The 56,979-nt window shown below is 64.4% G+C and carries 52 protein-coding genes and 1 pseudogene (2 of these 53 only partly in view); 36 read left to right on the forward strand and 17 right to left on the reverse strand.

What is annotated here, in order from left to right; genetic code table 11:
* The 4 genes from QCM77_RS03785 to QCM77_RS03800 all read left to right on the forward strand — a co-directional run.
* Positions 1-1,022, forward strand: the 3' portion of a protein-coding gene (locus QCM77_RS03785; protein ID WP_279662832.1) for an ABCB family ABC transporter ATP-binding protein/permease. The gene continues 937 nt to the left of window position 1, outside the view; 1,022 of the gene's 1,959 nt are visible here — the last part of the coding sequence; its start codon lies beyond the left edge, outside the window; it ends in the stop codon at positions 1,020-1,022.
* A gap of 77 nt (positions 1,023-1,099) precedes the next feature.
* Positions 1,100-1,804: a phosphatidylserine decarboxylase gene (locus QCM77_RS03790; protein ID WP_279662946.1), complete on the forward strand. Its 705-nt coding sequence runs from the start codon at positions 1,100-1,102 to the stop codon at positions 1,802-1,804.
* 86 nt (positions 1,805-1,890) lie between these two features.
* Positions 1,891-2,772, forward strand: a complete 882-nt coding sequence (locus QCM77_RS03795; protein WP_279662831.1) for a CDP-alcohol phosphatidyltransferase family protein — start codon at positions 1,891-1,893, stop codon at positions 2,770-2,772.
* A 138-nt stretch (positions 2,773-2,910) separates the two neighbouring features.
* Complete coding sequence (locus QCM77_RS03800) at positions 2,911-3,630, forward strand: RraA family protein (protein WP_279683613.1); 720 nt, start codon at positions 2,911-2,913, stop codon at positions 3,628-3,630.
* A gap of 18 nt (positions 3,631-3,648) precedes the next feature.
* Here the strand turns inward: QCM77_RS03800 and QCM77_RS03805 are convergent, their stop codons facing one another.
* Positions 3,649-3,966, reverse strand: coding sequence for a hypothetical protein (locus QCM77_RS03805; protein ID WP_279662829.1), 318 nt, complete (start codon positions 3,964-3,966; stop codon positions 3,649-3,651).
* A 311-nt stretch (positions 3,967-4,277) separates the two neighbouring features.
* Between QCM77_RS03805 and QCM77_RS03810 the strand changes: the two genes are divergently transcribed.
* The 7 genes from QCM77_RS03810 (at position 4,278) to QCM77_RS03840 (ending at position 13,100) form a co-directional block, all read left to right on the forward strand.
* A complete protein-coding gene (locus tag QCM77_RS03810) occupies positions 4,278-5,051 on the forward strand; it encodes a motility protein A (protein WP_275167425.1) in 774 nt (257 codons plus the stop codon).
* Positions 5,052-5,074: 23 nt separating this feature from the next.
* Entirely contained in the window at positions 5,075-5,905 is an 831-nt protein-coding gene (locus tag QCM77_RS03815) for a flagellar motor protein MotB (protein WP_279662828.1), read from the forward strand.
* Between the two features lie 273 nt (positions 5,906-6,178).
* Entirely contained in the window at positions 6,179-8,077 is a 1,899-nt protein-coding gene (locus QCM77_RS03820) for a potassium transporter Kup (RefSeq protein ID WP_279662827.1), read from the forward strand.
* Positions 8,078-8,218: 141 nt separating this feature from the next.
* Positions 8,219-10,147: a potassium transporter Kup gene (locus QCM77_RS03825; protein WP_279662826.1), complete on the forward strand. Its 1,929-nt coding sequence runs from the start codon at positions 8,219-8,221 to the stop codon at positions 10,145-10,147.
* Positions 10,148-10,450: 303 nt separating this feature from the next.
* Positions 10,451-10,777, forward strand: coding sequence for a rhodanese-like domain-containing protein (locus tag QCM77_RS03830; protein ID WP_015686918.1), 327 nt, complete (start codon positions 10,451-10,453; stop codon positions 10,775-10,777).
* A gap of 8 nt (positions 10,778-10,785) precedes the next feature.
* Complete coding sequence (locus QCM77_RS03835; RefSeq protein WP_279662824.1) at positions 10,786-11,982, forward strand: aminotransferase; 1,197 nt, start codon at positions 10,786-10,788, stop codon at positions 11,980-11,982.
* A 5-nt stretch (positions 11,983-11,987) separates the two neighbouring features.
* A complete protein-coding gene (locus QCM77_RS03840) occupies positions 11,988-13,100 on the forward strand; it encodes a polyamine ABC transporter substrate-binding protein (RefSeq protein ID WP_279662823.1) in 1,113 nt (370 codons plus the stop codon).
* 311 nt (positions 13,101-13,411) lie between these two features.
* Here QCM77_RS03840 and QCM77_RS03845 read toward each other — a convergent pair whose 3' ends face one another.
* The gene (locus QCM77_RS03845) at positions 13,412-18,616 is read right to left on the reverse strand and encodes a beta strand repeat-containing protein (RefSeq protein ID WP_279683616.1); all 5,205 of its coding nucleotides are present in this window, start codon (positions 18,614-18,616) and stop codon (positions 13,412-13,414) included.
* 186 nt (positions 18,617-18,802) lie between these two features.
* On the opposite strand from QCM77_RS03845, the gene QCM77_RS03850 reads away from it, so the two are divergent.
* Positions 18,803-20,539, forward strand: coding sequence for a winged helix-turn-helix domain-containing protein (locus tag QCM77_RS03850; protein WP_279662821.1), 1,737 nt, complete (start codon positions 18,803-18,805; stop codon positions 20,537-20,539).
* A gap of 220 nt (positions 20,540-20,759) precedes the next feature.
* Here the strand turns inward: QCM77_RS03850 and QCM77_RS03855 are convergent, their stop codons facing one another.
* From QCM77_RS03855 to QCM77_RS03880, 6 genes are all read right to left on the reverse strand, one after another.
* Complete coding sequence (locus QCM77_RS03855; RefSeq protein WP_279662820.1) at positions 20,760-21,692, reverse strand: lipid A biosynthesis lauroyl acyltransferase; 933 nt, start codon at positions 21,690-21,692, stop codon at positions 20,760-20,762.
* 8 nt (positions 21,693-21,700) lie between these two features.
* Entirely contained in the window at positions 21,701-22,978 is a 1,278-nt protein-coding gene (locus tag QCM77_RS03860) for a beta-ketoacyl-ACP synthase (protein ID WP_279683618.1), read from the reverse strand.
* A gap of 99 nt (positions 22,979-23,077) precedes the next feature.
* Complete coding sequence (locus QCM77_RS03865) at positions 23,078-24,283, reverse strand: beta-ketoacyl-ACP synthase (RefSeq protein ID WP_279662818.1); 1,206 nt, start codon at positions 24,281-24,283, stop codon at positions 23,078-23,080.
* Positions 24,280-24,750: a 3-hydroxyacyl-ACP dehydratase FabZ family protein gene (locus QCM77_RS03870; RefSeq protein ID WP_195798736.1), complete on the reverse strand. Its 471-nt coding sequence runs from the start codon at positions 24,748-24,750 to the stop codon at positions 24,280-24,282. The genes QCM77_RS03865 and QCM77_RS03870 overlap by 4 nt, the downstream gene beginning before the upstream one ends.
* Positions 24,751-24,760: 10 nt before the next feature.
* The gene (locus QCM77_RS03875) at positions 24,761-25,048 is read right to left on the reverse strand and encodes an acyl carrier protein (RefSeq protein WP_007592476.1); all 288 of its coding nucleotides are present in this window, start codon (positions 25,046-25,048) and stop codon (positions 24,761-24,763) included.
* 198 nt (positions 25,049-25,246) lie between these two features.
* Entirely contained in the window at positions 25,247-25,588 is a 342-nt protein-coding gene (locus QCM77_RS03880; protein ID WP_279662817.1) for a hypothetical protein, read from the reverse strand.
* A gap of 272 nt (positions 25,589-25,860) precedes the next feature.
* Between QCM77_RS03880 and QCM77_RS03885 the strand changes: the two genes are divergently transcribed.
* Together QCM77_RS03885 and QCM77_RS03890 are read left to right on the forward strand one after the other, a co-directional pair.
* Positions 25,861-26,487, forward strand: a complete 627-nt coding sequence (locus QCM77_RS03885) for a ParB-like protein (protein WP_279683620.1) — start codon at positions 25,861-25,863, stop codon at positions 26,485-26,487.
* Between the two features lie 154 nt (positions 26,488-26,641).
* A complete protein-coding gene (locus QCM77_RS03890; protein WP_279662815.1) occupies positions 26,642-26,785 on the forward strand; it encodes a hypothetical protein in 144 nt (47 codons plus the stop codon).
* A 17-nt stretch (positions 26,786-26,802) separates the two neighbouring features.
* Here QCM77_RS03890 and QCM77_RS03895 read toward each other — a convergent pair whose 3' ends face one another.
* From QCM77_RS03895 to QCM77_RS03905, 3 genes are all read right to left on the reverse strand, one after another.
* Positions 26,803-27,741 (reverse strand): hypothetical protein, encoded by a 939-nt coding sequence (locus tag QCM77_RS03895; RefSeq protein WP_279683621.1) that lies wholly within the window; start codon positions 27,739-27,741, stop codon positions 26,803-26,805.
* A gap of 201 nt (positions 27,742-27,942) precedes the next feature.
* Positions 27,943-28,524, reverse strand: coding sequence for a peroxidase-related enzyme (locus QCM77_RS03900; protein WP_279683623.1), 582 nt, complete (start codon positions 28,522-28,524; stop codon positions 27,943-27,945).
* A gap of 204 nt (positions 28,525-28,728) precedes the next feature.
* Positions 28,729-30,468 carry an ATP-binding protein gene (locus tag QCM77_RS03905; protein WP_279683624.1) on the reverse strand — a complete coding sequence of 580 codons (1,740 nt, stop codon included), beginning with the start codon at positions 30,466-30,468 and terminating at the stop codon, positions 28,729-28,731.
* 438 nt (positions 30,469-30,906) lie between these two features.
* Between QCM77_RS03905 and QCM77_RS03910 the strand changes: the two genes are divergently transcribed.
* Positions 30,907-31,875, forward strand: a complete 969-nt coding sequence (locus QCM77_RS03910; RefSeq protein ID WP_279662811.1) for a catechol 2,3-dioxygenase — start codon at positions 30,907-30,909, stop codon at positions 31,873-31,875.
* A 55-nt stretch (positions 31,876-31,930) separates the two neighbouring features.
* On the opposite strand, the gene QCM77_RS03915 is transcribed toward QCM77_RS03910, so the two are convergent.
* Both QCM77_RS03915 and QCM77_RS03920 read right to left on the reverse strand, forming a co-directional pair.
* Positions 31,931-35,455 (reverse strand): molybdopterin cofactor-binding domain-containing protein, encoded by a 3,525-nt coding sequence (locus tag QCM77_RS03915; protein ID WP_279662810.1) that lies wholly within the window; start codon positions 35,453-35,455, stop codon positions 31,931-31,933.
* On the reverse strand, positions 35,455-35,937 hold the full coding sequence (locus tag QCM77_RS03920) for a (2Fe-2S)-binding protein (protein WP_279662809.1): 483 nt from the start codon (positions 35,935-35,937) through the stop codon (positions 35,455-35,457). Before QCM77_RS03920 ends, QCM77_RS03915 begins: the two co-directional genes overlap by 1 nt.
* 283 nt (positions 35,938-36,220) lie before the next feature.
* Between QCM77_RS03920 and QCM77_RS03925 the strand changes: the two genes are divergently transcribed.
* From QCM77_RS03925 to QCM77_RS03960, 8 genes are all read left to right on the forward strand, one after another.
* Positions 36,221-37,678, forward strand: coding sequence for a 6-hydroxynicotinate reductase (locus tag QCM77_RS03925; protein WP_279662808.1), 1,458 nt, complete (start codon positions 36,221-36,223; stop codon positions 37,676-37,678).
* Positions 37,675-38,574 (forward strand): UPF0280 family protein, encoded by a 900-nt coding sequence (locus QCM77_RS03930; RefSeq protein WP_279662807.1) that lies wholly within the window; start codon positions 37,675-37,677, stop codon positions 38,572-38,574. Before QCM77_RS03925 ends, QCM77_RS03930 begins: the two co-directional genes overlap by 4 nt.
* Before the next feature lie 27 nt (positions 38,575-38,601).
* The gene (locus QCM77_RS03935) at positions 38,602-39,186 is read left to right on the forward strand and encodes an amino acid synthesis family protein (RefSeq protein ID WP_279662806.1); all 585 of its coding nucleotides are present in this window, start codon (positions 38,602-38,604) and stop codon (positions 39,184-39,186) included.
* A 25-nt stretch (positions 39,187-39,211) separates the two neighbouring features.
* Positions 39,212-40,414 (forward strand): ABC transporter substrate-binding protein, encoded by a 1,203-nt coding sequence (locus QCM77_RS03940; protein WP_279662805.1) that lies wholly within the window; start codon positions 39,212-39,214, stop codon positions 40,412-40,414.
* A 152-nt stretch (positions 40,415-40,566) separates the two neighbouring features.
* A complete protein-coding gene (locus QCM77_RS03945) occupies positions 40,567-42,456 on the forward strand; it encodes an ABC transporter permease (RefSeq protein ID WP_279662804.1) in 1,890 nt (629 codons plus the stop codon).
* Positions 42,453-43,244, forward strand: a complete 792-nt coding sequence (locus QCM77_RS03950; protein WP_279662803.1) for an ABC transporter ATP-binding protein — start codon at positions 42,453-42,455, stop codon at positions 43,242-43,244. The genes QCM77_RS03945 and QCM77_RS03950 overlap by 4 nt, the downstream gene beginning before the upstream one ends.
* Positions 43,241-43,945, forward strand: a complete 705-nt coding sequence (locus QCM77_RS03955) for an ABC transporter ATP-binding protein (protein WP_279662802.1) — start codon at positions 43,241-43,243, stop codon at positions 43,943-43,945. The genes QCM77_RS03950 and QCM77_RS03955 overlap by 4 nt, the downstream gene beginning before the upstream one ends.
* A gap of 14 nt (positions 43,946-43,959) precedes the next feature.
* On the forward strand, positions 43,960-44,415 hold the full coding sequence (locus QCM77_RS03960) for a MarR family winged helix-turn-helix transcriptional regulator (RefSeq protein WP_279662801.1): 456 nt from the start codon (positions 43,960-43,962) through the stop codon (positions 44,413-44,415).
* A gap of 166 nt (positions 44,416-44,581) precedes the next feature.
* On the opposite strand, the gene QCM77_RS03965 is transcribed toward QCM77_RS03960, so the two are convergent.
* A complete protein-coding gene (locus QCM77_RS03965) occupies positions 44,582-45,778 on the reverse strand; it encodes an amidohydrolase family protein (RefSeq protein ID WP_279662800.1) in 1,197 nt (398 codons plus the stop codon).
* A 156-nt stretch (positions 45,779-45,934) separates the two neighbouring features.
* Between QCM77_RS03965 and QCM77_RS03970 the strand changes: the two genes are divergently transcribed.
* From QCM77_RS03970 to QCM77_RS04005, 8 genes are all read left to right on the forward strand, one after another.
* The gene (locus QCM77_RS03970; protein ID WP_279662799.1) at positions 45,935-46,708 is read left to right on the forward strand and encodes a ferredoxin--NADP reductase; all 774 of its coding nucleotides are present in this window, start codon (positions 45,935-45,937) and stop codon (positions 46,706-46,708) included.
* A gap of 106 nt (positions 46,709-46,814) precedes the next feature.
* Positions 46,815-47,141 carry a hypothetical protein gene (locus QCM77_RS03975; RefSeq protein WP_279662798.1) on the forward strand — a complete coding sequence of 109 codons (327 nt, stop codon included), beginning with the start codon at positions 46,815-46,817 and terminating at the stop codon, positions 47,139-47,141.
* A 104-nt stretch (positions 47,142-47,245) separates the two neighbouring features.
* Positions 47,246-48,517, forward strand: a complete 1,272-nt coding sequence (locus QCM77_RS03980) for a cytochrome P450 (RefSeq protein ID WP_279683626.1) — start codon at positions 47,246-47,248, stop codon at positions 48,515-48,517.
* 142 nt (positions 48,518-48,659) lie between these two features.
* Positions 48,660-48,845, forward strand: a complete 186-nt coding sequence (locus QCM77_RS03985; RefSeq protein WP_279662797.1) for a hypothetical protein — start codon at positions 48,660-48,662, stop codon at positions 48,843-48,845.
* Between the two features lie 15 nt (positions 48,846-48,860).
* Entirely contained in the window at positions 48,861-49,061 is a 201-nt protein-coding gene (locus QCM77_RS03990) for a hypothetical protein (protein WP_279662796.1), read from the forward strand.
* A 2-nt stretch (positions 49,062-49,063) separates the two neighbouring features.
* Positions 49,064-49,291 carry a hypothetical protein gene (locus QCM77_RS03995; protein ID WP_279662795.1) on the forward strand — a complete coding sequence of 76 codons (228 nt, stop codon included), beginning with the start codon at positions 49,064-49,066 and terminating at the stop codon, positions 49,289-49,291.
* 16 nt (positions 49,292-49,307) lie between these two features.
* A complete protein-coding gene (locus tag QCM77_RS04000) occupies positions 49,308-49,568 on the forward strand; it encodes a hypothetical protein (protein WP_279662794.1) in 261 nt (86 codons plus the stop codon).
* Between the two features lie 36 nt (positions 49,569-49,604).
* Positions 49,605-49,847: a hypothetical protein gene (locus QCM77_RS04005; RefSeq protein ID WP_279662793.1), complete on the forward strand. Its 243-nt coding sequence runs from the start codon at positions 49,605-49,607 to the stop codon at positions 49,845-49,847.
* 38 nt (positions 49,848-49,885) lie between these two features.
* On the opposite strand, the gene QCM77_RS04010 is transcribed toward QCM77_RS04005, so the two are convergent.
* Entirely contained in the window at positions 49,886-51,136 is a 1,251-nt protein-coding gene (locus QCM77_RS04010) for a DUF763 domain-containing protein (protein ID WP_279662792.1), read from the reverse strand.
* A 126-nt stretch (positions 51,137-51,262) separates the two neighbouring features.
* Between QCM77_RS04010 and QCM77_RS04015 the strand changes: the two are divergent.
* Positions 51,263-52,413 (forward strand): annotated as a pseudogene (locus QCM77_RS04015) (mechanosensitive ion channel family protein).
* A gap of 1 nt (position 52,414) precedes the next feature.
* Here the strand turns inward: QCM77_RS04015 and QCM77_RS04020 are convergent.
* Both QCM77_RS04020 and QCM77_RS04025 read right to left on the reverse strand, forming a co-directional pair.
* Positions 52,415-53,215: an ABC transporter substrate-binding protein gene (locus tag QCM77_RS04020; protein ID WP_279662791.1), complete on the reverse strand. Its 801-nt coding sequence runs from the start codon at positions 53,213-53,215 to the stop codon at positions 52,415-52,417.
* 10 nt (positions 53,216-53,225) lie between these two features.
* Complete coding sequence (locus tag QCM77_RS04025; protein WP_279662790.1) at positions 53,226-54,206, reverse strand: tripartite tricarboxylate transporter substrate binding protein; 981 nt, start codon at positions 54,204-54,206, stop codon at positions 53,226-53,228.
* A gap of 116 nt (positions 54,207-54,322) precedes the next feature.
* Here QCM77_RS04025 and QCM77_RS04030 point away from each other — a divergent pair, with 116 nt between their 5' ends.
* From QCM77_RS04030 to dctA, 4 genes are all read left to right on the forward strand, one after another.
* The gene (locus QCM77_RS04030; RefSeq protein WP_279662789.1) at positions 54,323-55,033 is read left to right on the forward strand and encodes a TetR/AcrR family transcriptional regulator; all 711 of its coding nucleotides are present in this window, start codon (positions 54,323-54,325) and stop codon (positions 55,031-55,033) included.
* Positions 55,034-55,121: 88 nt separating this feature from the next.
* Positions 55,122-56,081: an amidohydrolase family protein gene (locus QCM77_RS04035; RefSeq protein WP_279662788.1), complete on the forward strand. Its 960-nt coding sequence runs from the start codon at positions 55,122-55,124 to the stop codon at positions 56,079-56,081.
* Positions 56,081-56,965: an amidohydrolase family protein gene (locus tag QCM77_RS04040; RefSeq protein WP_279662787.1), complete on the forward strand. Its 885-nt coding sequence runs from the start codon at positions 56,081-56,083 to the stop codon at positions 56,963-56,965. Before QCM77_RS04035 ends, QCM77_RS04040 begins: the two co-directional genes overlap by 1 nt.
* Positions 56,962-56,979, forward strand: partial view of a C4-dicarboxylate transporter DctA gene (gene dctA / locus QCM77_RS04045; RefSeq protein WP_279662786.1) — the start only. 1,281 nt of this gene lie beyond the right edge of the window; the window shows 18 of its 1,299 coding nt (coding positions 1-18); the start codon lies at positions 56,962-56,964; the stop codon falls past the right edge of the window. Before QCM77_RS04040 ends, dctA begins: the two co-directional genes overlap by 4 nt.

The raw sequence follows: 56,979 nt of genomic DNA on the forward strand, positions 1-56,979 counted from the left end.
CCAACACGGTCGGCGATTTCGTGCTGGTCAACGCCATGATGATCCAGCTCTACCAGCCCTTGAATTTCATGGGCATGGTCTATCGCGAGATCAAGCAGGCGATCATCGACATCGAGAAGATGTTCAACGTGCTCGGACGCGAGGCCGAGATCAAAGACGCGCCCGACGCGAAGCCGCTGGTGGTCTCCGCAGGAAATGTGCGTTTCGAGGACGTGCGCTTTGCCTATGAGCCGTCGCGTCCGATCCTCAAAGGCATCAGCTTCGAGGTCCCGGCCGGCAAGACCGTCGCGATCGTCGGCCCGTCCGGCGCTGGCAAGTCGACCATGTCGCGGCTTCTGTTCCGCCTCTATGACATCTCCGGCGGAAAGATCCTGATCGACGGCCAGGACATCCGCGGGGTCACGCAGGCCTCGCTGCGTGCATCGATCGGCATGGTGCCGCAGGACACTGTGCTGTTCAACGACACCATCCGCTACAACATCCGCTACGGCCGCTGGGACGCCAGCGATGCCGAGGTGGAAGAGGCGGCGCGGCTGGCGCAGATCGACCATTTCATCCGCCTGTCGCCGAAGGGCTACGAGACCCAGGTCGGTGAACGCGGCCTGAAACTCTCCGGTGGCGAAAAACAGCGCGTCGCGATCGCGCGCACCGTGTTGAAGGCGCCGCCGATCCTGGTGCTGGACGAGGCAACCTCGGCGCTCGACACCCACACCGAGCACGAAATCCAGGGCGCGCTCGAACGCGTCGCCAAGAATCGCACCTCGCTGGTGATCGCCCATCGGCTCTCGACCATTGTCGGCGCCGACGAGATCATCGTGCTGGACCAGGGCCGCATCGCCGAGCGCGGCACCCACGCAAAACTGCTCGCGGAGGGGGGCCTTTACGCCAGCATGTGGAACAGGCAGCGCGAGGCCGAGGCGGCGCGCGAGAAACTGGCCAGGATGGCCGACCCGGGCGAGGCGCCCAACCGGGAGCCGCCGCCGGTCGCCGATGCCCTGACGACGCCTGCGGCGGCGGAGTGACCTTGTCTCCGGTCCCAACTCTGGCCTAAACAACTCCACCGCGCGGGACGACCTGCGCCATCAACCCTGAGCGGCAGATAGCGATGTCCATTCTCGATTCGATCCAGCGTCAGATCCCGCCGATCCACAAGGAGGGCTATCCCTTCATCGGCGGCTTTGCGCTGGCAAGCCTCATCCTGTTCTGGCTGTGGTCGCCTTTGGGGTGGATCGGCACCATCCTGACGGTGTGGTGCGCGCTGTTCTTCCGCGACCCCGTCCGCGTGACGCCGGTGCGCGAAGGGCTCGTGGTGTCGCCGGCCGACGGCCGCGTCTCGATGATCACCATGGCGCTGCCGCCGGCCGAGCTCGGGCTCGGCGACCGGCCGCTGCCGCGCATCTCGGTGTTCATGAGCGTGTTCAACTGCCATGTGAACCGCAGCCCGATCACGGGCCGGGTGGACCGCATCGCCTACCGGCCCGGCCTGTTCATCAATGCCGAGCTGGACAAGGCAAGCGAGGACAATGAGCGCAACTCGCTGGTGATCACGACGCCGACGGCGCGGATCGGCGTGGTCCAGATCGCAGGCCTGATCGCCAAGCGCATCGTCTGCTTCGTCAAAGAGGGGCAGGCGATCGGCGCCGGCGAGCGCTTTGGCCTGATCCGCTTCGGCTCGCGCCTCGACGTCTACCTGCCGCCGGGCACCAAGGCGCTGGTATCGGAAGGGCAGACCGCGATCGCCGGCGAGACGATTCTGGCCGACCTTGCCGGCGACGACCCGAGCCGCGCCTATCGCGCCAATTAACCAATAGTCGGTCCTTGAGGGCCTTCCGCCGCAATGGCGGAGGGGAGCGGGGCTTGCTATATCTCGCCTTGAGATAAGGACGAGCCATGACGCCCTACGACCTGAGAGATCCCGACGTTCGCCGCCGGCGGTTCCGCCCGATCCCGGTGCGGATGCTGGTGCCCAACGTCATCACGCTGCTGGCGATCTGCGCCGGCCTGACCTCGATCCGCCTGTCGATCGAGGGACGGATGTCGCTCGCGGTTTACGCCATCGTGTTCGCGGCGGCGCTCGACGGCATCGATGGCCGCATCGCCCGCATGATCAAGGGCCAGTCCAAATTCGGCGCCGAGCTCGACAGCCTCGCCGACTTCGTCAATTTCGGCGTCGCGCCCGGCCTGATGCTGTACTTCTGGCAGCTGCACGAACTCGGCAATGCCGGCTGGATCGCCGCCATGGTGTTCGCGATCTCCGGCGGCCTCCGGCTGGCGCGCTTCAACGCCACCATGGACGATCCCAACAAGCCGGCCTTCGCCGCCAATTTCTTCACCGGTGTGCCGGCGCCGGCCGGCGCGATCACGGTGCTGCTGCCGATCTATGTCGCGTTCCTCGATCTCGGCCGGCTGCCTGCGGCGGTGACGGCTGCGTATACGCTGCTGATCGCCTTCCTGATGGTGTCGCGCCTGCCGGTGTTCTCCGGCAAGACCAAGCGCATGCGCGTGCCGCCCGAACTGGTGCTGCCGGCATTCGTCACCGTGATCGTCTTCATCGCGATCCTGATCGCCTATCCCTGGCACGTCCTCTCGGTGGGCACGGTGCTGTATCTCCTCGCTTTGCCGCTCGGCTACAAATCCTACCGCGACCAGGCGCGCGCGATGGAAGCCACCGCGCCGGCGGGAGGCGAGGTCTCGTCGCCGCCGTCGGCACCGACGCTGGCAAACCTGTCGGAGCCGCCGCGCGAGGATGACCGGCCCGACCGGCTGCACTGAACGGCAAGACGCTGAGCAGCAAGACTCGGATATCTGCCATGAGGGCTTGCTGAGTTGGGTTGAGCCCCGATCTCGGCTATATCGCCCTGTGCCGGCGGCACCGCGCCAACAGCGGCCGCCAATCTGGGAGAGAACGCCGTGACTGATACCGCGACCGGGCCGCTGCCCGCTTCCGTCCTCGAAGCGCTGGGCCGCTACGACACGCCGACGATCTGCAATGCCATGGAGATCGTGGCGCCCGAGCGCCGGTTGATCGGCTACACCACCAAGCAACTGGTCTGCCCGTTCCCCGATCTGCCGCCGATCGTCGGCTACGCCCGCACGGTCGCGATCCGTTCGGTGCTGAAAAATTCGCTGCCGCCGGAAGAGCAGTCCAGGCGCCGCATCGAATATTACGAATATGTCGGCACCGGCCACGGTCCGCGCATCTCGGTGATCCAGGACATCGACGGTCCCGACGTCGGCTACGGCGCATTCTGGGGCGAGGTGCAGAGCAACGTGCACAAGGCGCTCGGCTGCCTCGGCGTCATCACCGACGGCTCGATCCGCGACATCCCGCAATGGGCCCCTGGATTCCAGGCGCTGGCCGGCTCGATCGGCCCGTCGCATGCCTGGGTGCATGCGGAGAGCTTTGGCGGCGAGGTCCGCGTCGCCGGCATGACCGTGAAGTCCGACGACTTGATCCACGCCGACCTGCATGGCGCGATCGTGATCCCGCGCGACATCGCCGCAAAACTGCCCGAGGCCGCCGAGCTCTGTGGCCGCCGCGAGACGCCGATCCTCGAGATCGCCCGCAGCCCCGACTTCTCGCTGGAGAAGCTGAAGGCCGCGCTGAAGCGCTCGGCGGAGATTCACTAGGGGCGGGACCGGAACGATCTACGGCTGCGACGCCGCTCGCGGGCTGCCCTGTTCCGTCAGGAACAGGGCAGCCTGATCCGGCTCGCCGAACACCGCGGCAGCGCAGCCGATCAAGGTGAAGCCGCCGGCAAAATCCCACAAGGTGATGTCTTCCGCATTGTCCGGGATGTGGATCAAGCGCGCTGCGATCACGGCCAAGGCCGCTTCGACAAAGAGCAACGCGCTGAACGCCGGCAGGACGAGCTCGGGTTCGAGCATGTAGAGCGCCAGCACTGCGGGAAGCGCGGTGAGAAGACTGAACAGCGTCAACATTGCGATCACTCCCGCCATGAGCATGCCGGCCCGCTCCAGAATACAAACTGATCCGTCGCCCCCCGATGTGGCGCAGGGCCGCAGCCAAAGGCTTCGCGCGCGCAGCCTTGAGTGATGGGGGGCGCGCGACGCCTTATGGTTAGCAAAACGTTGAAATTCCCGTCGACCGTTGGCAAAGCCGGCGCCTTTCAGCGCGCTGCGCCCACCAGGCGCGTCGGCTCAACTTAACCTTTACGCGTCTTTAATCGCGGCTCACTAGGGTTTCCGCTGCGGTTCGGGGTTGGGCCGCGCCATCGGCCAGGACGGCCGTTGTTGCGTTCGCGTTGGAGTCTCCCATGGATATCATGACGAGCATCGGGCTCGTGGCGGGCATTATCGTCATCGCGACGATGATGCTGCTGGGCGGCGATCTTCACATGTTCGTCTCCGAACATGCGATGATCATCATCTTCGGTGGATCGACCGCCGCAACCATGATCCGCTTTCCGCTCTCCACGCTGATCCACGGCCTGCCGCTCGGCGCCAAGTTTGCCTTCACGATGAGCCGTCTGTCGGCGCATGACCTCGTCGACGAGCTGGCCCGCATCGCCGAGATCGCCCGCAAGCAGGGCCCGGTGGGGTTGGAAAAGGTCGAGACCGACGAGCCGTTCCTGGCCAAGGGCATTCGCTACGTTGCCGACGGCTACGACCTCGATTTCATCCGCGACAATCTTGAGCGCGATCGCGACAACTTCCTCATGCATCTGGACGAGGGCAGCAAGATCTATCGCGCCATCGGCGACTGCGCCCCGGCCTTCGGCATGGTCGGCACGCTGATCGGCATGGTGCAGATGTTCGCCAATATGACCGATCCGTCCAAGCTCGGCCCGTTCATGGCGACCGCGCTGCTCGCGACGCTGTACGGCGCGCTGGTCGCCAACCTGTTCTGTACCCCGATCGCCGACAAGCTGCATGGCAAGCTCTTGGACGAAGAGACCAACCGCACCCTGATCATCGACGGCATCCTGATGATCCGCGACTCCAAGAGCCCGACGCTGGTCCGCGAAATGCTGCTGGCCTATCTGCCCGAGAAGCATCGTCACGCCGAAGGCGAGCCGGTGCCGGCCTGAGGCCGCCCGCCGGGATTTGAGAGATGGCCAAGAAGAAACGCGGCGATTCACACGGAGGCGGTCACGGCTGGTTCGTGACCTTCGCCGACCTGATGGGCCTGATGATGAGCTTCTTCGTCATGCTCGTCGCGTTCTCGACCCAGGATGCCAACAAGCTGAAGGTCGTCGCAGGCTCCATGCGCGACGCCTTCGGTGTCCAGACCGAAGCGCGCTATGCCGGCATCGTCGAGTCCGACGGCCTGCCGACCCGCCCGCGGCTGAAGAACGTCGATCACATTCAGCCTGAAGACTCCTCGAACACGCCGACGCCGGACCAGGAGGATCGTGACCGCACGTCGGGGGCGAAGATCAAGGTCGACCGCAATTTCGCGCTCGCGGCCGCCTCGCTGCGCCAGGCCTTGCAGGACATGCCGGAACTGACGGAGATGTCCAAGCACATCATGTTCGAGGAGACCAAGCAGGGCCTCAACCTCGAGATCGTGGACCAGGACGGCCGCTCGATGTTCGCCGACGGCTCCAAGGTGCCCTATGACCGCACCCGCCGCCTGATCGAGAAGCTCGCTGTCCCGCTCAAGGCGACGCCGCTGCGCGTCTCCATCGCCGGCCACACCGCGGCCGGATTCGTGCCGACCCGCAGCGACTACGGCGCCTTCGACCTGTCGGCCGACCGCGCCAATGCCGTGCGCCAGATCCTCGAACGCGAGGGCCTGCCGCCGTCGCACGTCTTCGCCGTCGCCGGCAAGGCGGACACCCAGCCGCTGTTTCCGGATGATCCCTCGCTCGCGGCCAACCGGCGGGTGACCATCACCCTGATGCGCGAAGATCCGCCGCTGCCGCCGAATCTGAAGCCTTAGAGCGTTTTCGAGCGAACTGGACGCCGGTTCGCGTGAAGCAAACGCGTCAAAACCAGAATCCAGAGCCCGTTCCGATGCAAGCGGAACGGAAAGGCTCGCGGCCCTTGCGCTACCATCTTACCTGAGGCATGTCGTCGCGCTGGCGACGACCGTTGCTGCGCCGTCACAGCATTCGGCTCCGCGCCTGCTAAGGTGACGTGCCGATTGACGGGCGCGCCGGAACCGTCAAAAGGCGCCGGATCAATTCTCGGGCAGAAGCGTTTCCAGTTTCACATGACGGCGAGCATCACATCGACCGAAGCTCAGGACGGGCCGGTCACCTCGGGTTTCTGGGGCCTGACGCTCGGAAGCATCGGCGTCGTCTTCGGCGATATCGGCACTTCGCCGCTCTATGCATTCCACGAGGCGGTCCGGGGCGCGGCCCACGGCCAGCCGGTCTCGCGGGTCATGGTGCTCGGTGTGCTCTCGCTGATCCTCTGGGCGCTGCTGATCGTCGTCACTGCCAAATATGTTCTGCTGCTGCTGCGCGCCGACAACAACGGGGAGGGCGGCACGCTTTCCCTGATGGCGCTCGGCCAGCGCGCGCTCGGGCGGCGGAGCTGGTTCCTGATGGCGCTCGGCGTGGTCGGCGCCTCCATGTTCATCGGCGATTCCATGATCACGCCGGCAATTTCGGTGCTGTCGGCGGTCGAGGGCCTGAAGCTCGCAACGCCTGCGTTTGAGCATTACGTCGTGCCGCTCACCGTCTTCATCCTGGCGCTGCTGTTCGCGGTCCAGAGCAAGGGGACTGCGCTGGTGGCCTCGGCCTTTGGGCCTGTGATGGTGGTCTGGTTCACCGTTCTTGCCGTGCTGGGCATCGTTCACATCGCCGACGATCCGTCGGTGCTCGCTGCGATCAATCCGTATTACGCGCTGCAATTCCTGCTGTCGCACGGCACGATCGGTCTGGTGACGCTGGGCGCGGTGTTCCTGGCGGTGACCGGCGGCGAGGCGCTCTACGCTGATCTTGGCCATTTCGGCCGCAAGCCGATCCAGTCGGCCTGGATGTTCTTCGTGCTGCCCTCGCTCCTGATCAACTATTTCGGGCAGGGCGCACTGGTGCTGTCCGATCCCAGCGCGATCGAGCACTCCTTCTACCGCATGGTGCCCGAGCATTTCGTGCTGCCGCTGGTCGGACTTGCGACCGCGGCGACTGTGATTGCGAGCCAGGCGGTGATCACCGGGGCCTATTCGCTGGTCTATCAGGCTGTGCAGCTTGGCCTCCTGCCGCGTTTCGAGGTGCGCTTCACCTCGGAAACCCACGCCGGGCAGATCTATCTGCCGCGTGTAAACCGGTTGCTCCTGATTGGTGTGATGCTGCTGGTGCTGTTGTTCCACACCCCCAGCAATCTGGCTTCGGCCTACGGTATCGCGGTCTCCACCACCATGGTCGCCGACGGCATCATGGGCTTCATCGTGATCTGGAAATTGTGGAACTGGCGCGCCGCGACGGCCGCAGCCGTGATCCTGCCCTTCGTCGTGGTCGACATAACCTTCTTCAGCGCGAATCTTCTGAAGCTGCTCGAAGGCGCCTGGGTGCCGTTGCTGTTCGGTGCGGTCATGGCCGGGACGATCTGGACCTGGCGACGGGGCTCGGGAATCCTGATCCAGAAAACGCGCCGGATCGAGGTGCCGCTGGATGATCTGATCCGGAGTCTGGAGAAGCGGCCGCCGCACATCGTCAAGGGCACCGCGGTGTTCCTGACCAGCGATCCCTCCTTCGTGCCGACCGCGCTGCTGCACAATCTCAAGCACAACAAGGTGCTGCACGAGCACAACGTGATCCTGACCATCGAGACCGCTCATACGCCGCGGGTCGACCTGTCGGAGCGTTTCCGGATGGAGAAGATCAGCGACAAGTTCTTCAAGGTCCGCCTGCGCTTCGGCTACATGGAGCAGCCGAACGTGCCGAAGGCGCTCGCGATCGCGCGCAAGCAGGGCTGGCAGTTCGACATCATGTCGACGTCGTTCTTCGTGTCGCGGCGCTCGCTGAAAGCTTCAGCGCAGTCCGGCATGCCGCTCTGGCAGGACCATTTGTTCATCGCGCTGAGCCGGTCTGCCAACGACGCCACCGACTATTTCCAGATTCCCACCGGACGGGTGGTTGAAGTCGGAACCCAGGTCACCATCTAAACGGCGACTGGCGAAGATATGCAAAATTGCATGTCTAGGGCCCGAAATCGGGCTAGGCTATGCCGGCAGCGCAGGCCTATAAGCCGCGCGCTCCTCCGCCGTTGTGCAGTGAAGCATTTTTAGAGGCCACCAGGCTCCCCCATGACAAGTGACGTAGCGATTTCCGTCCCGGAAACGGCGGCGGCCAATGGGCATGGCGATGCCCACACGACCGCCCGTTTCGGTGCGCTGACGCTTGGCAGCATCGGCGTCGTCTATGGCGATATCGGCACCAGCCCGCTCTACGCGTTCCGCGAGGCGGTGATGGCGGCTTCTGGCGCGGAGGGGGTGCCGACGCCGGCAGCCGTGCTCGGCGTGCTCTCCCTGATCCTGTGGGCGCTGATCGTCGTGGTGACGCTCAAATACGTCGTGATCCTGCTCCGCGCCGACAACAACGGCGAGGGCGGCACGCTGGCGCTGATGGCGCTGGCCCAGCGCGCGGTGGGCACCGGCGGAGCCACCCTCGTCCTGCTCGGCATCATTTCCGGCGCCCTGTTCTACGGCGACGCCGTGATCACGCCGGCGCTCTCAGTGCTGTCGGCCATCGAAGGCATGAAGGACGTCACCCTGCGGTTCGAGCCCTACATCGTGCCGCTGACCGTGATCATCCTGGTCGGCCTGTTTGCCGTACAGTCCCGCGGCACCGCTCGCGTCGCCGCCTTCTTCGGCCCGATCATGTGTGTCTGGTTCGCTGTGATCGCGATCGCTGCGATCCATCCGATCATCGAGCAGCCGCAGGTGCTGTTCGCGCTGAACCCGCTCTACGCCGTGTCCTTCATGCTCCACCACGGCATCATAGGCTTCGTGACGCTGGGCGCGGTGTTCCTGGCGGTCACCGGTGCGGAGGCGCTCTATGCCGACCTCGGCCATTTCGGCAAGCGGCCAATCCAAACCGCCTGGCTGGTCATCGTGCTGCCGTCGCTGGCGCTGAACTATCTGGGGCAGGGCGCCCTCGTGCTCGGCGATCCCGGCGCGATCGTGAGCCCGTTCTTCCAGCTCTTTCCGCAAGGCTTTTTCCGGGGCTGCATGGTCGTGCTGGCGACCGCCGCAACTGTGATCGCGAGCCAGGCGGTCATCACCGGCGCCTATTCGCTGACGCGCCAGGCGATCCAGCTCGGTCTGTTGCCGCGCTTTGAAATTCGCCATACGTCTGAAGCCCATTCGGGCCAGATCTTCATCCCGCGCATCAACCAGCTCCTGCTGGTCGCGGTGGTGTTGCTGGTGCTCTTGTTCCGCTCTTCCAGCGCGCTGGCCTCGGCCTATGGCATCTCCGTCACCGGGACCATGGTGGTCACGGCGATGATGGGCTTCGTCGTGATCTGGAAGGTCTGGCGGTGGTCGCCGTTCACGGCTGCCGCCTTGATCGCGCCGTTCCTGTTCCTCGACCTCACCTTCCTGGCCGCCAATTTGCTCAAGGTGTTCGAGGGCGGCTGGGTGCCGCTGGCGCTCGGCGCGCTCATGATCATCCTGATGTACACGTGGCGGCGCGGCAGCCGGCTGCTGTTCGAGAAGTCGCGCAAGCTCGAATTCCCCCTCGCCGACCTCGTGGCGATGTTGGAGAAGCGGCCGCCGCAACGCGTGCCCGGCACGGCCGTGTTCCTGACCAGCGATCCCCTCAGCGCCCCGACCGCGCTGATGCATAGTCTGAAGCACTACAAGGTGCTCCATGAGAAGAACGTCATTCTCACCATCGAGACCGCGCAGACCCCGCGCATCGATCCGGCCGAGCGCGTGAGGCTGGAGCAGATCTCGCCGACCTTCTCCAAGGTGACGCTGAAGTTCGGCTTCATGGAATCGCCCAACGTGCCGAAGGCGCTGGCGATCGCCCGCAAGCTCGGCTGGCAATTCGACATCATGTCGACCTCGTTCTTCCTGTCGCGGAGGGCGCTCAAGCCGGCCGCCCATTCCGGCATGCCGCGCTGGCAGGACCGGCTGTTCATCTCGCTCAGCCGTTCCGCCAACGACGCCACCGACTATTTCCAGATCCCCAGCGGCCGCGTCGTCGAGGTCGGCACCCAGGTGACCATCTAGCTCCACCGCTGTCGTCGCCCGGCTTGACCGGGCGATCCAATATCCAGAGACAGTGCGTGGATACGGCGAGGCCGCGGCGTACTGGATTCCCCGCTTTCGCGGGGAATGACACCGAGCTGGCGGTGAGGTGTGAAGCAGGAGCTTCAGGCATCCTGAAGGTCGCACTTCAAGTCGCTGCGATTTAGCTTTAACTTGCAGGGCCGAGCCCAAGCCTTTGTAGCGCTTGATTTTTGCTCACCGAGAGGCGAGGTTGCCGCCCGCCGGGATCGCCCCGGCATGCGGCCCGCGACGTTGGAGGATGATGTGGCAAACCAGGTACAGGATCTGACCCCGGACGAGGTCTCCAAGGGAGTCGCGGAGGGCCGCTATCTCCTCGTCGACGTTCGCGAGCCGAACGAGGTCGAAGCCGAGGCCTATCCTTACGGCGTGGTCGTGCCGCTCTCGACCTTCGATCCCAAGGCGATCCCCGATCCCGCCGGCAAGGAGGTCGTGTTCGCCTGCCGCTCGGGAAAACGCTCGGTGACGGCCTCGCTCGCGGCGCAGGCGGCGGGCCTGCCTTACGACAAGCATCTGGCCGGCGGCATGCTGGGCTGGAAGGCGGCGGGACTTCCCAGCAAGGTCGGTGGCTGATCGGGCCGATGTCCAATAGTCCTTCACTCAACAAGAGCTCTGCCCTGAACAAGGTCTTCGCCGACCTTCCCGTCACGATCTTCGAGGCGATGTCGCAGGCCGCGCGCGACAATGCCGCCATCAATCTCGGCCAGGGCTTTCCCGACGATCCCGGTCCCGAAGACATCCGCCGCGCCGCGGCCGATGCCTCGCTGAACGGCTACAACCAGTACCCGTCGATGATGGGCCTGCCGGAGCTGCGCCAGGCGATCGCAACCCATTACGGCCATTGGCACGGCCTGAGGCTCGATCCGATGAGCGAGGTGATGGTGACCTCCGGCGGCACCGAGGCGCTGACCTCGGCTATCCTCGCCGTGGTCCAGCCCGGCGACGAGGTGGTGTGCTTCCAGCCGGTGTACGATTCCTATCTGCCGATCATCCGCCAGGCCGGCGGGATTCCGCGGCTGGTCCGGCTCGAGCCGCCGCATTGGCGGCTGAATGAGGATATGCTGAAAAGCGTCTTCAATTCAAAGACCAAGGCGGTGCTCTTCAACAATCCCCTGAATCCGTCCGCGGTGGTGTTTCCGCGCGAGGATCTCGAGCTGCTGGCGCGCTACTGCCAGGAGTTCGACGTCATCGCGATCTGCGACGAGGTCTGGGAGCACGTCACCTTCGACGAGCACAAGCACATCCCGTTGATCACGATCCCCGGCATGCGCGAGCGCACCATCAAGGTGGGCTCGGCCGGCAAGATCTTCTCGCTGACGGGCTGGAAGATCGGCTTCGTCTGCGCCGCGCCGCCGCTGCTGCGCGTTGCGGCCAAGGTGCACCAGTTCCTGACCTTCACCACCGCGCCGAACCTCCAGGCCGCCGTCGCCTACGGCCTCGGCAAGCCCGACGACTACTTCCTGTCGATGCGCAAGGACCTGACGCGGAGCAGGGACCGCCTCACCAGGGGGCTGGAGAGCCTCGGCTTCCCCGTGCTGAAGTCGCAGGGCACCTACTTCCTCACCGTCGACCTGTCGCCGCTCGGGCTCAACGAGAGCGACACCGAGTTCTGCTGGCGGATCGTGAAGGATTACAAGGTCGCGGCAATCCCGGTGTCGGCCTTCTACGAGCAGGACCCCGTGACCTCGGTGGTCCGCTTCTGCTTTGCCAAGAAGGACGAGACGCTCGACACCGCGCTGGAGCGGCTGTCGGACGCGGTGCGCGGGCGCAAGAGGTAGGGGAGATGACGAACGTCAGCCGCTCAGGGGCTCGCCTTGGTCTTGCGTTCGCCGCGGCGCTGACGTTGCTCCCGGGTCCCGCCGCGGCCGAGGAGCGGGTCGTCAACTTCTACAACTGGTCGAACTACGTGGCGCCTGACGTCCTCGAGGCCTTCACCAAGGAGACCGGCATCAGGGTGGTCTACGACACTTTTGATGCCAACGAGACGCTGGAGACGCGCCTGATGGCCGGCAAGTCCGGCTATGACGTCGTGGTGCCGACGGCCTATTTCCTCCAGCGCCAGATCAAGGCCAACATCTTCCAGAAGCTCGACAAGTCGAAGCTGCCGAACTTGGCCAATGCCTGGCCGGCGGTGACCGAACGTCTCGCGATCTACGACCCCGGCAATGTCTACGCCGCCAATTACATGTGGGGCACGACGGGCATCGGCTACAACGTCGCCAAGCTGAAGCAGATTCTCGGAGCGGATGCGAAGATCGACAGCTGGGACATCGTGTTCAAGCCGGAGAATTTGGCAAAATTCAAAGACTGCGGCGTCCACATGCTGGATTCCGCCGACGACATCTTCCCGGCGGCGCTGAACTATCTCGGGCTCGATCCGGACTCGACCAAGCAGGCCGACCTCGAGAAGGCCGCTGATGTCGTCGCCAAGGTCCGGCCCTCCGTGCGCAAGTTTCATTCGTCCGAATACTTGAGCGCGCTTGCGACCGGCGAGATCTGCTTCGTGGTCGGCTGGTCCGGCGACATCATGCAGGCCCGCGCCCGCGCCGCCGAAGCCAAAGGCGGCATCGAGATCGGCTACGCCGTCCCGAAGGAGGGCGCGCAGATGTTCTTCGACAATCTCGCAATCCCAGCGGATTCCAAGAACGTTAGGGAAGCCAACGAGCTGATCAACTATCTCTACCGCCCGGACGTAGCCGCCAAGAATACGGACTTCCTGTCCTACGCCAACGGCAACCTCGCCAGCCAGAAGCTGGTCGACCCGAAAATCCTGAACGACAAGAACATCTATCCGGACGAGGCGATGCTCGCAAAACTGTTCGTCATCACGGCGCGTGAGCCGGCCACGCAGCGCATCATCAATAGGCTTTGGACGAAGGTGAAGACGGGGCGGTAGTTGGGCCGGGGATCTCACCCCAAAACTAAATTCTGCAAAACAACCCCATGCACAGTAGAAACGCCTCCGCTGCGTTGCCGGCGGTGACGGTGTTTAAGCCCTGGTGCGGCTTGGCTTAATCGCCGCCCGGGCGCAACGAATTGAGGCCGCGTGCGAGCAGCACGAAATCAGGCATGGACAGCCGAGTCCGCATTGACCTCATCAGCCTCCGGTTCTTTGACACGTCGGGCAAAACACTGGCAGAATGGCATCGTCGCCATCAGCTCCAAACACCGCTTTCCCTGCGAAGCATCGCGAGAGCAGGGCGCCGCCTACCACTCATAACGCACCGTCCCCTTGCCGGTATAGGTCTGCGTGCTCCGGGAGAACTCGCCCTCGACCGTGCCCGCGAGCGAGAGACCGTTCCTCCATCTCATCTCCGCGCGGCCGCCGACGAGTGCGGAGTCGGCCGCCGGTTGCGCGCCGCTGACCGCGAAGGCGGCGCCGGGGAGCGTCTGGAAGGCTGCGTTCACGAAGCGGTTGGTGTTGGTGTCATGCGCCCAGGCAAGCCGGCCGCGCAAGGTGAGCAGGCCGTCGTTGACGAGGAAGCGTTGGTCGGTGCGCGTGCCGAGCTCGGTACGGACGTTCGTCGTGTCCTGCGAGGTGTAGGACAGCGCGAACTGGTTGCTGCCGACGAGCGCGGTCTCGCCGTAACCGGGCAAATGGAAGGTCGTGGCTTGCACGGCCGCGTAGGGCGTTACGCCGAAGGTGGAGGCAGGAATGGGCGCGAAGCGCCAGCCTGTTTCGAGGCGGCCGGCAAAGGTGCTCGCCTTGAAGTTCGCAGTCAGCCTGTCGGTGCCTGACACCGTCACGGTGCGGTCGGTGGTGACGTCCTGCCAGCCATAGGCGAGGGCAGCCGAGAGATACGCCGGGCCAAGATTGTGGCGGGCATAGAGGCCGGCCTGGAACAGATCGGCGCGGCCGCTGCCGAGGCTATCGGACAGCGAGAAATTGTAGCCGGCGCCGCCGAGCGCAAAGCCGACCAGCGTATTTGGCGAGACGCGATAGTCGGCACCGACCACGGTGCCGTAGATGCGGCTGGTGGTGGTGCTCGAGCCGGCTGCGGTGCTGCCGTTCAACGTGCTGGCGCCGCCATAGCCGGAGGCCCACACGCCCCAGCGCCGGTCGATGACATCGCCGCTGACGTCGCGCGGCGTCACCGCGGCATAGGCCTCGCGCACCTTGGCGTCGCGCGGGCTGGTGGAAGCGTAGCCCAGCGTACCGCCGTCGCCGGAGGTCCCGCCGCGCTCGCCGTCCGTGCCGCCGCCAAAGGGGTCGAGCATGCCCAAAAATTGCTGCATGGCGTTGAAGGCGGCTTGCGTGCTCGCGGCGCCCGGCTGACCGGAGACCTGGTTGAGCGCCCGGGCGAGCTGCGCATCGCTCATGTTGAGCAGCACGTCGAACCCGGCCGGCGGCGTAGCGCCGCCTTCGACCGCCTTGTTGATGCCGCCGGCGACGCTGGTCTGGTTGCCGCTCGTGCCCCCCGGCAGCACGATCTTGCCGGGATCGAGCACGAGATAGACGTTGTCGAGGTCGTAGGTGAGGTGCGGATTGCGGGCAGGGCTGAACGTGCCGCTGACGCTCAGCCCTGCGAATTGCGTTCTACCGAGGCCGCCGGTCGCCGTGAGAATGGTGTAGGTCTGGCCGCGGAAGCTGCCGGGGATCGCCACCGCCTGTACGGTGGCGCCAGTGAGCGTCGCGGTCCCCGTGACATTGGTGCGGTCGGCCGCGGTCGTGGAGACCTCGACCGTGTAGGAGCTGCCGGCACTGAAGGTGAGGTTGCCGCTGACGGTGAGCGTGCCGATCGAATTGCCAGGCGCCAGCGTGCCGCCGCTCGCAATCGTGGTGTTGCCGACGATGCCGGTGCCGCCGAGCGCGCCACCGCTGTTCACGGTGACGCTGCTCGATGACGCGATCGAACCGTTCACCGCAAGCGTGCCGCCGTCGACCGTGGTGGCGCCGGTATAGGTGTTGATGCCCGCGAGCGTCAGCGTGCCGGTGCCGACCTTGACCAGCGATGTTCCGGTGATGCTTCCGTCGCCGGTGAGCACTCCGGTGACAACGGTCGACAGATTGTTGCCGCCAACCGTCAGTTCTGCGCCGTTGAGGTCGAAGCGGCCGTTGCCGGCGATTGAGCCGGCGCTGATCTTGCCGTCGCTGTTCAGGCCGGGGGTGTAAAAATTGATGACGGCGCTGGGCGCGACATTGGTGAGCTGCGCGTTGTCGGGCGTCGAGTCGCCGTCGAACAGCACGTTGCCGCTGTTGATGATGATGGCGTTGCCGGCTCTGGCGTAGGCGTCGAAGGTCAGCTGGTTGTTGTTGGTAATGGTGGCGGTGCCGGCCGTGGCGGAGGAGGTGAACCGGAGCTGTTGGTTGTTGGTGATAGTGGAGCTGCCGGCCGTGGCGTTGTCGTCGAACGTCAGTTGATGATTGTTGGTGATGCTGGCGTTGCCGGCCGTCGAGCCCTCGATGAACTGCATCTGGCCGTTGTTGTTGATGGTCGCACTGCCCGCGGTACTGGTGTCGTGGAATTCGAACGTGCCGGTGCCGGCGTTGGTGATCGTCGCGTTGCCGGCACTGGAGTTCTGGGTGAACCATAGATGGGGGCCGTTGTTCACGATCGTGGCCGTTTCGGCTGTGCTGTTGGCCCAGAACTCGATATTGCCGTTGTTGGTGATGGTCGAGCTGCTGGCCGTGCTGTGGCTGTAGAAATAAATCGTGCCGCTGCTGGTGATGCCAGCGCTTCCTGCCGTCGTCATGTCGTCGAAGACTACGGTGCCGCCAATGTTGTTGGTGATGCTTGCGCTTCCCGCCGTGCTCGAGTCGTTGAAGTATGCGGTGTGGTTGTTGGTGATGATTGCGCTTCCGGCCGCGCTCGAATTGTTGAAGAACAGGGTGCCATCGTTGGTGATGGCGGCGCTGCTGGTTGTGCTTGAACCGTTGAAGCTCAGGGTGTGGCCAGCGTAGTTGTTGATCGTTGCGACGCCGGCCGAGCTGTGGTCGCTGAAGGCCAGCGTGCCATTGTTGTCGATATAGGCGGTACCGGCCGTGCTGGTATCGAGGAAAGACAAGGTGCCGGTATTGCTGATGGTGGTGCTGTAATTGCTGTCGATGCCGGTGCTGTTGCGGAAGATCGTGGATCCGGCGTTTGTCAGTTGGTAAAGATTATTGAGGGGACCGGTGTTGACGACATCGAGTGTTCCGCCGGAGCCAACGCTGATGGATTCGCCACCGAATGTGGCGGCCGTGCTGGCGTTGCCGAGCTGAAGCGTGCCGCCGCTGACGAATGTGGTGGAGGTGGAGCCACTGGCGTTGGAAAATGTGGCTGTCCCGGTCAGCGTCAGGGTGCCCGTGCCGACCTTCTCTAGGTCGCCGTGTACCGAGATGGTCCCGCTCACGACGGTCGACGCATTGTTGCCACCGACCTTGAGCCACGAGCCGTACACAAGAAAAGTGCCTTCGCCGGCGATCGAACCGACGCTGATCACACCGTCATGGGCAGGTCCAATTGAGGAGAACTGAGTCAATGCTGTCGCGCTGGTGTTGGTGATGGCGGCATTGCCGGCTGTGCTATAGTATTCGAAAGTCAAACTACCGCTGTTGTTGATGGTGGCACTGCCGGCACTGCTTCCAATCGTAAAGATGGTCGTGGCATTGTTCGTGATCGTTGCGTTGCCGGCGCTACTATTGCCGTTGAACTGCAACTGAGATGAACCATTGACGGTGATGGTCGCGCTGCCAGCGGTGCTCGTGTCGTAGAAATTGGCGGTACCGCCGTTGATCGTCAGCGTCGCGTTGCCGGCCGAGCTGGTGCTCCGGAAATTCACGGTGCCGGTGGAGGTGATCTGAGCGCTGCCGGCCGTTGTCCTATCGGCGAACTCGAGTGTTCCGCTGTTGGTGATCGCGGTGCTTCCGGCCGACATCCCGTTGCTGTAGGACGTGAATCCGGCGTTCGAAATGCTGGAAATCACGCCGGTGTTCACGATGCTGAGCGCGCCTCCGGCGCCGACGCTGATCGCGCCGACGACCGATCCGGCTCTGGCGAGGGTGCCAAGCTGGAGCGTGCCGCCGTTGACCGTGGTACCGCCCGTATACGTGTTCGCTGCCGTCAGCGTCATCGTACCCGCGCCGATCTTGACCAGCGAGCCGCCGATGCCGGAGATCACGCCGCTCACCTCGGTCGGTAGACCTTTGGAGCCAACAGTGAGCTCGTTGGCGCCGATGAGGTAGCTGCCGGCGCCTGCGATCGAGCCGACCGTCTGCCTGTGATCGCCGGCGGGACCCGCAGAGTTCGAGAAGTCCACCGTGCTGCCGGCATCTGCGGTGACGGCCATGCCGTTGCCATCGCTGTTGATGAGGTTGAGTGTGGTTCCGGCGCGGACGTCAACCGTGCCGATGATGGAGCCGGTATTGGCGAGTGTACCGAGCTGGAGAGTTCCGCCAGTGACCGTGGTGCCGCCGACATAGCTGTTCCCGCCCGACAGCGTCAGCGTGCCCGAACCGGCCTTGACCAGCGAGCCGGTGCCGGTGATCACGCCGCTCACCTCGCTCGATTGGTTGTTGGAGCCCAGCGTCAGCTCGATGAAATCGAGATAGGAGGTGCCGGCACCTGTGAGCGACTGGACCGAGAGCTTGCCGTCACCAGCGGGGCCCGTTCCTGAAAAATAGATGTTGCCCCCGGCATTGTTGATGATGATGGTCGCGTTGCCGGTCGTGCTGTTGCCGTAGAAGGAGAGGAGTCCGCCACTGTTGATGATGATCGTGGCGTTGCCGGCGGTGCTGTTATCGTTGAAAGTGGTGCGTCCACCGCTGTTGTTGGTGATGGTCGCGTTACCGGCAGTGCTGGTGCCGTCAAAATTCAGCAAGGTGTTGTTGGTGATGACGGCGTTACCGGCCGTGCTCGAGCCGACGAAGCCCATTATATAGTTGTTGGTAATGACAGCGTTGGCGGCGGTGCTGTTGTCCTGGAAGGTCAGGATACCTCCGTTGGACACCGAAGCGCCAGCGGCGGTGCTGTTGTTCGCGAAAACCATCAAGCCCACATTACCGATCGTGGCGGTGCCGGCAGAGCTGGAATTCTGGAAGGTGGTTACCGAGCTGACGCTGGTGGTGAAGTTGAGGCTGCCGCCATTGATGACGATGCCTGCGCCCGTGAAAGTGAGCCCGGGACTGGCGCTCTGGATGAGGTAGTTCGAGGCGCCTGCATTGAAGGTCCAGCCGCCGACCGAGGTGTTGCTGCCAATAGACAGGGATGGCGTGTTTGACGTGCCAAAGTAGGCGGTGCCGGAAGGGACGCTCCCGGTGTCCCAGTTGCTCCCATCGTCATACGAAACGCTAATGGGAGAGGTGCGCCAGGTGGCGTCCTGCGCGCGTGACGGCGTCGCCGGCAGCGCCCAGGCCAAGGCCAGCGCCGACGATGTCAGGAGTCCGGCCCGCAGCCGGCGGGTCGCCCTGAAACAATCTTTCCCCGTCCTCACCACTTCCCCCAGCACGCGGTCCCGAGTCCTCAACTGGATTCATCGCATCGGGGCGGAGGGGTGTCCTGATAAGGGGTTGGCTACTTTCTGAAAGTTTCTGATATTTCCGTTTCAGACCCGATTTTCGGGTATTTTCGGCAGACTTCCGCTATATGAGCCGCCTTGAGAGACGCTTTGGGGGATAGCTTGCTTCGTTTCGCCGGCTTCGAGCTGGACCAGCAGCGCGCCGAGCTGCGCGGGGCCGATGGCACGCCGATCAAGCTCCGGCCCAAGACGCTCGAGATGCTGCGGTTGTTCGCCGCCAGCGGCGGCCGGGTGTTGAGCAAGCAGGAGCTGATGGAGGCGGTCTGGCCGAACGTCCATGTCGGCGAGGACAGCCTGTTCCAATGCATCCGCGAGCTTCGTACCGCGCTTCATGACGAGCGGCGGCAGCTGATCAAGCTCGCCTCCGGCGGCGGCTATTTGCTGGCGACGGAGGTTGTGGCTGCGCCCGCTGCCGGGCTGGCGCAGGCCGAAGAGACGCGGCCGGACCCGACCGGGGAGGTCGTGCCCCGGCTGCCTGCCGGGATCGTCGCGGTCCCCGTGAGGCCCCAGCGCGCCATGTTCGGTTTGAGCCGGCAGGCAACGGTCGCTGCCGTGGCCGGGCTCTGTGTGATCGTCATGGGGCTTGCGGTTGCCGCGCCCGTGCTGAAGCCGGATCTCCTGTTCAGGCGGACACCGCCGCGGCTCGCGGTGACGCCAATCGTTGATGCCAGCAACGACCCGCGCGGCGCGGTGATGGCCGCCGAGCTCACCGCCCGCCTTACGGATGGTTTTGCCAAGATCCAGAACATCAGCGTGGTTGCGCCACGATTGGCGGTCGCCGGCGACGACAGCGCCGCTGCCTCCACCGCATCATCCGACTACGAGCTGCGCGGCGAATTGGAGCGCGGCGATCAGTCCTGGACGCTGCGCACGCGCATCATCAAGGCCGCCACTGGCGAGGTCCAGTCGGTCGTCGCGGCGTCGGCCAACGCTGACGAGGCCGGCGCGCAGCTTGCGCAGTCCCGGCTCGTCGCCGGCGCGGGTCATGTGCTCGCGCGCCACCTCAACGAGATTCTGGAGCCGAGTGCTGCGCCGTCCCGAGCTCGCAAATCGTCGGCGGGCGGCGGCAAGGTGGCCGTCGAGCAGGCGCTCGCATCGATCAACCAGACCACGCGCGAGCGCTTTGGCGCGGCGCAGGCCATGCTGCAAAAGGCGCTCACCGACGATCCTGATAATCTCGACATCGCGGTTGCGCTCGCCTCGCTCCAGTTGCGCGGCATCCAGATGGTCTGGTTCAGCCCGGAGGAGGCGGTCGCGGTCGAGGCCAGGGCCAATGCGACGCTCGAGCAGGCGCTGCGGTCGAAGCCGAATTCGATTCCGGTGCTCGAGGCCCATTGCCGCTTCCTCAGCGCGACCAATCATTTCGTAGAAAGTCTCGTCACCTGCGCCAAGGCCTTGAGCTTCGATCCGTGGAACGGCTCTGCGCTCTATCTGATCGGCTTAGGCCAAATCTATCTCGGCCGCTTCGACGATGCGCTCGCGACATTCCAGCAAGCCGATCGTTACGACACGCCGCCGGCCTCGCGCTGGACCTGGCTGCTTGGTGCGGGCATGGCAAATGTCCTGATGGGACGCGACGAGGAGGCGCTGCCGTGGTTGCAACGTTCGATCGCCGTTACGCCGGCGACCGGGCGCTCGCATCTGCTGCTTGCCGCCGCCTACCAGAGATCGGGCCGGTTCGAGGAGGCGAGGGCGGCGATCGCGGAGGGACTGAGGCTGCGCCCCGGCACGACCAGGCTCAACGTCGGGCAGCCGATGAAGAACGCAAGTCCGGTGTGTATCGCAGCCTGGGATCGCGTCGTTGAGGCCGAGGTCGAGGCGGGTCTGCCGGAGCAGTGAGGCGACAAGTCGCTGTCATGCCCCGCGAAGGCGGGGCATCCAGTACTCCGAGGCGGCGCGGCTGGAATCGAGCCGCCGCGGCGTACTGGATCGCCCGCCTTCGCGGGCGATGACAACGAGGAGGTGGGTGCTGCGTGCCAAGAATCTCGTCATTGCTTCGCGGAGCCTGTCATCGGGCCGCGCTTCGCGCGGACCCGGTGGCTCGCAATGACGAAGCAAATCAGCGCCACCGCCGGTGCAGCCACAGCCACTGCTCCGGATGCTCGCGCACCCAGCCTTCCACCACGCTCGTGACCGCCTGCGTCGTGCCCTGGATGTCGATCTTGCCGTCGGCATCGCGCACCGGCGGGACCTCTTCGGTGAGCTCGGCCGTGAAGCGGCCGCCGGGCAGGCGGATGATGCGGACGCCGTGGATCGGGCATTCGATCTGGCGCAGCAGGCGGGCCAGCATCGGATTAGCGCGGGTCTTGCGGCCGAAGAAGGTGACCTCGACACCGCCGGTCAGGTACTGGTCGATCAGCATGGCGACGTGCTTGCCGTCCTTGAGCGCCTGCGCGAGCCGCAGCGGCGCGTCGCGGCCCGCCGGGATCAGCGTGCCCATGTTGACCTGGCGCATCTCCTGGATGATGCGGTCGGCGGATGCGATGTTCGGACGGCGGTAGAGGATGGCGGCATCGAGGCCGTGCGCGACGGCGGCGAGCGCCGGCAATTCCCAATTGGCCAGATGCGCGGCGAAGATCAGCGCCGGCTTGCCGTCGTCCCGGATGCGGTCGAACAGCTCGATGCTGCGCTTCGGCAATTCGATCCGGCTGTTCTCCGGATAGTCGCGGTCATAATCCCAGACATGGTCCATATGGGCGAATTCGGCGCCGACGCGGCCGAGATTGTCCCACACGCCCATCAGGATCTGTTCGATTTCTTCGGGCGACTTCTCCGGAAACGCTGCGGTGAGATTGGCGCGACCGATACGATGCTCGCGCAGGCGCGGGCCGATCGTCTTGGTCACGCGTGCGAAGAAATCGGAGGTCTTGGCCGGATCGAAATAGCGCGTAGTGCGCAGCATGCCGACGGTGGCGGCACCGATCAGGCCTCCACCGATCGACTTGGCAGCCTCCCGTGCGCGGGCCTTGATGCTCGCAGGAAGCAGCGCCATGCGTCCGGTCAGGCCGGTTCGCGGGTCAGGATCAGCGAGGCGTTCTGGCCGCCGAAGCCGAACGAGTTCGACATGACAGCGGTGACGCGGGCGTCGCGCGCCTTGTTGCCGACAACGTCGAACAGGATCGTGGGATCCGGATTGTCGTAGTTGATCGTCGGCGGGATGCGCTGATGCTCCAGGGTCAGCAGCGAGAAGATGGCCTCGACCGCGCCGGCAGCCGAGATGGTGTGACCGACCATCGACTTGTTGGAGGTGACCGGAATCTTCGAGACGAGCTCGCCGAACACGGCCGATGTCGTATTGTACTCCATCTTGTCGTTCTCGGGCGTCGCGGTGCCGTGCGCGTTGATGTGGTCGATCTGGTCAGGCGTCATGCCGGCATCGGCCAGGGTCTTGTTCATGCAGCCGATGATCGGCTTGCCGTCGGGCGAAGAGCGGGTGCGATGGAAGGAATCGGTGAGCTCGCCGCAGCCGGCGATCACGCCGAGGATTTTTGCGCCACGTGCCGTTGCGGCTTCGTAGCTTTCGAGCACGAGGGCGCCGGCGCCTTCGGCCATGACAAAGCCGTCGCGGTTCTTGGAGAAGGGGCGGGAGGCCGCCTGCGGCGGATCGTTCTGGGTCGATAGCGCCGAGAGCAGCGAGAAGCGCACCAGCGCTTCCGGATTCACGGTGCCGTCGGTCGCCACGCACAGCGCGGCGTCGGTCTCGCCGCGGCGGATCGCCTCGACGCCGAGCTGGATCGAGGTCGCGCCCGAAGCGCAGGCCGTCGACAGCGAGATCGGCGAGCCCTTGGTGCCGAAGGTCTCGGCGAGGTGGGCCGCGACCGAGCCGAACATGAAGCGGTGATGATAGGCGCTGTATTTGCCGCCGCCGGAGATGCGCAGCAGATCGTCATAGTTGAAGTCGGGCTTGCCGACGGCGCGGCCGAGCTCGCGGCGCTGCGGCCATTCGACCTCGACCGGTGCGACCGCAAGGAAGAGGGGACCCGGGAAATCCGCCTTGGCGCCGATGCCGGCCTGGTCCAGCGCTTCCTGCGTCACCAGCTCGGCCATCCGCTCGGACAGGCCGGTGGAGGAGAACGGATCGACGCTGACGAAATCCACCGTGCCGGCCATCGTGGTCTTCAGGCCGTCGACCGGAAAGCGCGTGATGGTGCGGATGCCGGATTCGCCCGCGACGAGCTTCGCCCAATTGTCGGCCTTGCCGTTGCCGAGCGAGGTCATGATGCCCATGCCCGTGACGACGACGACGGGACGCCCGAGTTTGTCGCGTGGTGCAGTCATGTCGATCCCCGCTTGAACTAAAGCATGATCCGGAAAAGTGTGATGCGGTTTTCCGAGAAGATCATGCTCAAACAATAACCTGCCAAAGCGCAACGCGCTTTAACTTACTGCCTCGACCAGTGCCATGCCTTCGCCGCGCCAGTGTCCGGCCCCCACCACCACAATCTGGGTGGGCGCTCCCTGCATTTCAATCTCGGTGCCCGTGGAATCGTTCGGCGGAAACAGCGCGCCGCGCGAGATCGACAGCGCCGCGAGCGCAATGCCGAGTGGGAATTGCGTTTCCATAGTGTGGCCGAACATCGTGCCGGTCGAGCGCACCGGGAACTCGGCGTGGCCCTTCAGGAAGCCGCGCTCTTCGCTCGTGGCGGGCTCCGCGCCGGTCGCACCGGATATGATCGCACCCTTGCCGTCGCGCTTTGGCAACTTCGCCCAAAGCTTCTCCAGCGTCGCGGCCATGTCGCCGGGGCTCTTGCGCCGGGCGAGGTCGGCAACGACGCTCGACAGCTTTGCGAACGGCTTTGCGCCGCGTGCTTCCGCATGCGCCCTGGACTCCAGCACGAGGAAAGCGCCGGCCGAGCCGAGCGCGAAGCCGGCGTGGTCCTTGCGCGCCCACACGGGTGCGAACTTGTCCTTCAAATTGAAGTCGCCGAATTCGTAGAGGACCATCAGGTCCTTGCGCTCGCCATTGTGCGAGCCGCCGATCAGCGCAATGTCGCTCTCGCCCGAGGCGATGCGCGACAGCGCGATGCGCGCGGCATCGGCGCCCGCAACCTCTTCGCCCATGAAGGTGCGCGAGGTGCCCCCTAAGCCGTGCACGATGGCGATGTTGCCGGCGAGCAGGTTGGAGAGCTGGGCCAAAAACAGCGTCGGCCTGAGATCGCTCATCAGCCGCTCGTTGAGGAAGCCGGGCGCGTTGGCGCCCTTGGCCTCGGCCGTGAGCACGCCGGTGTCGACGTTGAGATCGCGCTCGCCGCCGCCGGCGGCGACCACCATGTCGATCTTCGACAGGATGTCCTTGTTGCCCTTGATCCCGGCGGAGTCGAGCGCAAGCCCGGCCGCATAGGTGCCGATGCGCTGCCAGGCTTCCATCTGGCGCTGGTCGCCCTTCTTCGGGATCTGGCTGTCGAAGGTAACAGGCATCAGGGGATGCACGATGTAGGGCGCAAAGCCCTTCTCGTCGACATTGATGCGCTTCTCCTGAAGCGCGGCCCAGTTGGCGTCGAGGCCCTCGCCGAGCGAGGTGGCGAGACCAATGCCGGTGATCCAGACTTCCGTCTGGCCGGGCTTCGAAGCGGTGTCAGTCATGGCGATACGGCCTGTTGCGGAAAGCCGACGCGCTTGGCGACCGCGTCCATGTATCCGCGCATATCCGAATTGGGGAAGGGGATCAGAGTGAAGGTGAGTGTCGAATTCGCGCGCAGCTTGCCGCCGACCCGGATCTTGGCTTCGGTCATGGCATAGCCCGAGCCCTCATGGGCCACGCTCGCCTCAAGCGTCATGAGGTCGCCCGGAAACACCGAGCCGCGTACCTTGGCTTCCTTCACGGCGGCGAGAATCGGCATGCGCTCGAACTTCAAGACGCCAAGCAGGAGGAAGCCCGAGGCCTGCGCCATCGATTCGATCAGGAGCACGCCCGGCATCAAGGGATAGCCCGGGAAGTGCCCCTCGAAGATGGTGCTCTCCTGCGGAACCTGGGCCTCGACGACGATCGTCTTCTCGTCGACCTTGAGGTCGACGATGCGATCGATCATGTGGAAGTATTCAAGTTGCATGACCGCGCGCTTAGGCGCTCGCGCCCTTGGCCGCAACCAGTTCGTCGATGCGGGCGCACAGGTTTTTCAGCACGAAATACTGCTCGGTGGTCGCCTTGCCGTCGTTGACCTCCTGGGTCCACTTTTCCAGCGGCAGCTTGATACCGAATTGCTTGTCGATCGCGAACGCGATGTCCAGGAAATCAAGGCTGTCGATGCCGAGATCATCGATGGCGTGGCTATCCGGCGTGATCGTGTCGCGCGGGATGTCGCAGGTTTCAGCGATGATCGTAGCGACCTGATCGAATGTGGAGGACATCACTAAGCCTTTGATATATTGCTGATATTTGTCAGATGTTCCAGAGTGGAACGGTGGGTGGGCATCGCGCCCTGATGACGCCCTCAACCCCCCTCTGGCCGGGTCGAAAGCCCGTATATCGGAGCGCCGCCCTGAGTTCAATGGAGCCGGACAGGGGTGGGGATGCCGTCGGCGGGCGTTCGGCCTGGGAGGCCGGGCCTAGATGTGCGGCGTGGTGATCTTGACGCAGTCGCGGCGGCCCATCAGCACGCAATCCTGGGTCCGGCGCAAGTCGGCGATGCTCACCGCAAGCCAGATGCCGATTGCGGTCAGCGCGATGGTGAAGGCCAGCGCCGCGATGTTGGCGAGCATGCGATGGCGGAAATCGTCCGGTTCGGTGCGGGCCCGCTCGTAGCGCGACAGGTCGAGCGGCTCCGGCGCGACGCGCAATTCCTGCACGGTACCGTTGCCCCGGTAGGCCGTCGGAGAAGGCGAGGTGCGCGGCCTGAACTGGAGCACCCGGTGCTCGTCATCCGAGCTTATGGGCCGCTGGGTTTTCATGGTGCAGGGATCACTCCGAAGCAGCGATTTTTAGATAGCATACGTGGTGAACGGGTTGCAGAAAATCTTCTCAACGCACACGTGCATTGCGCATTCGCACTATCTTGCTTGGGCTTGCGAATTGATCACGGAACCGTCGTCGTCCGGGGCATGCAGGGGTTGCGTTGCAATATCTCCCCGCCCAGCCGAATGCATTTTGCCGGCGCTATGCCCATGGCATAGTCCAGGGAACCTGAACCCCCCAGTTGCATCCATGTGAAGGGCCTTCGACCATGACCACCAACACGCGCGAGCCGAGAGTGCATCCGGTGCCGATCCTGTCGCTTCGGCCGACGCAGATGACGGTCGGCATGCGCGAGGTCAAGGAGAAGCGCAAGCGCTGGCGCGAGCACGACAAGAAGAAGCAGGCCGATCTGCTCGGCACCCACATGATCCCCGTCGTCCACGGACCTGACGAGCGCTACTACGTGATCGACCATCATCATCTTGGCCGCGCGCTGCATGACGAGGGCATCAAGCAGGTGCTGGTCACCGTCGTCGGTGATCTCAGGATGGTCGAGCGCGAGGCGTTCTGGGGCGTGATGGACAACAAGCGCTGGGTCTATCCCTACGACGCCAAGGGCGAGAGGCGGCCGTTCCGCGATTTGCCGAAATCGGTGGTCGATCTCAAGGACGATCCGTTCCGGAGCCTTGCCGGCGAGCTGCGCCGGATGGGCGGCTTCGCCAAGGACACCACGCCGTTCTCCGAATTCCTGTGGGCCGACTATCTGCGCCGAAAACTGTCGCGCAAGGCGGTGGATGCCGATTTCGACAAGTCGCTCGAGAAGGCGATGTCCTCAGCCAAGAGCAAGGATGCGATCTATCTGCCCGGCTGGTGCGGACCGGTGGAGGATGATTAGGCGCAACGCTCACGTCAGTACGGCATGCATGCGGCTCCGCAAACCGGATCTGATCACAGCCTCTTGAGCGAAACCATCTTCCGTCCGCGCGAAGCCGTGCTGAAACAAAGCCGTGCCATCTGTTGGAGTTGTCGAGCTCACACAGGAGGCCGAAATGCGCCGTCTGGTTTTCGCCGTTGCCCTGCTCGTGGTCGCTTCAGCCGGGATATCGGCATCGTTCGCGGCAGTTCACCATGACAAAACATTGACGTTTTCAGAGCGCTTTGCCCCGGCGCTCGAGTTGATGGCGAAGCGCTAGTCCAGATTCACGCCAGTTCAACCAGCAACGTCGCGGTCGATTTTGCGCAACCGCACAAAGGCGGCCCAGGCCCGCGGATAATCCTTGTCCGTGGGATCTATCGTAAGGAGCGCACGGCATGCTTCCTTGATCTCCTCAGGCGAAGGACGCTTGGCCGGAACCCCGGATGATTTGGCTTCCTCCCAGCGAGCCTCGATATCTTTCGCGAAAGCCAAGGCCTCGGCGCTCCTCCGCTTCTGCGCCGATTTCGCCAGCGGATGGTCCGAGGGGAAATTCGGCCATGCGGCCGGCGGCTGATCGACACGCCACCTCAGTTCATCTGCTTGTCGCGCCTCCACGCCCGAACCTGAATGCCGTACTGGCGCCCATCCTGCCCCTGCTGAGGCTGCCGAACCCGATGAGCCGGCCGATCTCCGTGGGACCGCCGAACCTGGCGCCACCGCCGCTGTCTGTCCGGCCAGCTGGCCAAGCTGTTGTTCCATCGTTCCGCCGCTGGACTTGGGGATGATTTTTTCGACGGTCTTGATCATCGACAGCGCGCCTGGCGATATCAGCGCGTTCTGGTCGGCGATTTTGTCATCGGCCGCGCCTGGGCAGGGCCTGAACGGAGAGCGCTGCGACGTCATCCGGCCGTCGTCGTCGATACGGGCAAAATCGATCGCGACGGTGTAAACGAACGCGGCCTCGACATACTGCCTCTCCTTATCCATCGCCTTTACGGAGCCGCATACGTATCTTGCCTTGTCTGCATCGATCGTTCGCAGGCCGTTGAAGTGAGCTGAATTCGGCGCAACGAGCACGCGTAAGACGGCAGCCCGCGCCTTGCCATGCTCCGATTCGAAAATGCTCCATATCTCGTTCGCGTTGATGATCTCGGGCTGATAGTTCCACGCGTATCCGGCCGCGAAGAATGCCGTGCCAATACAGGTCGCGACAACAAATGCCCGCACGTTCATGAGAAGCCCCTCAACAGGCACGACTCATCCGCGTCTCCCGTGACGGAAACTGCGCAAGTTGTGCCAAAGCGTTTGTGCTAGTTGAGGGTGAGATTCTTAATTAAACGTGTGCGATTGCGAAAACACAGAGTTCCCGTCAAACGGGAACTCATCCGCTGCATTTGTCGGCGACCCGGTCCTTACCGCGCTCGCGGCAGTCGGTCATTTCTTTGGCAGTCGTCCCATCAGATAGAATTCGTCATTCGGCCGCATGCCGGTAAAATTCGCCAGCCGGTTCGACAGCGCGAAGAAGGCGGAAATTGCGGCGATGTCCCAGATGTCGTCGTCGTTGAATCCGTGCGGGGCAAGTGCGGCGAAATCCTCTTCCGAGATGCGTTGCGCATCGGCCGAGACCTTCATCGCGAAGTCGAGCATCGCCTTCTGCCGCGGCGTGATGTCGGCCTTGCGGTAGTTCACCGCGATCTGGTCGGCGATCAGCGGGTTCTTGGCGCGGATACGCAGGATCGCGCCATGCGCGATCACGCAATACTGGCACTGATTGGCCGCCGAGGTCGCGACCACGATCATCTCGCGCTCGGCCTTGGTGAGGCCGCCGTCCTTCTCCATCAGCGCGTCGTGATAGGCGAAGAAGGCGCGGAACTCGTCCGGGCGGTAGGCCAGCGTCAAAAACACGTTCGGCACGAACCCGCTCTTCTCCTGCACGGCGAGAAGCCGCGTACGGATATCGTCGGGGAGCGTGTCGAGGGCGGGAGCGGGGAAGCGTTGCGCGGCGGTTTTTGTCATTGGCTTGTTTTCCGGATCGGGGGCACTGAACATTAGTCGATGCTGGCGCTCGCCTCAACGTGCCACACACTCAGTGTCATCGCCCGATTTAATCGGCCGATCCAGTATTCCAGAGACAGCGATGGGATACGGAGAAGCCGCGGCGTACTGGATGCCCGCTTTCGCGGGCATGACGGCGGAGTTTGCGGAAGCGGTGTCCGCCCCTTACCGCAGCGGCTTCTTCAGCAGCGAGAAGCGGTCCGGGTCCAGCCCCATCGACGGTTGCAACATCGGGGCTTCGACGTTGGAGAGCGTCTTCGCGGGCGGCGCCGAGAACACCGGGTCGTTCGGCACGTCGCGCTGCGAAGTGGCGCCGCGCCACCGCTCGAGCACGGCGCCGACGAAATGCATGTCGTGACCGGAGGTGACTGAGGGTACGCTGCTGATGGTGGCTTCGCCGCGCGGCAACTGATGCGGCGGCACCTCCTTGAAGCGAAGCCGCGTCGGCAGCGCGACACCTTCGCCGAACGCCAGCACTTCGCGGGTGCCGAGCGAGGGAACGAACGAGAGCAGGTTCGCGGCCGCATCCGACACCGCGGCGCGCAGCAGCGCCTGGTCGCGTTCGTTGGCAAGACGCATCGTGAACAGCGTGTTGCACTGGGAGATGATGGTGGCGTCGAGCTCGGCCGGACGCTGGGTGATGAGGCCGAGATAGACGCCGTATTTGCGGCCTTCCTTGGCGATGCGCGACACCGCCTTGCGGGTCGGCCCGAAGCCGACATTGCGATCGGCGGAGGCGTAGCGGTGAGCCTCTTCGCAGACGAACAGCATCGGCGAAACGCCGTCGCTCCACAGGCCGAAGTCGAAGGCCATGCGGCAGAGCACCGAGACGACGGAATCGATGACCTCGGCCGGGAAGCCGGCGAGCTGCATCACCGTCATCGGCTTGCCGTTGGCCGGCAGGCGGAACAGATGGCTGATCACCTCGGCCATGGTGTCACCGCCGACATTGGCGTTGTCGAACATGAAGGCGTAGCGCGGGTCGTTGCGGACCGCCTCGATGCGGGAGATCAGCTTGTGATAGATGATGCGCGAGGAGCGGTTCTCGAGCTTGCCCATGCGCTCGTCGATCAGCGACATCAGATCGACCAGGCGATAGGGCACCGGCGTATCGACGGTGTAACCGATCTGCTTGGGATCGATGCGCTTCAGGCCAATGCGGTCGGCGTTCTGGTACTGGGTGTAGACGCCCTTGGCGAGTGGAATGACCTCGGCGAGGACGTCGAGCTCCTCGGGCACGCCGGCGCGGCCGCCGAACAGCACGTCGACGATTTCCTCGAAATTGAACAGCCAGAACGGCAGCTTCAGGTTACGCGGGTTGAGCACCAGCGCGCGGTCGCCGAAGCAGCGGCCATATTCGTTGTGCACATCGAGCAGGAAGATACGCAGGTTCGGGCGTGCCTTGAGGATCTCGTTGAGCAGCAGCGACACACCGGTCGATTTGCCGACGCCGGTCGATCCCAGCACCGCAAAGTGCTTGGAGAGCATTTCTTCGATGTCGACATAGGCGACGACGGAGCTGTCCTGCTGAAGGAAGCCGACATTGATCTGGTCGGAGCCGGTGGGCGCGTAGATCGTGCGCAGCTCCTGGCTCGTGATCAGGTCGACGGAATCCCCGATGGTCGGATAGTTGGTGACGCCGCGCTGGAATTTGGCCTTGCCGGCGGCATTGAGGATTTCGCCGAGCAGGTCGACCGAGGCGATGGCGATCAAATTGTCGTTGCTCGAAAGGTTCTCGCAGGACACCTCGGTGATCATCGCGACGATGACCGAGCTGGCGCAGCGGATGCTGACGAAACGGCCGACGGTGGCCCGAACTTCCGAGGCCGGCATCCGGCTTTCAGCCAGCAGCCCGACCCGGGCGAGCGATCCGCGAACCGAAATCACGCGTCCAAAGGATGTCACAATGAATGAACCTAGCAAGAGCAAGGGCTTTGCCCGGACTATGCGCGGCCGTCGCTGGACAAACGGTTAAACGGCAGGGGCGGGTGCTACGTTAAATCCGTGATAATTCGGGTGCGCCGCTTGTTCCCAATGCCTACTTCCAGGCTGAAGCGGCCGGAAAATGCTGCTTTTTCGGGTCAGTAGCCCCCAGAGTCCTTAAGGAAGATTTTACCATTCGGGCAGCCGGTCCGCCATTCGGGGGATGGGTTGTCACCTCCGTCGGTGCGTCATCCGATCCGGGCAGCGATGTTGATTTGTTGACGGGACCTAATCATTTGTACATTAGTACAAATGGACTGGCAGCCTCAGCGCCGCCCAGCGGCGCGTGAGCGGATTGCAGCCTGCGCCAGATCGCGGGATCCGGTCCAGCGGATCGCAAGCCACGCCTTGGAGGAAATCATGCAGCCCGAACCGATCCTCGATCTCGCTCATCTCGGCCACATGGAGCTGCTGACACCCAAGCCGGACGAGAGCCTGAAATTCTTCGTTGACGTGATGGGCATGACCGTCAGCGGACAAAAGGGCGAGTCGGTCTATTTGCGCGGCTGGGACGATTACGAGCGCTATTCGCTCAAGCTCACAGCGTCGAAAACCTCGGGCATGGAGCACATGGCGCTGCGCGCACGCAGCCAGCAGGCGCTGGAGCGCCGCGTCGCCGCGCTGAAGGGGTCCGGCTTCGACATCGGCTGGATCGACGGCGACATGGGGCAAGGGCCGACCTTCCGCTGCCGCGATCCTGATGAACACATCGTCGAGCTCTATTACGAGACCGAATGGTATCAGGCGCCGCCCGAGCTGAAGCCCGCACTGAAGAACCAGGCGCAGCGCTTTCCCGCGCGCGGCGTCAATGTCCGGCGCCTCGACCATCTCAACTGCCTCGCCGTCGACATCAAGGCGAACCGCGAATTCTTCGAGAATTATCTCGGCTGCCGCCTCACCGAGCAGATCGTGCTGAACGATGGCCGCGAAGCGGCGATGTGGCTGACGATGTCGAACAAGAGCTACGATTTCGCCTATTCGCTCGACCATTCCGGCACACCCGGCCGCTTCCACCACGTCACCTACGCGCTCGACAGCCGCGAAGAGATTTTGCGCGCCGCCGACATCTTCCTGGAGAACGGCATCCACATCGAGACCGGCCCGCACAAGCACGCGATCCAGCAGACCTTCTTCCTCTACGTCTACGAACCCGGCGGCAACCGCGTCGAAGTCGCCAATGCCGGCGCGCGCCTCATCCTTGCGCCCGACTGGAAGCCGATCGTGTGGACGGAAGAGGAGCGCAAGAAGGGCCAGGCTTGGGGCTTGAAGACGATCGAGTCCTTCCACACCCATGGCACGCCGCCGGTGGACGTGAAGAAGCACGGCTGAGCATGACCCGGATAAGTGTGAAGCGGTTTTCCGATAAGGTCATGCTCGAGAAAATCTAGTGAGTTGAGGTGCGCACGCGCGCGATCGTCTCACGCACGCCGGTCCACGCCGGCCTGTCCGGTGCGAACTGCTTGCGCAGGAAGGTGACCAGTTCCTCGATCTGCGTATCGCTCATGCTGTTCTTGAATGCCGGCATGTAGCCGAGATCACTCGACACCGGCTCGGCGATACCGTGCAGGATCACCTGCACGAGATTGTCCGGCGTTCTGCTGTGCAGATTGCTGTTGAGCGCGAGCGAGGGGCGGCTGCCGAACAGCGGCAGGCCGCCGACCTCGTGGCAGACGGCGCAGGCGCCCTGATAGAGCCGCGCTCCGGTGGAGGACGCGATGGTGACTTGCGTCGCGCTTTCGAGACGTGCCGCAAGCGCGTCCGGCGTTTCGGCTGCGGTGTCGTTGAACGAGTTGAGATAGACCGCCATGGCGCGGATGTCCTGGTCGGGCAGGGCGGCGAGATCCCTGACGATTGGCGCCATCGGCCCGGCGGCGACGCCATGGTATCGCGAATGGCCGGTGCGTAAATAAGCGTAGAGCTCGTCCTCGCTCCACGGGATCGGAGCGTGCGAGAGTGAGGTTAGCGGCGGCGCCTCCCAGCCCTCGGCAAAGCCGCCGGCGAGATAGGCCTCGCGCTGCTCGGCGCCGAGCGCATTGCGCGGCGAATGGCAGCCACTGCAATGGCCGAGCCCCTCGACGAGATAGGCGCCGCGATTCCACAGCTCGGATTTTGCGGGATCGGGCGTGAACTCGCGCATCTGGTGGAACAGCGCACTCCATCCGGCAAGCAGCGGGCGGAGATTGAACGGAAAGGCGAGCGCATTCGCCGGCGCCAGCGCGCGCACCGCCGGCTGCGCCATCAAATAGGCGTAGAGCGCTTGCATGTCGGCATCGCCAGTCTTCGAAAAATGCGTGTAGGGGAAGGCGGGATAGAGCTGCCGCCCGTCGCGATGCAGCCCGTCGCGCATCGCGCGCTCGAACGCGGGATAGGACCAGGCGCCGATGCCGGTTTCGGCGTCCGGCGTGATGTTGGTCGCGTAGATCGTGCCGAACGGCGTCTCCAGGGCACGGCCGCCGGCATTGAGCGCACCGCCGATCATGGTGTGACACTCCGCGCAATTGCCGAGCGCGGCGAGTTGTTGACCGCGCGCGATGGTCGTGGCGGAATAGACCGATGCGTCGGGCCGTGCGATCGGCGCAATCGCGCGTCCGGGTAGGAGCGCGGCGCCGATGCCGATCGCCGCGGTGCAGACGGCCGCGATCGTCGCGAAGATGCCGGCGCGCTTGGCAAACGGATTCTCCCAGATACGGGATGGCTGTGGCGTAGCGGGAGCGGGCAGCGCCTGCGGCGCGGCCGGTGCGTCGCCGCGCAATCCCCTGAGGATGCGCTCCGGCGTGAACGGCGGCTCGCGGAAGCGCACGCCTGTTGCGTCGAAGATCGCATTCGCGATCGCCGCCGCGCTCGGCACCGAAGCGGACTCGCCGACCCCGAGCGGCGGCAGGTCCGGCCGCGGCAGCAACAACACATCGATCTTGGGCACATCAGGGAAGGGGATGATCGGATAGGCGCCCCATTCGCGCGCCGCCACCGCGCCGCGCTCGAACGAGACCTCCTCCATCAGCGCGCGGCTGGTGGACTGGATGACGTTGCCGTGGATCTGGTGGCGCACGCCGTCCGGGTTGATCATCAGGCCGGAATCCTGGCCCGCGACGACGCGCGTCACGCTGACGTCGCCGGTGGTCTTGTTCACGGCAACGTCAGCGATCCACGCCGACCACGCCGCGCCATAGCCGGGAAACTTGCTGTGGACATAGAGTGCATAGGCGAAGCCGCGCCCATGCACGATCTCGCCGTCCTTCTCCTCGCGAACCGGTCGTGGCGTCCAGCCCGCGCGTTCGGCCACCGCATTGACGAGGTCGATGGCGCGCTGGTCCTTCAGGTAACGCAGGCGATATTCGATCGGATCAACGCCGGCCTCGGTCGCGGCCTCGTCGATATAGGATTCATGCGCAAACGTGTTCGGCAGTGCCGAGACGCCGCGGAACCAGGACGCGCGCACGATCGGCGCCATGTCGTGGGCGACGACGCGCATATGGTCGTAATCGTAAGGCGGGATCGCGGTGCGGTCGCCCATCTGGAGGACGTCCGGCTTCGGCGATATCCGCCCCGTCAGCAACAGCGCCAACGTCGGTGCGGCATTTGACGGATAGCGCGTGGCGAGATCGTAAGCAGCGACGTCGCCGTCCGCATCCAGGCCGCCATTGACGTCGATGAGCTGCGCGGTGCCCTTGGGCTCCCAGGCGTGCTCCTGCTCGCGCGTCAGCTGCACGCGCACGGGCCGGCCGACCGCGCGCGAGAGCAACAGCGCGTCCGCGGTGACATCGTCGGCGCAGTTGCGGCCGTAGCAGCCGGCGGCCTCTAACCTGTTGACCTCGATCTCGCTCTCGGGACGCTCAATCAGCAGCGACAGGTCTCCGCGCAGCACGTGCGGATTCTGCGTGCCCGACCAGACGCGGATGTTGCCGTCCTGGAAGTCGGCGACCGCACAGGACGGGCCGATCGAAGCATGCATCTGATACGGCCAGACGTAAGTGCGCTGCATCGGCTTGGCTGCGCCGGCGATGGCAGCATCGACGTCGCCCTTGTCGATCAGCGTGCGCGGCGTCGACGGGCTGGCACGCAGCGCGGTCTCGACATCGGTGAGGTCGGTCAGATCAGGCGTCGGCTCCCAGCTCACCGCAAGCTGCTCCGCCGCCCGGATCGCATCCTCCTCGCGCTCGGCGACCACGCCGACGAAATCGCCGATGCGCACGACGGCGATGATGCCGGGGATGTCGCGCACCGAAGATTCATCGACCGCGATCAGGCTGGTGCCGACGAACGGACCCGCGTCGACGCCGGCATAGGGCGGCCGCACCACCCGGCCGTGCACCATGCCTGATACTCGGATGTCGTGCACGAAGGTCAGCTCGCCGGTGGCCTTCGCAGGAAGGTCGACGCGCGGCATCGACTGGCCGACGATGGCGTAATCGCCGACGGGCTTCACGGCGACGTCGTCGGCAAGCTCGAGCCGAATCGTCTCGCCGCCGATCAGTTCGCCATAGCTGACGCTGCGATTGTCGTCCCCGCGCACGAGGCCATCTTCAATCCTGAGATCAATGGCCGGCAGCTCCAGCCATTCGGCCGCACGTTCGATCAGGAAGTGTCGCGCTTGCGCCGCGGCCTTGCGCAGGGGAACGGCGGTGATCTGGATTGTCTCGCTCGCGATCGTGGCGCCCTGGTTCGGCACCATTGCGGTGTCGCCGAGCACGACGACGACGCGCGCAAAGGAGACGTCGAGCTCTTCAGCCACGATTTGCCCGAGCGCGGTGCGGATGCCGGTGCCGAGATCGACATGGCCGTTGTAGGCCGTGACCGAACCGTCCGCGGTGATGCGGACGAAGGTCTCGGATGTGCACTCGTCCACAGAGCGGACGACGACGAGCGAACCCGCTTGCCGCTCAGCTTCGTTCAGATGCGGGGACGCCATCAATCACCGGCCTCGGCGAGCTGGCCAGACGCACGCATCACGGCGCGCAGGATTTCGATATGCGTGCCGCAGCGGCAGAGATTGTAGCGCAGCGCCGCCAGCGCCTCCTGCTCGGTGGGCCGCGGATTGATCGCAAGCAGCGCCTTGGTGGTCATGATCATGCCATTGAGGCAGTAGCCGCATTGCGCGGCCTGTTCGTCAATGAAGGCCTGCTGCACCACATCCGGTTTGTCGCGGGTGCCGAGCCCTTCGAGTGTCACGATGTCGCGGCCGTCGCAGCCACTGATCGGAATAACGCAGGAGCGCGCCGCCGCGCCATCGATCAGGACAGTGCAGGTGCCACATTCACCGAGGCCGCAGCCGTATTTCGGACCATTGAGCGCGAGATCGTTGCGCAGCACATAAAGCAGCGGCGTCTGGCGCGCCGCAGTGATCTCGTGAATCCTGCCGTTCACGGTGAGGCGGATCGGTGTCTGCGTCATCCTCGTTCCCAAGTCGACTCGTTGAGCGCCGCGGCCAAAGCTTCGCAAAAATTCCAAGTCCGCTCAAATTCTACGTTGCGACGATACCGTTTGTACACAAACGTGCAAGCCGTGCATGCCGCAGTGCAGCGCGATTGCCTTCTTTGTGGACAGAGCGGATAGGCAAATGAGGTTTTATGCGGCAGGCGCATCTTTTGCGCCGCACCGCCGCTTGACAGCCTTCCGGAGCGCGCGCAACATCGTTCGTATACGAATGATAACCGCGGTGTCCGCCGGCTGTGACATGGTGATGGAAACAACCAACTCTGCCATCGACAAGATCCGCTGCGATGCCTGTCCGGTGATGTGCTACATCAAGCCGGGCGCGGCGGGCGCCTGCGACCGCTACGCCAATCACGACGGCAAGCTCGTCCGCGTCGATCCCCATGTGATCCTGGAGCGCACCGTCTCGCATGGCGGCAAGCTCGTTCCTTTCGGCCGCACCGAAGATTGGGACGGCAAGATCGTCCACGAGCCTTCGACCTTTGTGACGGCGATCGGCGCGGGTACGACCTATCCCGACTACAAGCCGGCGCCGTTCATCGTCTCCGCGGAAGTCGACGGGGTCGACATGGTGACTGTGGTCACCGAGGGCATCTTCTCCTATTGCGGCATCAAGGTGAAGATCGACACCGACCGCTATCTCGGGCCGGAGACCGCGACCGTCCGGGCGCAGGGCGAAGCGGTGGGCCATGTCACCACCAGCGAATACGGCTCGCAGATGCTGTCGCTCGGCGGCGTGCATCATCTGACCGGCGGCTCCAAGAAGGAGGGCCGCGTCACCTGCGACACGCTGATGGACCTCGCAAACTGCAAGGCGGTCGAGCTGACCATCGACGGCGGTGCGAGCGTGGTGGTGCAGGCCGGCCAGCCGCCGATCGTCAACGGCATGAAAGAAGAGCGCATGCGCGTGGGCTGCGGCTCGGCGACCATCGGCATGTTCGCAAAACAGTGGCACGGCAAGGTCGACGAGGTCGTCGTGGTCGACGACCACATCACCGGCGTGCTCAGCGAGCACCAGGCCGGCAAGCTGCTCGACATCGCCGACACCGGCATCAAGATGAAGGGGCGCCGCTCGACGCCCGGCCGCTATTTCCAGGTTGCCGATCCCGGCACGGGTTGGGGCGGCACCAATATCTCCGATCCGCTCGCGATCCTCGGGCCGTTCGACGCCAAGGAAGCCAGGGCGGGTCTCTCCATGCTGATGGTCTCCACGACCGGCGAGCATTCGTCCTATTACGTGCTCGACGATACTCTGAAGCCGGTCGAGACCGAGATGCCTGATGATCTGAAGTTCTCGGTCGAGCGCATTCAGGAGAATTGCGAGCCGGCGCTGTGCACGGTGCTGTTCATGGCGGGCGCCGGTGGTTCTTTGCGGGCGGGCGTGACCGACAATCCGGTGCGGCTGACGCGCTCGGTGAAGGACGCGCTGACGCGCGTCACCAGTGGCGGCGCGCCTGTTTATGTCTGGCCGGGCGGCGGCATCACCTACATGGTCGACGTGACGCAGATGCCGGCGGGGGCGTTCGGCTATGTTCCGACGCCGGCATTGGTGGCGCCGATCGAATTCACCATGAAACTGTCCGACTATGCCGCGCTCGGCGGACACATGGATTATGTCAAGCCGCTGTCCGAGGTGCAGAACGGCGACGATGTCCGCCAGTTGCCCTGGCAGAACCCGATTCCGGGACCTCGGGCATGACCAGGCTCCCGCAAATCGCATTGCTGTCTGACGGCCGGCGGCTGCATTTGCAGGATGGACCGATTGATCTGATCGTCGAGGCGAGGGGACAGCCGAGCGAGGTGCGCGCGGCCTACGAGGCGGCTGCCCAGAGCTTCACGGGCCTGCTTGACGAGCTCTGCGCGGAGCTGACGGAATTGCGGACGGTCGCTGAGGTGGCGCGAACGCCGCTCAGGGGCGTCGTGGCGCGTCGCATGCACGCTGCTGTCGCGCCCTATGCCGCCGATGGCTTCATCACGCCGATGGCTGCGGTGGCCGGAAGCGTGGCGGAGGAGATTCTGGCCGCAATGCTGAATGCCGCGTCGCTAGATCAGGCCTATGTCAACAATGGCGGCGATATCGCGCTTCATCTCGGCGAGGGTGAACATTTTTCTGTCGGCCTGATGGATCGCCCTGACCGCGCCGGCATGATGCGCATGATGAGGGTCGATTCGGAAGACCCCGTGCGCGGCATCGCCACCAGCGGACGGCACGGCCGCAGCTTTTCGCTCGGCATCGCCGATGCCGTGACCGTGCTGGCGGGATCAGCGTCGCAAGCCGATGCGGCTGCGACGATCATTGCGAACGCTGTTGATCTGCCGGGGCATCCCGCCATCAGCCGAAAGCCTGCGAGCGAGATTCAGCCCGACAGCGATCTCGGCGCGCGGCTCGTTACCCGCAACGTTGGTGGATTGTCGCAGGAAGAGATCACGGCCGCGCTCGAATCTGGCGTGGAATGTGCACGGCAATTATTCGATCGCGGATTGATCGAGGGTGCCGTATTGCAGCTTTGTGGTGATATGCTTGTCGTCGGAACCAAAGATATTGAACGGCAACGATCGCGCCCGCTTACGCTGGAGAACGCGGTTCATGTTTGAGCAGGGAAGCGAATTCGGGAGACAATCATGAGCGCGATCATTCGCAAGATCGTCACCGTCGTCGAAGAGACGCAGATGGAGATGGGCCGTCAGGTCTCGCCGCCAACGCGGCGTGCGGCGGCGATCGCCGTGATCGAGAATCCCTTTGCCGGAAAATATGTCGAGGACCTTTCGCCGCTGATCGCGATCGGCGAGGAGCTTGGCGAACTCCTGTCGAAGCGCGCGGTGGCTGCGCTCGGTATCGATGGCTCCAAGGCGCAGAGCTATGGCAAGGCCGCGGCCGTCGGCGAGAATGGCGAGCTGGAGCATGCCGCCGCCATCCTTCACCCGAAAATGGGCACGCCGGTGCGCAAGGTGCTGAGCAAGGGAGCGGCGCTGATCCCGTCGTCGAAGAAACGCAGCGGACCCGGCACGACGCTGGACATTCCGCTCGGGCACAAGGACGCCGCTTTCGTGCGCAGTCATTTCGACGGCATGGAAGTGCAGATCAACGACGCGCCGCGCGCCAACGAGATCATGGTCGCAGTCGCCGTCACCGACAGCGGCCGTCCGCTGCCGCGCGTCGGCGGGCTGACGGTTGCGGAGATCAAGGGCGAAGACGGACTGCGTTAATCTTTTCAGAAAAGTGGAGGTTGGGATGCGAGCAAAGAACTATTTCGTCGGCGCGGCATTTGCGCTGTTAGTGAGCGGCATGGCTCATTCGGCCCTGGCGCAGGACATCAAGATCGGCGAGATCAACAGCTATTCGCTGTTGCCGGCCTTTACCGAGCCCTATCGCAAGGGATGGCAGCTCGCGGTCGAAGAGATCAACGCGGCCGGCGGCATCAACGGCAAGAAGCTCGTTGTCATCTCCAAGGACGATGGCGGCAAGCCGGCGGATGCGCAGACCGCGGCCAACGAGCTGGTGTCGAGCGAGGGCGTGGCGATGCTGACGGGTACGTTCCTGTCGAACATCGGTCTTGCGGTCAGCGACTTCGCCAACCAGAAGAAGGTGTTTTTCCTGGCGGCCGAGCCGCTGACGGACGCCGTCACCTGGTCGAAGGGCAACAAGTACACTTTCCGTCTGCGCCCCTCCAATTACATGCAGGCGGCGATGCTGGTGGAAGCCGCCAGCAAGCTGCCGGCCAAGCGTTGGGCGACGATCGCGCCGAACTATGAATACGGCCAGTCCGCGGTCGCGGTGTTCAAGAAGCTGATGTCGGAGAAGCGCCCGGACATTCAGTGGGTCGACGAGCAGTGGCCGCCGCAGGGCAAGATCGACGCGGGACCGGTGGTGCAGGCGGTTGCCGCAGCCAATCCGGAAGCGATCCTCAACGTCACCTTTGGCGCCGATCTCGTCAAGCTCGTGCGTGAAGGCAACACCCGCGGCCTGTTCAAGGGACGCGAGGTCGTCTCGTTCCTCACCGGCGAGCCCGAATATCTCGATCCGCTCAAGGAGGAGACGCCCGAGGGCTGGATCGTCACAGGCTATCCCTGGTACTCGATCAAGACGCCCGAGCACGACGCGTTCCTGAAGGCCTATCAGGCCAAGTACAACGACTATCCGCGCCTCGGCTCGATCGTCGGCTACCAGACCATCAAGTCGGCAGCGGCGATCCTGGCGAAGGCCGGTTCGACCGATCCGGAGAAGCTGATTGCTGCCGCGGAGGGCCTGTCGATGCCGTCGCCGCTCGGTGAGATCACCTTCCGCAAGATCGATCACCAGTCGACGCTCGGTGCCTATGTCGGCAAAACTGCGCTGAAGGACGGCAAGGGCGTGATGGTGGACTCGACCTACAAGAAGGGCGCGGACTATCTGCCGAGCGACGCCGAAGTCGAGAAGCTGCGTCCGAAGGATTGATGCAAGGAGAGACCGGGGCCTCGTGGTTCGAGACGCGCGGCGCTGCCGCGCTCCTCACCATGAGGGTCCCGGACCTCATCCTGAGGAGGCGCGTAGCGCCGTCTCGAAGGATGAAGCCGAATACTGAGACTTATGCTTAACCCGGACCGCCGATGGCCTTTTACGTCGTACAGTTTCTGACCGGTCTCGCCAGCGCAGCGTCGCTGTTCCTGGTGGCGTCGGGCCTGTCGATCATCTTTGGTGTGACGCGGATCGTGAATTTCGCGCACGGCGCCTTCTACATGATCGGCGCCTACATCGCCTTCACGCTCACGGAGCGCCTTTCGGGAGCGTTCGGCTTCTGGGGCGCGATCGTCGTGGCAGCGTTCGCGGTGGCGCTGATCGGCGTCATTGTCGAGATGGTGCTGCTCCGGCGCATCTATCACGCGCCCGAACTGTTCCAGCTGCTCGCGACCTTCGGCCTGACCCTGATGGTCGAGGATCTCGTCGTGCTGGTCTGGGGACCTGACGATCTCGTCGGGCGCCGTGCGCCTGGCTTTAAGGGTGCGATCGACTTCTTCGGCCAGAACATCCCGAGCTACGATCTGTTCCTGATCGCGCTCGGGCCCGTCGTGCTCGGCGTTCTCTGGCTCTTGTTCCAGCGCACGCGCTGGGGCGTGCTGGTGCGGGCGGCGACGCAGGATCGCGACATGGTCGCGGCGCTCGGCGTCAATCAGAAATGGCTGTTCACTTCCGTGTTTGCGGTCGGCGTTTTCCTCGCCGCACTCGGCGGCGCGCTCCAGATCCCGCGCGATGCCGTGCATCACGCGATGGATTTGCGCATCATCGTCGAGGTCTTCGTCGTCGTCGTGATCGGCGGCCTCGGCAGCATCATTGGCGCCTTCGTCGCGGCGGTGCTGGTGTCGGAGCTCAACGCCTTCGGCATCCTGATTTTTCCGAAGATCTCCATCATTCTGGTCTTCCTTGTGATGGCGGCGGTGCTGATCGTGCGGCCCTGGGGCCTGTTCGGCAGGCCAGAGGCGCCGGCGCGCAAGACGCCCGGCCTGACCGTCAATCCCTGGCGGCCGCTGACGGCAAACGAACGGTTGGCCGCACTCGCCGCGCTCGTCATGGCGGCGACGCTGCCATTGTTCGCCGGCAATTACGCGCTCACCGTCGGCTCGGAGATCGCGATCTTCGTGATCTTCGCCGTCAGCCTGCATTTCCTGATGTCGGTCGGTGGGCTCGCGTCCTTCGGTCACGCGGCCTATTTCGGCCTCGGCGCCTATGGCGTCGCCTTCCTTGCCAAGATGGCGGGGCTGCCGATGATCGTGTGTCTCCTGCTCGGTCCGCTGCTCGGCTGCATGGGCGCCGCCGTGTTCGGATTCTTTGCCGTGCAACTGTCCGGCGTCTATTTCGCGATGCTGACGCTCGCCTTTGCGCAGATCGTGTGGTCGATCGCGTTCCAGTGGGTGAGCGTGACTGGTGGCGACAACGGCATTTTGAGTATCTGGCCTGAAAAATGGGCGGCGAGCCCGTCGCATTTCTATTGGCTGGCGCTCGGCGTTGCGGCGCTCGTGACGATCGCGCTGCGGGCCATGGTGTTCTCGCCGTTCGGCTACGCACTCAGGGCCACGCGCGACTCGCTCCTGCGCACCGAGGCGATCGGCATCAACGCCAAGCGCATCCAGTGGACGGCCTTCGTGATCGCGGGAACGACCGCCGGCATCGGTGGTGCGCTGTTCGCCTACCTCAAGGGCAGCGTCTTCCCGGACAATCTCGGCATCTCGCTCTCGGTCGATGCGCTCGTCATGGTGCTGCTGGGCGGTGTCGAGACGGTGTCGGGCGCGGTGATCGGCGCCATCGTCTACAAGGCCTTGAACATCTGGCTGGTCAGCCAGACCGACCTGTCAAAACTCGTGCTCGGCGGCTTCATCGTTGTGATCGTCGTCGTCTTCCCCAAGGGCATTGTCGGCATGCTGGAGATGCTGGCGCAGCGTCGCGGGAAGACATCGCCGCCGGGATCGCCATTGCTTGCCAAGCCGATCGAGTCCGCCGAATGAGCGTCGCCCCCCCACTTCTCGCGGTCGAAGGCCTGACCAAATCCTATGGCGGCGTCCACGCCGTGCGCGGCGTCTCGTTCTCGCTGCGCGCCGGCGAAATCCTGGCGCTGATCGGACCGAACGGCGCGGGCAAGAGCACTTGCTTCGACATGCTCAACGGCCAGAACAAGCCTGATACCGGTCACGTCCGCCTGCTCGGCGAAGACACAACCGGGAGGAAGCCGCGCGAGATATGGCGGATGGGCGTGGGCCGTACTTTCCAGATCACCGCGACCTTCGCGACCATGACGGTGCGCGAGAATGTGCAGGTCGCGCTGATCTCGCACGGCAAGCAGTTGTTCAATCTCTGGGGCTCGGCCCCGAGCTTCGATCGCGGCGAGGCCGGCCGTCTGCTCGAACTGGTCGGCATGGGTGGCTACGCGGATCGCCCCTGCGGCGAGCTTGCCTATGGCGATCTCAAGCGGCTCGAGCTCGCCGTCGCGCTCGCCAACCAGCCAAAGCTGCTGCTGATGGACGAGCCGACCGCCGGCATGGCACCGCGAGAGCGCGTCGATCTGATGCGACTGACCGCGCAGATCGCGCGGGAAAAATCGATCGGTGTGCTCTTCACCGAGCACGACATGGACGTGGTGTTCGAGCATGCCGACCGCATCATCGTGCTCAATCGCGGCACGCTGATCGCCGAGGGCTCGCCGGCCGAGGTACGCGGCAATCCGCAGGTGCAGGCGGTCTATCTCGGCGAGGGCCTCCTTTACGATGCCCAGCATCGCGAGGGGGCGTCAGCATGAAGCTCACGGTGCAAGACCTCAACAGTCATTATGGCCCGGCCCATATCCTGTTCGACATCGGCTTCGAGGTCGGTGAGGGCGAGGTTGTCGCGCTTCTCGGGCGCAACGGCGCCGGCAAGTCGACGACGTTCCGTTCGATCGTCGGTCTCGTGGCGCAACGAACCGGCCGCATTATGTTCGAAGGCAAGGATGTCTCGGCACGCCCGACCCATGAGATCGTGCGCGACGGGCTCGGCTACGTGCCCGAGGAACGGCGCATCTTCACCGATCTGACGGTGGAGGAGAATCTCGAGGTCGGCCGCCAGCCGAAGCGCCCGAATGCGCCATACTGGACGCGCGAAAAACTGTTCTCGCTGTTTCCGAACCTGGGCGAGATGAAGAACCGTCCCGGCGGTCGCATGAGCGGCGGCGAGCAGCAGATGCTCACCATCGCGCGCACACTGATGGGCAATCCGTCGCTGGTGCTGCTCGACGAGCCCTCGGAGGGCCTGTCGCCGAAGATCGTGGAGCAGATGGTCGAGGCCATCCTTACCATGAAGAAGGAGGGCGTCAGCATCGTCGTCTCCGAGCAGAATCTGCACTTTGCGCGGCTGATCTCCGATCGCGCCTATATCATCGAGCGCGGCCGCATCTGTTTCGGCGGCACCATGGCCGAGCTCGACGCGCGTCCGGATATCCGCGACGCGCATTTGTCGTTGTGAAGGGCGGGGAGCGGATGGCGAGAAGCGTCGCGGCGAAGAAAAGCGTCAAACCGGCAAAGCCGTCTTACGTGCTCGACGAGCAGGTTGGCTTCATCCTGCGCCAGGTCTGGCAGCGCCACAGCGCGATCTTCTCTCGCGACATCGGCACCAATATCACGCCGACGCAATGGGCGGCGCTGTCGAAGCTCGCAGAGACCGGGCCGTGCTCGCAGAACCAGCTCGGACGATTGACGGCGATGGACGTCGCGACCATCAAGGGCGTGATCGACCGTTTGACGGCGCGCGGCCTCACTGAGACCAGCCAGGATCCCGAGGACGGACGGCGGCTTCTGGTCAGCCTGACGCGCGCGGGGCAGCAGCTGGCGGAAAAGGTCGCGCCGTATGCGCTTGCGATCACACGGGAGACGCTGGCCCCGCTGGACGCCAGGGAGCGCGACATGCTGATGTCGCTTCTCAATAAGTTGAGGTGAGCTCCGCTCCCTAACCGTCACCCTGAGGTGGCCGCTTCTTCAGCGGCCCTCGAAGGGCGACGGCCCGGCTGCATCATCTCGGCCGTTCATCCTTCGACGCTCGTACACGGCGCATTTGCGCCGTGCACTCGCGCCTCAGGATGACGGGCGGGCACTTGCGCAGCGGCTACTTCGCCGCGACCTCCGGCACTCTCCCCGCAGGCGGCGTGTTGCGGCTGCGCTGGGTGCGCACAATGCCGTCGATGATGGTCATGCCGATGCCGGGGAGGTCGCCGAGCTGCACGCTGTCCAGGATGTTCTTGCCGGCGGAATGCTGCGCCTTGTCCATGATGACGAAATCGGCCGAGCGGCCCACTTCAATGAGGCCGCAATCCAATTCGCGCATGCGCGCCGTGTTGCCGGTGGCCAGGCAAAACGCGATCTCGGCCGGCAGGTCGCCGAGTGAGGACAGCATCGAGACCATGCGCAGAATGCCAAGCGGCTGCACGCCGGAGCCGGCCGGCGCGTCAGTGCCAAGGATGACGCGGTGCAGATCGCCCATCTCGCGCGCAATGCGCAACGTGAACAAAGCGGAGCGCTCATTGCCATTGTGCACGAGCTCGAGGCCGCGCTTGCATCCTTCACAGATGCAGCGGATCTGGTCGTCGGGAAGCGCGGTGTGGCCGCCATTGATGTGGCCGACCACATCGGTGTCGGCCTCCAGCACGACGTCCTTGTCGATCAGGCCGGAGCCGGGGATCGAGGGGCCGCCGGTGTGGATCGTGCTCTGGATGCCGTATTTGCGCGCCCAGCCGACCATTTTTCGCGCGGTGGGGCCATCCTTGACGCCGCCCAGGCCGACTTCGCCGAGCAGCTTGACACCCGCGGCCGCCAATTCCTTGAAATCCTCTTCGACCATCTCGCATTCGATCACGGGCGCGCCGGCGTGAACCTTCACGCCGCCGGGCCGCAGATTCCAGAATGCGCGCTGGGCGAAGATTGCCATCGCCTTCAACCCGACGACGTCGCGCGGGCGGCCGGGCATGTGCACTTCGCCGGCGGAAATCATCGTGGTGACGCCGCCATGCAAATTGCTGTCGATCCAGCCGATCTGGTTCTGGCGCGGCGTCCAGTCGCCCGCAACAGGGTGGACATGGCTGTCGATCAGGCCGGGCGCCACCGTGGTGCCGTTGGCCTCGACGATGGTGGTCGCGCCTTCGGTGTTGAGGTCCTTGAAGCGGCCGATCGCGGTGATCTTGCCGTTCTCGGCGACGATGGTGTCGCCGTCCAGGATCGGCTTTTCCAGTGCGCCGGACAGGATCAGGCCGATATTGCGGATCACGAGCTTCGAGGGTCCGGTGGCCTGGGGTGCGTCATGCGCCATGGAATGGGTCCTTGTCCTTAACTGCAACGCTTCCGATCTTGGGCAGCCTTGACCGCGGGATCAAGCCGGATTATTCATTAGTATACGAATGATCGTGTACAAACGACGCATAGCTGACCGCCTCGGAACCGCATAGAAGCGCCACGGAAGGGTGAGATGAGCAATTTCAATCAGGAAGCCGTTTTGAGTGTCCACCACTGGACCGACACGCTGTTCTCCTTCAAGACCACCCGCAGTCCGACCTTCCGTTTCCGCAACGGCGAATTCACCATGATCGGGCTCAAGGTCGGCGAGAAGCCGCTGCTGCGGGCCTACAGCGTCGCCAGCGCCAATTACGAGGACACGCTGGAGTTCTTCTCGATCAAAGTGCCGGACGGCCCGCTGACCTCGCGGCTCCAGCACCTCAAGGAAGGCGACGAGATCATCGTCAGCCGCAAAGCCACCGGCACGCTCGTCATCGACAATCTGGAGGAGGGGCGCAACCTCTACCTGATCGGCACCGGTACGGGCCTTGCGCCGTTCCTGAGTGTGATCAAGGACCCCGAAACCTACGAACGGTTCGAGAAGGTCGTGCTGCTGCACGGCTGCCGGCACGTGAAGGAGCTCGCCTATGGCGAGATGATCACCGAGACGCTGCCGAAGGACGAGCTGATCGGCGACTACATCCGCAATCAGTTGATCTACTATCCGACCGTGACGCGCGATCCCTTCCGCAACCGCGGCCGCATCACCGACCTCATCACCTCGGGCAAGCTGTTTTCCGATATCGGCCTGCCGGCGCTGGAAGCCGCCCACGACCGCGTCATGATCTGCGGCAGCCCGGCGCTGGTGGCGGATACCCGCGTGCTCCTTGGCGAGCGGGGTCTTGTCGAGGGCAATCACGGCGAACCTGCCCAATTCGTGGTCGAAAAGGCCTTCGCCGAGCGCTAGGCCCGGAATTCCCGCGCAATAAGACCGTATTTTCGCCGCCGGGCGCCCGTTGCGGCGCCGATTCGGCACGCGATACTATGTGGGAACGAATCAGCGGAGTTCCCACATGGTTGCGGACAGCGACAGCAACATCGCCTGGCACCGGGTTCAGTTGAAAAAGAACCGCGCCGAGTTGAAGGCGCTTGAGACCGCGCGCTTCACGATGGGCGAGATCGCGTCTTCGAAGCGGAACGGCCAGACCCAGAAGGCGATCGGGGAACTCAAGCGCAAGATCGCGCAGTCCGAGCGCGCCATCGCCGATCACGACAAGCGCACGCGCCGTCCGCTTACGACCGACCTGCGAAGCCTCAGCAACGGCAGCTGGAGCCATTGGGACGCTTACACCAATCAGCAGCAGCGCAAGATCGGCCCGCGTTCGCCGGGGCGGGGATAGACTCGTCTCTCTACGCCTGCACCGAAGTCGAAGTTCCGTACCCCTTGCGCCGGCGGCGTCGTGCACCATCTCGGTGAGACGCCATCAACCGCTCCGGTGATCACATGGCACCACGCCTCGACTTCACCAGCGAGGCCTTCTTTCGCGATCCGCCCAGGGCGATCGCAACGTTGCGCATGTCCGGTCCTGTGGTCGCGGCGCGATTTCCTCTCGTCGGCGATGTCTGGATCACCACGACCCACGAAGCCACGGCGCAAGTCCTGAAAGACGGCACCAATTTCACGCTGCGCAAGGAGGATGGCGACGTCGCAGGTTTGCGCTGGTGGATGCCGAAATACGTCAGAACCATCGCCAACAACATGCTGACGATGGACGAGCCGGACCACACAAGGCTGCGCAGTATCGTGGACGAGGCCTTCCGCCGCCGCGCGATCGTCGCGATGGAGCCGCGCATCCGCGCCATCGCGGACGGTCTCGCCGACGAGCTGTTCTCGGCAGGAAGCCCGGCCGATCTCGTCCAGCGCTATGCCCGCATCCTGCCGCTCGCGGTGATCTCCGAGCTGCTTGGGTTGCCGTTGGCCGATCGCCCTCGCTTCATCGCCTGGGCCAATACGATATCCTCGCTCACGAACGTCGTCAGCTTCTTCCGCCTGCTGTTCGCGTTCCGCAAGATGCGAGCCTACCTCGAACGGCAGTTGCAGATTGCGCGCGTGCGGGGCGGCGAGGGCCTGATCGCGGAGCTGGTCCAGGTCGAGCGCGAGGGCGGCCAGATCACGCCGGACGAAATGGTGTCGATGGTGTTCCTGCTGCTCGCGGCCGGCTCCGAGACCACCACGCATCTCATCAGCGGTTCCGTCTACGAGCTGCTTAGAAATCCCGGCATCCGCGACTGGCTGGCACAGGACTGGAGCCGCGTGGGGCTCGCTGTGGAGGAGTTCCTGCGCTTCGTGTCGCCGGTGCAATTCTCCAAGCCGCGCTATGTGAGGCGGGATGTCGAGCTCGCGGGCGTGCGTCTGAAGCAGGGCGATCGGGTCATGGTGATGCTCGCCGCCGCGAACATGGACCCGGCGATGCATGATCGTCCCGAGAGCCTCGACCTCCAACGCAAGCCGAACCGTCACATTTCCTTCGGAACGGGAATCCATTTCTGCCTCGGCCATCAGCTCGCGCGCATCGAGGCGGCGTGCACGCTGGAGGCACTGTTCATGCGATGGCCGAAACTTGGTCTGGCCGTCGAACCCGCGCAGGTCCGCTGGCGCAAGCGGCCGGGCCTCCGTGCCATCGCGAAGCTTCCTGTCACGGCAGAGGCCCAGGGAACACATGTGGCGGCCTCCGTGCGCATGATGGTGGATCGTTCCCTCGCACGGGCCGACTGACGTTTCCTGTTCTTCGGAAAATCGCCGCCGATTGTGAGCCGGCAGGAACGGCGTGGGATGGTCATCGTTGTCAATCCGAAGACTTCGGTGTGGGACCGATCAGGTTCCGGCCGCAAGACTTCCGCATCGCAGGAGGCAGACCATGACCAGCCCAATGCCACCTGTTCCGCCGGACAATCAGAGTCGGAAGGGAACTGGCGACACCAAACAAACATCATCCAACCAGACCGCGCGAGGCCAACAACGCGTGGAAAATCCGGATCAGCAGGGACAGCAGGGTAACATCAAGCAGAACACGACCAATCAAGGTTACCAGCAAGATCGCTAAGGAGGGCGACAACCGATGTCGACATCCACCAAGACACCGAACAGCATCCGTCAGGGCGGACCCGGCGCATCGCATGAGAACGCGAAGGCACCGCTCGAGGTGAAGAAACCGCCCGCGGACGATTTACAGCGAAGCCACAGCCGAATTTCTGGCGGCGGAGGCGAGCACGACTCCCATCATACGCACGATACGGCCGGCAAGGGCGGAGCAAGGTGACCATGAGCAGCAAGCAGCCAAAGCCGTACACGCCCACCGGCAAGGATATTCGCGACAATCCGCTGATCGGTGGATCGAAGGGGGCCACGATGGCGGGTGCGTCGCCCGACGACATCGAGGATGCTCTCGGTGAGAATACGGTCGAGGGCGACGTCGAAAACGACGTGAATGTCGCCGGGGGTATTGACAAGGACGTCGCGCGCAGCGGTTCGCCTCGAAGAGGCCGGTGAACACCGGGAGACTGACATGCAAGGCAAAAAGACCCACGAGCAGCAAGTGCGTATCCTCGAGCGCAAACCGGACGTGCCTGATGGACGAGAACTGGATCGGGCATCGGGCCGCAATGTCGAGCACGCCGTTCGTCGTGCGAAGCCCGAGGCGCGACACAGTGAATTTCCGGTGAGTCGCGGCGGTCTCAACCAGGAGAGCGACCACAACAAGCACAACCACGCTGGCCAGAGCGGCCACAAGCCGCCGAAACCAACGCCGGCGCAACAGAAGCACTGAACCTTCAGGGGGCGCTCACTGCAAGAGGAGAGATCGATGCCAGGTGGGCACGGTAGCAAGGCGCATTTCAGATCCGGCATGCACGGCAAAGGTGACGGCACCGGAGCCATGGCCGACATTCCCAAGGACAAGATCGGCGACAACATGGTCCTGTCCAACCGCGACAAGGCACAGCACTCGGACATTCGCGGCATGGACGGCAAATCCATCCAGACCGAACAATATCAGGATCACTCGGCCAACCGGCTCGACGAAGAGCCGGAGGCCGACGACATCTGAGAGGGGCGTTCCTCCCCGCTGAACTCGCGGACCGGTGTTCAGCCGGTCCGCCTTTTTGTCGGCCCGAGATCGCGCTCCCAGCCGAACACGGAGCGGCCGTCGAGATCGGGCGAGGCCGCACGCTCTCTGGCGATATAGGCTTCGACCGATGGCCCGCGCGCGGTTCGCTCCAGCCGCCGCGCCTGGTCGTCGAGGCGCTTGATCGCCTGCATCTCTTCCTCGCGTCCGAGCTTTGCGTTCTGGATCGCGCCTTTCAGCACGCGAATGGTTTCGTCATAGACCTTAATCGGAACGGGGTAGGGATGCCGGTCCTTGCCGCCATGTGCCAGTGAGAAGCGGGCGGGATCGTTGAAGCGGTAGGGCGCGCCGTGCACCACCTCGGCCACCATCGCCAGCGAGCGCACGGTGCGCGCGCCGACGCCGGGCGTCAGCAGCAGCTCCGGAAAGTCGACCGGGCCGCGCTCGGCCGCCGCCGCGAGCGTGCCGTGCAGGCGGCGCGCGAACACGTCCTTCGGCCGGACGTCGTGATGCGCGGGCATGATCAGGTGCGGCAGCATCGCCTGCGCGGGCTCGGGTGCAGTCCCGGTGAGCCGCTCGAATTCGCAGACGATGCGGTCGGGGCCGAGACCACTCAACAGCTCGAGCTGCGCGGTGCGCGAGACATCGGCGCGATGGTCGGTGAGATTGACGATCTCGCCTTGCAGCGGGCCGTCGATCGCGCTGTGCGGCGTATCGACAAAACTCTTCAGTGCCTCGGAATGCCAGTGATAGCGGCGGGCCTGCCGCTTGTCGCCATTCATGCCCTGCTGAACCACCGTCCATTTGGCGTCGGCGGTGACGAAGAATCCGTGCAGGTAAAGATCAAAGCCGTCCTGAACAGCGGCGCTGTCAACCTTCGCCACGAGCCGGCTGGCACGGGTGAGTTTTACGCCGTCGAAGCCGACGCGGTCGCCGAGTTGCAACAGCTCGTCCGGCGTCTTGCGCGAATGCTGACCGCGCCCGCCGCAGACATAGATGCCGAGCTCGTCCTGAAGCGGTCCGAGCCCGCGCTTCAACGCGCCGATCACGGAGGTCGTGATGCCCGAGGAATGCCAGTCCATCCCCATGACGGCACCGAACGACTGGAACCAGAACGGATGCGAGAGGCGCTGGAGGAATGCGTCGCGGCCGTAATGATGCACAATCGCCTGCGTGACGACCGCGCCTAGCGAAGCCATGCGGGTCGCGAGCCAGGGTGGAACCCGGCCGGTGTGAAGGGGAAGGTCGGCGCTGCCGGTTCGTCGAGTCATGATCGTCTAGAGATAGCGCAGTTCGGCGACGGTTGCACCAGGGGGATGGTGCATTGCACTGAGTGGAGGGAGCGAAGCCGCTGTGAACGCGTTGAGCGCGGACGCTGATGCAACGCGGGGACACGGATGAATCTGCAAGCAATTATGGCCGACATCGACGAGATGCTCGGCTGGGTGCCTTCGTGGTTCGTCGGTCTCAGCCTGATCGCGCCGTCGCGATCCTGCTCGCATTGTTCCATTACCGGGTCGCGGTATGGCTCCTCAATCGTGCCTTCGGAACCCGCCTCCCTCTGCTGGCTGTGTTCATCGAGCGTACGGCCGGTCCCGCTCGGTTGGCCCTGTGTCTTGCTGCGGTTGCACTGGTCCTGCCGCTTGCGCCGCTCGATGACACCATCCGCACGCCGCTGATGCGCATATTCGTCGTGGCCTTCATCGCACTGATCGGCTGGATATCGATCCGGATCGTGGACATGAGCGCGGCGCGCTATCTCCAGAATTTTCGCGATGTCACCGAAAACTTCGTCGCGCGCAAGCATGTTACACAGGTGCGCGTGTTCAAGCGCGTGACCGACACCATCATCGTCGTTATCACGGCGTCGACCGCGCTGATGACGTTTGATTCGGTGAAGCAATACGGCGTCAGCCTGTTCGCCTCGGCCGGCGCAGCCGGTATCATCGTTGGTCTTGCTGCGCGCCCGCTGCTCAGCAACCTGATTGCAGGCTTGCAGATCGCGATCACCCAGCCGATCCGCATCGAGGATGCCGTGATCATCGAGAACGAGTGGGGCTGGGTGGAGGACATCGCCTCGACCTATGTGGTGATCCGGCTGTGGGACTGGCGCCGCATGGTGGTGCCGCTGTCCTATTTCATCGAAAAGCCATTCCAGAACTGGACCCGCGATACCGCGTCCCTGATCGGCGTGATCGCGCTCCACGTCGATTATCGCGCGGACGTGCCGCGGATCCGCCGCTGGTTGGAGGAGGCGGTGAAACAGTCCAAGCTTTGGGACGGCGCAGTGGTCAATCTCCAGGTGATCGACGCGGATTCGCGCACCATCGAGCTTCGCGCCCTCGTCAGCGCCAGGAATGCGCCGCAATCCTGGGACCTGCGCTGCGAGATGAGGGAGAAGCTCATCGCCTTCATCCGCGACGAGATGCCGGAAGCGCTGCCGCGTGAGCGCGCGATCCTGATCCCGTCGGGAGGAGGCGACGATGATGCCGATTTCCTGCGGCGTCCCGCCACGCCGGAAAAGATGCGGGCGAGTGCGCGCAATTGACCTATTGGCGAGTCGCCTTCGTGGCGCCGCGCAAGCCTGCCCGCTGCTGGATCGTGTCGAGCGCGCCGGACGACTGCTGTTCCGTGACGAAGCGGTTGAGCAGAGGCAAGGCGTCCTCGCGTCCTTTGGGGATCGCGATGGCCATATGCTCCAGGCCCCAACTGCCGTCGAGAATCCGCGCGCCGGGCATCTGATCGGACATCTCGAACAGCGTCGGCTTGTTGGTGGCGTAGAGATTGATCTCGCCCCGGCCAAACATGCCGATGGCGACCTTGACGCTTGCGGCGGGAACGATGGTCGCGTTCTTGAACTTTGCCGGCAGCGTGCGCTCCGAGGTCGAGCCTTTGGTGACGCCGATCTTCACGCCTGGCTTGTCAATGTCCTCGACCTTGCCGATCGGCGAGTTCGCCGGAACGAGATAGCCGAGCTCGATTGCCAGCACGGGCTGGCTGAAGCTGACCTCGTTGGCGCGAGCCGGCGTGGCATTGGTCACGGTGAAATCGACCTGGCCGTTATGGATCGCGGAGACGATGTCGGCAACGCGCTGAAACCTGACATAGTCGATGGGAACGCTGAGCCGCTTGGCCAGCTCGCCGCCGAGATCGTAGGCGAGGCCGTGCGACGTGCCTGCCGCGTCTGTTACCATCGAGGTCGGGCTGCCCGGATAGACGCCGACGCGCAACGTGCCGCTCGGCGCCAGCAGCTTGGCTTCGCCGTCGGCGCGTGCGGGCGCGCCGAGCAGGCTGATGACGGCGACCACGAGCAGAGCGGCGTGCGCGACGTGCCCGGAAGAGGTCCTCATGTGAAGCACTTCACTGCGCGCGAATGTCGGCGGCCTTCAGCACCGGCTCCCATTTGGTCGCCTCGGCATGCATGTAGGCGTCGAAATTCTTGGATGAAGAGCCGACCGGGGCTGCGCCGATCTTTCCGAGTGTCGACAGCACGTTCGGATCCTGCACCGCCGCCTTCAGGTCGGTTTCGAGCTTCGCCACGATCTCCGGCGGCATCTTGGCCGGGCCAAGAACGCCCCACCAGACCGAGACGTCATAGCCTGATACGCCGGACTCGGCGACAGTCGGAACATCCGGCAGTGCCTTGGAGCGTTCGGCCGAGGTCACCGCGAGCGCGCGCACCGGGCCGCCTTCGAGCTGGCTGATGGCTTCCGCAAGCGGATTGATGCTGAGCGGGATGTCGCCGGCGATCACGGCGGTCAGCGCCGGCGCGCCGCCCTTGTAGGGGATCGCGACGATCTTGGTGCTGGACATGTATTTCAACAGCTCACCGGCGAGATGCGCCGAGGTGCCGTTGCCGGACATGCCATAGGAAAGCTTGTCCGGCTCCTTCTTCGCTGCAGTGAGGAGATCGCCGAGCGTCTTGTAGGGGCTGTCCTTGGCGACGACGATCGCGAGCGGCGAGGAGGCGACTTCGGAGATCGCGGTAAAATCCTTGAACGTGTCGTAAGGCACGCTCGGATAGATGAACTGGTTCAGTGGATGACCGCTCGCGACCAGGATCAGCGTGTAGCCGTCGGGGGCGGCCTGCGTCACTGCCTGCGAGGCGACGATGCCGCCGGCGCCGGGACGGTTGTCGATCACGGGCTGCTGGCCCCAGGTCTTCGCCAATGCCTGTCCGAGCGTGCGCGCGAGCACGTCGACCGCGCCGCCGGCGGCGTAGGGCACGAGGATGTGAACCGGCTTGCTCGGATAGCTGTCGGCGGCCTGCGCGGCGCCGCCCGCCAGCAGCAGACCGGCACCCAGCATCAAGCCGCCGATCTTCTTGTTCAAACTCAGCATTTTCCAGCACTCCTTGTGGGCGTTTGCGCGCCTACCGTCGGTCTTCCGAGCCGTCCGGACGCTGCCCATGGTTTTTGTTGACGAGACCTGATCTTTTGTACGATAGTACAAATCACATGGTACGCAAGCCCACCAGCAAGGAAACGGCCCGCAAGCCGAACATGCGCGAGGCGATCCTCGCCGCGGCCGAGGAGCTGTTCGCCACCAACGGCTTCAACGCCGTATCGGTGCGCGATATCGCACACGCTGCCGGCGCCAATCCCGGCAGCGTGACCTATCATTTCAAGACCAAGGACGGCCTGCTGCTGGAGATCTACCGGCGCCATTGCGGGCCGATGAATTTGCGCCGTTCCGAACTGCTCGCGGCCGCCAAGCGCGTGCGCGATCTCCAGGACCGGCTGGAAGCGGTGGTGCGAGCCTATGTCGCGCCGGCCTTCACCTCGGGCAGCGATCTTGCCGGGGGCGGGGCGCGGTTCACGCGGCTGCGCGCGGTGATGTCTGCGGAGGGCAACGAGGTCGCGCGGAAAATCATCGCGCAGACTTTCGACGACACCAGCCACGCCTTCATCGATGCGATCCACGAAAGCCTGCCGCACGTTCCGCGCACCGACATCGTCTGGCGCAGCCACTTCCTGCTCGGCGCACTCTATTACTCGCTGGTGACGCCGGATCGCGTCTCGCGCCTGTCGCGCGGCGAGGCCGATGGCAGCGATGCCGCCAGCGCCATCGAGCAATTGGTGCAAGCCACCGTCGCCGCGTTCCAGGCGCCGGCGCTCGATCAGGCGGCGCCGGCACGGCGGCGACCCGTCGTCAGCAGCAAGACTTGAAAGAAACCGCCCGAGAGGAGCGCGGCCTCGCGCTTCCGCTCGCAAGCGGACCATGTGCAAGCGGACCATGTGACAGGGTGTTGAGGAAATGAACAGGCGGGAGTGCTTGCATCTCTTGACTGGACTGGCCGGCGCGGCGCTCGCGAGCGAGACGCATGCGCAAGGGGCCGAGCCGAAGGCGATTCCGACGATCGCGCCGCCGGATCCAAATCCGAAGACGCCGTCGTTCAAGCTGCCGGCCAAATCCTGCGACAGCCATACCCATATTTTCGGTCCGGCGTCCCGCTATCCCTTCTCGGAAAAACGGCCCTACAACACGGCTGATGCACCGCTGGAGGCGTTTCGCAGCGTGCACGAGAAGATCGGCGTCGAACGCTGCGTCATCGTCAATGCCACGGTGCACGGAACGGACAATCGCGTCGTCACCGACGCCATCGCCCAGAGCGAGGGCGCCTATAAGGGCATCGCCAACGTCAATGACGAGATGACCGAGAAGGAGCTGGCGGCGCTTGACAAGGGCGGCATCTGCGGCTGCCGCTTCGCCTTCCTCAAGCGCCTCGGCGGCGTCGGCGACATGACCAAATTCCAGCGGATCGTGCATCGCGTCGCCGAACTCGGCTGGCACATCGACGTCTATTTCGAGCCTGATACGATCGCCGAATTCGCGCCCCTCCTAACAGCGCTGCCGACGCCCTACGTGATCGATCACATGGGAACGGTTCAGGCCGGGAAGGGGCTCGACGATGCCGGCTTCACGGCCCTGCTCGACCTCCAGAAGAAGGACGAGAAATGCTGGGTGAAGATCACCGGGCTCGAACGTGCCTCCAGCGCCGGCAAGCCGTTCCACGACGCCGCGCCGTTCGCAAAGGCGCTGATCGACAATGCGCCCGATCGCGTCATCTGGGGCACCGACTGGCCGCATCCCAACGTCAAGATCATGCCGAATGATGGCGACCTCGTCGATCTGATCCCCCTCTACGCGCCTGATGAGAAGGTCCGGCAGAAACTGCTGGTCGACAATCCGGCGCGCCTGTTCAAGTTCAGCTGATGAGCATCATGTACGAGCCGACCATTCCGCCGCCCGATCCGGACACGCGCACGCCGAAGTTCAAGCTGCCGAAGCTGTCTTGCGACGCGCATTGCCACATCTTCGGGCCCGGCGCGAAATACCCTTACGCGCCGGACCGCTCCTACACGCCGCCGGATGCGCCGCTCGAGGATTTCCGCACGCTGCATGCCAAGCTCGGGGTCGAGCGTGCCGTCATCGTCAATGCCAGCGTCCACGGCACCGACAACACGGTGGCGCTCGACGCCATCGTGCAGAGCAACGGCGCCTATCGCGCGGTTGCCAATATCGACGACTCCATCACGGAGCGCGGGCTCCGCGTGCTGCACGAGGGCGGCTTCCGCGGCTGCCGCTTCAATTTCGTCCGCCACCTCGGCGGCGTCCCCGACAAGACCATGTTCAATCGGGTCATCGCGATGGTCGCGCCGTTCGGCTGGCACATCGACCTGCATTTCGACGCGATCGACCTGCCCGAATATGCCGACATGCTGGCAAAGCTGCCGCTGAGCTATACCATCGACCATATGGGGCGGGTGAAGGCGTCCGAGGGGCTCGATCAATTGCCGTTCAAGATCCTGATCGAGCTGATGCAGCGCGACGAGAAATGTTGGGTCAAGATCTGCGGCTCGGAGCGGGTGTCATCGTCCGGTCCGCCGTTCACCGACGCCGTGCCGTTCGCGCGAAAGATCGTCGAGACCGCGCCCGACCGTGTCATCTGGGGCACCGATTGGCCGCATCCCAACGTCAAGGCGATGCCGAATGACGGCGATCTCGTCGATCTGATCCCGCTGTTCGCGCCGGAGTCGGAGTATCAGCAGAAGATCCTCGTCGATAATCCGGCGCGCCTGTTCGAGTTCGACCAATGACGGCGCTGGCGATC

Source organism: Bradyrhizobium nivariense (assembly GCF_029846695.2).
Lineage (GTDB): Bacteria > Pseudomonadota > Alphaproteobacteria > Rhizobiales > Xanthobacteraceae > Bradyrhizobium.

Bases quoted from the DNA above. Each gene is read 5' to 3' on its own strand.
- QCM77_RS03795 (WP_279662831.1), top strand. From the start codon at position 1,891: ATGACGCCCTACGACCTGAGAGATCCCGACGTTCGCCGCCGGCGGTTC.
- QCM77_RS03805 (WP_279662829.1), bottom strand. From the start codon at position 3,966: ATGCTCATGGCGGGAGTGATCGCAATGTTGACGCTGTTCAGTCTTCTC.
- QCM77_RS03810 (WP_275167425.1), top strand. From the start codon at position 4,278: ATGGATATCATGACGAGCATCGGGCTCGTGGCGGGCATTATCGTCATC.
- QCM77_RS03815 (WP_279662828.1), top strand. From the start codon at position 5,075: ATGGCCAAGAAGAAACGCGGCGATTCACACGGAGGCGGTCACGGCTGG.
- QCM77_RS03820 (WP_279662827.1), top strand. From the start codon at position 6,179: ATGACGGCGAGCATCACATCGACCGAAGCTCAGGACGGGCCGGTCACC.
- QCM77_RS03825 (WP_279662826.1), top strand. From the start codon at position 8,219: ATGACAAGTGACGTAGCGATTTCCGTCCCGGAAACGGCGGCGGCCAAT.
- QCM77_RS03835 (WP_279662824.1), top strand. From the start codon at position 10,786: ATGTCCAATAGTCCTTCACTCAACAAGAGCTCTGCCCTGAACAAGGTC.
- QCM77_RS03840 (WP_279662823.1), top strand. From the start codon at position 11,988: ATGACGAACGTCAGCCGCTCAGGGGCTCGCCTTGGTCTTGCGTTCGCC.
- QCM77_RS03855 (WP_279662820.1), bottom strand. From the start codon at position 21,692: ATGGCGCTGCTTCCTGCGAGCATCAAGGCCCGCGCACGGGAGGCTGCC.
- QCM77_RS03860 (WP_279683618.1), bottom strand. From the start codon at position 22,978: ATGACTGCACCACGCGACAAACTCGGGCGTCCCGTCGTCGTCGTCACG.
- QCM77_RS03865 (WP_279662818.1), bottom strand. From the start codon at position 24,283: ATGACTGACACCGCTTCGAAGCCCGGCCAGACGGAAGTCTGGATCACC.
- QCM77_RS03870 (WP_195798736.1), bottom strand. From the start codon at position 24,750: ATGCAACTTGAATACTTCCACATGATCGATCGCATCGTCGACCTCAAG.
- QCM77_RS03875 (WP_007592476.1), bottom strand. From the start codon at position 25,048: ATGTCCTCCACATTCGATCAGGTCGCTACGATCATCGCTGAAACCTGC.
- QCM77_RS03880 (WP_279662817.1), bottom strand. From the start codon at position 25,588: ATGAAAACCCAGCGGCCCATAAGCTCGGATGACGAGCACCGGGTGCTC.
- QCM77_RS03885 (WP_279683620.1), top strand. From the start codon at position 25,861: ATGACCACCAACACGCGCGAGCCGAGAGTGCATCCGGTGCCGATCCTG.
- QCM77_RS03890 (WP_279662815.1), top strand. From the start codon at position 26,642: ATGCGCCGTCTGGTTTTCGCCGTTGCCCTGCTCGTGGTCGCTTCAGCC.
- QCM77_RS03895 (WP_279683621.1), bottom strand. From the start codon at position 27,741: ATGAACGTGCGGGCATTTGTTGTCGCGACCTGTATTGGCACGGCATTC.
- QCM77_RS03900 (WP_279683623.1), bottom strand. From the start codon at position 28,524: ATGACAAAAACCGCCGCGCAACGCTTCCCCGCTCCCGCCCTCGACACG.
- QCM77_RS03910 (WP_279662811.1), top strand. From the start codon at position 30,907: ATGCAGCCCGAACCGATCCTCGATCTCGCTCATCTCGGCCACATGGAG.
- QCM77_RS03915 (WP_279662810.1), bottom strand. From the start codon at position 35,455: ATGGCGTCCCCGCATCTGAACGAAGCTGAGCGGCAAGCGGGTTCGCTC.
- QCM77_RS03920 (WP_279662809.1), bottom strand. From the start codon at position 35,937: ATGACGCAGACACCGATCCGCCTCACCGTGAACGGCAGGATTCACGAG.
- QCM77_RS03925 (WP_279662808.1), top strand. From the start codon at position 36,221: ATGGTGATGGAAACAACCAACTCTGCCATCGACAAGATCCGCTGCGAT.
- QCM77_RS03930 (WP_279662807.1), top strand. From the start codon at position 37,675: ATGACCAGGCTCCCGCAAATCGCATTGCTGTCTGACGGCCGGCGGCTG.
- QCM77_RS03935 (WP_279662806.1), top strand. From the start codon at position 38,602: ATGAGCGCGATCATTCGCAAGATCGTCACCGTCGTCGAAGAGACGCAG.
- QCM77_RS03940 (WP_279662805.1), top strand. From the start codon at position 39,212: ATGCGAGCAAAGAACTATTTCGTCGGCGCGGCATTTGCGCTGTTAGTG.
- QCM77_RS03945 (WP_279662804.1), top strand. From the start codon at position 40,567: ATGGCCTTTTACGTCGTACAGTTTCTGACCGGTCTCGCCAGCGCAGCG.
- QCM77_RS03950 (WP_279662803.1), top strand. From the start codon at position 42,453: ATGAGCGTCGCCCCCCCACTTCTCGCGGTCGAAGGCCTGACCAAATCC.
- QCM77_RS03955 (WP_279662802.1), top strand. From the start codon at position 43,241: ATGAAGCTCACGGTGCAAGACCTCAACAGTCATTATGGCCCGGCCCAT.
- QCM77_RS03960 (WP_279662801.1), top strand. From the start codon at position 43,960: ATGGCGAGAAGCGTCGCGGCGAAGAAAAGCGTCAAACCGGCAAAGCCG.
- QCM77_RS03965 (WP_279662800.1), bottom strand. From the start codon at position 45,778: ATGGCGCATGACGCACCCCAGGCCACCGGACCCTCGAAGCTCGTGATC.
- QCM77_RS03970 (WP_279662799.1), top strand. From the start codon at position 45,935: ATGAGCAATTTCAATCAGGAAGCCGTTTTGAGTGTCCACCACTGGACC.
- QCM77_RS03975 (WP_279662798.1), top strand. From the start codon at position 46,815: ATGGTTGCGGACAGCGACAGCAACATCGCCTGGCACCGGGTTCAGTTG.
- QCM77_RS03980 (WP_279683626.1), top strand. From the start codon at position 47,246: ATGGCACCACGCCTCGACTTCACCAGCGAGGCCTTCTTTCGCGATCCG.
- QCM77_RS03985 (WP_279662797.1), top strand. From the start codon at position 48,660: ATGACCAGCCCAATGCCACCTGTTCCGCCGGACAATCAGAGTCGGAAG.
- QCM77_RS03990 (WP_279662796.1), top strand. From the start codon at position 48,861: ATGTCGACATCCACCAAGACACCGAACAGCATCCGTCAGGGCGGACCC.
- QCM77_RS03995 (WP_279662795.1), top strand. From the start codon at position 49,064: ATGAGCAGCAAGCAGCCAAAGCCGTACACGCCCACCGGCAAGGATATT.
- QCM77_RS04000 (WP_279662794.1), top strand. From the start codon at position 49,308: ATGCAAGGCAAAAAGACCCACGAGCAGCAAGTGCGTATCCTCGAGCGC.
- QCM77_RS04005 (WP_279662793.1), top strand. From the start codon at position 49,605: ATGCCAGGTGGGCACGGTAGCAAGGCGCATTTCAGATCCGGCATGCAC.
- QCM77_RS04010 (WP_279662792.1), bottom strand. From the start codon at position 51,136: ATGACTCGACGAACCGGCAGCGCCGACCTTCCCCTTCACACCGGCCGG.
- QCM77_RS04020 (WP_279662791.1), bottom strand. From the start codon at position 53,215: ATGAGGACCTCTTCCGGGCACGTCGCGCACGCCGCTCTGCTCGTGGTC.
- QCM77_RS04025 (WP_279662790.1), bottom strand. From the start codon at position 54,206: ATGCTGAGTTTGAACAAGAAGATCGGCGGCTTGATGCTGGGTGCCGGT.
- QCM77_RS04030 (WP_279662789.1), top strand. From the start codon at position 54,323: ATGGTACGCAAGCCCACCAGCAAGGAAACGGCCCGCAAGCCGAACATG.
- QCM77_RS04035 (WP_279662788.1), top strand. From the start codon at position 55,122: ATGAACAGGCGGGAGTGCTTGCATCTCTTGACTGGACTGGCCGGCGCG.
- QCM77_RS04040 (WP_279662787.1), top strand. From the start codon at position 56,081: ATGAGCATCATGTACGAGCCGACCATTCCGCCGCCCGATCCGGACACG.